This is a genomic window from Trinickia sp. Z7, assembly GCF_056498045.1.
In genome coordinates this window covers 1-56,080 of record NZ_JAUEQW010000019.1, presented here as the reverse complement: position 1 = coordinate 56,080, position 56,080 = coordinate 1, and the positions used below count along the sequence as shown (strand labels likewise).

The window sequence follows — 56,080 nt, the reverse complement described above, 5'->3', positions numbered from 1 at the left end:
TGCATCACGTTGCGCGCGGCGCTTGGAAGCGAGGCGGGTACACCGCCGCCGGCCGCCGCAACGCGCGCCGAGTCCGCATCGTTCGAAGTCAATGGATAGGTCAATGGATCGACTGCCGTGAAAGCTCTGCACCTCACCCACTTCACTGCGACGAGCTGTATCGGGCGTGGCCTCGGCCCAACGTTGCAGGCGTTGCGCGAGCAGCGCAGCGGCCTCGCGCCCTGCCGTTTCGAGCGCGCCGATCTCCTCACGTGGACCGGTGCTGTCGATGGTATCGACGACGAGCCCGTGCGCGCCGATCTGCGCGAATTCGACTGTCGCAATCACCGGCTCGCACAGCTTAGCCTCACGCAAGACGGGTTCGCCGACGCCGTCGCCGCGGCAAGTGCACGCTACGGCGCGACGCGCATCGGCGTATTCGTCGGCACGAGCACCTCGGGCATCCTCGAAACCGAACAAGCCTATCGCCGGCGCGATGCGCAGAGCGGGGCGTTGCCCGCGGACTTCCACTACGCGCAAACGCACAACTGCTACGCGCTCGCGGCGTTCGTGCGCGCCTACTGCGCGCTGCGGGGGCCCGCCGTTTCGATTTCGTCGGCGTGCTCGTCGGGCGCGAAGGTATTCGGCTCCGCGCGGCGCATGATCGAGGCGGGACTGATCGATGCGGCCGTCGTGGGTGGCGTCGATTCGCTCTGCCTGACGACGCTGTACGGCTTCAACTCGCTGGAGTTGCTCTCGCGCGAGCCGTGCCGGCCGTTCGACATCGGGCGCCGCGGCATCTCCATCGGCGAAGCGGCCGCCTTCGCTTTGCTCGAGCGACCGCAGCAAGCAAGCGGCGCCGCGCCCGATGCCCAGCGCGAGGCCATCATGCTGCTCGGCATCGGCGAGTCCAACGATGCGCACCACATGTCGAGCCCTCACCCCGAAGGACTCGGCGCGCGCCTGGCGATCGAAGCCGCGCTTGCCGGCGCCGGCCTGCGCGCATCCGACATCGACTACATCAATTTGCACGGGACGGCCACGCCGGGCAACGATGCGGCGGAGAGCCTCGCCGTCAACGCCGTGTTCGAGGGCACGCCGTGCAGCTCGACCAAGGGCGCGACGGGCCATACGCTCGGCGCCGCAGGCGCGCTCGAGGCGGTGATCTGCGCGCTCGCGCTGCGTCACCAGTTCATGCCTGCGGGCGTCGGCACCCAAACGCCCGATCCGGCGTTGAATCTCCAGTACGTTCTGGAAAGCCGCGACGCGCCGCTGCGCTCCGTTCTCAGCAACTCGTTCGGCTTCGGCGGCACCAACTGCAGCTTGGTGTTGGGCCGCGCGGACCTCGTCCATGAAAGGAGCGGCGCACGATGACGAATCTGCACGCCTATCTCGACGGCATCGGGCTCATCGGCCCGGGGCTCACCAATTGGCCGCACGCCGCGCAAGTCTTGACCGGCGCGGCCGAGTACGTGGGCGCGCCCGCCGTCGTTCCGCCGCCGGCCTCTTTGCCGGCGGCCGAGCGCCGCCGCACGAGCGTACCGGTCAAGCTGACGCTGGCGGTGGGCAGCGAAGCCGCGCAAGCGGCCGAACGCGATCCGGCGCAGCTGTGCAGCGTTTTTGCTTCGTCGGGCGGCGATGGTCAGAACTGCCACGCGATCTGCGAGATGCTGGCGGGAGACGATCGCTACATCTCGCCCACTCGTTTCCATAACTCGGTGCATAACGCGCCCGCGGGCTATTGGAGCATTGCCGTGCGCGCGATGCCCGCATCGAACGTGCTGTGCGCGCACGACGGCAGCTTCGCCGCCGGATTGCTCGAGAGCCTTTGCCAGGTCGCCGTCGATGCGCACGACGCGCTGCTGATCGCAGCCGATACCGAGTACCCGGACCCACTGTGCGCCGTGCGCCCCACCCGCGATGCGTTCGGCGTCGCCCTCGTGCTTGCGCCAAGCGCCGGCGCGCGCACGCTCGCCCGCATCGACGCGCAACTGACCGACGCGCCGGCCACGACGCTTGCATCGCCCCCGCTCGAGACGCTGCGCCTCGATAATCCGGCGGCGCGCGCGTTGCCGTTGCTCGAGGCAGTGGCCGCGCGACAGGCCGCGAGTGTCGTGCTCGATTATCTGGACGATCTGCGTGTGCGGATCGACATCACACCCATGAGCGCCTGCACGCAGCCTGCCCCGCTATGAACACGATGCCTTCGCTCGAACGTCCGCTCGAACCACCGCTCGACCACGCGTGGATTGCGGCGCATATCCCTCACAGCGATGCAATGTGTCTGCTCGACGAGGTCGTGCGCTGGGACGACGAAACCATCGAATGCAGCGCGACGACGCACCGCGACGCGCACAATCCGCTGCGCATGAACGACCGGCTGGGCGCCGTTTGCGGCGTGGAGTACGCGGCCCAAGCGATGGCCGTGCATGGCGCCGTGCTAGGCGCGGCGTCCGACCGCCCGCGAGCGGGCTTCCTCGCGAGCGTGCGCAGCGTGCAAACCTACGTGCAACGGCTCGATACGTTCGACGCACCGCTTGCCATCAGCGCCCAACGCATCGGCGGCGACGACAATACGGTCCTTTACCGCTTCACCGTGCGCTGCGGCGAATCCGTGCTGCTCGAAGGGCGCGCCGCGGTCATCCTCGACGCCGATACGCACGCGGCAGCCGCCACCCAAACCAACGACCGATAAAAGGAGAAGTCGATGAAGCATGCCCGTCGCTTGCTGGCCGCAGCGTTGATCTGCTCGGTGCTGACCCCTGCCGTTCATGCCAGTGTCAAGGAATCGGCACACGAAGCAAAGCAAGACATCAAGACCGCCGGCAAGAAAGTCGGGGAAGGAGCGCGTGAAGCGGCGCACGGCGTTGCGAGCACGGCGAAGGCTGCGGGCCACGCCATTGCGAGCGGTGCGCGCACGGGATACTACGCCACCAAACATGCGATTCGCCGGGCCGTGGGCAAGGACGATGCGCCGGAAGACCGCGCCGCTCGGGCCGGCGAATCGAAGTGATGCGGCGCGGCCGCCGTCAGTGAAACACGCCCACGGCGTCGACCAGGCGCGTCGCCTGCTGTCTCAAGCTCGCGAGGGCCGCCGTGCTTTGTTCGACGAGCGCCGCATTTTGTTGCGTGATGTTGTCTAGCTCGCTGACCGCGCGGTCTACCTGAGCGACGCCGGCGCTCTGTTCGCTCGTGGCCGAACTGATTTCGGCGATGAGATCGGACACGCGCTTGACCTGCGAGACGATGTCGTCCATCGTGCGGCCCGCGTCATCGACGAGCTTGGAGCCCGATTCGACTTTCTCCACGCTTGCATCGATGAGCGTCTTGATCTCTTTCGCCGCCAGTGCGCTGCGTTGCGCCAAGCTGCGCACTTCGCCCGCAACGACCGCGAACCCGCGGCCCTGCTCGCCGGCGCGCGCCGCCTCGACGGCCGCATTGAGCGCCAGAATGTTCGTCTGGAACGCGATGCCGTCGATCACGCCGATGATGTCGGCGATCTTGCGCGAGCTGTTCGTGATGTCGTTCATCGTGTGAACGACTTCCGACACCGCCTGCCCTCCCGCCGTAGCCGACTTGCTCGCCGTGCTCGACAGCTGGTTCGCCGCCGCCGCCGTCTCCGCATTGCTCTTCACGGTGGAGGTCATTTGTGTCATCGACGAGGCCGTTTGCTGCACGCTCGATGCCGCTTGCTCCGTGCGCGAACTCAGATCGACATTGCCTTGCGCGAACTCATTGATCGACTGTTGCACCTGGCGCACTTGCTCGCTCACGTCGTCGACGAGCCAGCGGAACATCAAGCCTAATTGATTGATCGTGCGCAGCGTCATGCCGATTTCGTCTACGCAGCCGAGCTCCGGCGCTTGGCGCCCTTGCCCCGAAGCCACGTCGAGCGCATGCCGCCGCAGACGCTCGAGCGGCCGCGCGAATTGCGCTTCGAGGTAGACCGACATGCAGCCCAGTGAGAGCGCAGCCAGCGCGGCGAATACGGCGAGCCCTGTCCCGCTTTGCCCGCCCGCCGCCGCGGCGCCGACGAGCACGGGCAGCAGCGCGATGGACGCGGTGCGGATACGCCACCGTGCGGACATCGTCTTGAGCGCGCTAGTCCAGCGCAACCATCCCGTGCGGACGAGAACGCCCTTATGCAGCGCTCGATTGCCTGCGCGGCCGTCGCGCATAGCGGCGTACAACGTTTGCGCCGCAGCGACTTCGTCGCGCGACGGTTTCGTGCGCACCGACATGTAGCCGACCGTACGGCCGCCGCGCGCGATGGGCGTTGCATTGGCCCGTACCCAATAGTGATCGCCGTTCTTGCGCCGATTTTTCACGATGGCCGTCCACGGTTCGCCGCCTTTGAGCGTCGCCCACATATCCGCGAACGCTTCTTGCGGCATGTCGGGATGGCGCACGATGTTGTGCGGCTCGCCTTCCAACTCATCCAATGCGAACCCGCTCGTTTCGACGAACGCGGCATTCGCATAGGTGATGCGGCTTTGCGTGTCGGTGGTGGACATCAGCGTCGCATCGTCAGGCAGCTCGTATTCGTGCTGTGTAACCGGCACGTTGTTGCGCATCAATGACAATCCTCAGGAAAATTGGAAGCGGGTGCGGCAAGCGGCGTGGCGTTTGGTCGCGCCGCCCGCGCGTTCAGCCATTTAACGGCGTGCCTACGGGGAACTTGAGGTTTAGGGTCAAAGGCGCCGCTTACTTGCGGGACGCAAAGCTAGGCAGGCCGCGATCTCCGCGGATGCGGCAAGTTGACGCAGACGCTATTCTGCGGGTTGGTTGCGCGCGCAACCGTCTGCCGCGGCCTGTGCGTCATTTCGGTAGACCGCATCGGCACGGGGCGCTTCTAAGATATGCAGAATGGGCAGTCGCGGCACTTCGAAACACGCGGCAACGGATTGCCCGAAGACGCGTGCGTGACTGCTTCCTTGCGCGAGTAGATCGGGCCGCGTTCGTGGCGGAACGCGCCCCCTGCAAAAGAACGCAGCAGGTGTCGTTCGACAGCCTGCTGCGCATCGGGTGGAACCGACTCGCTTGGGGCTACGCCACCGAGGCACTGCCTGCCTAGTCGGAGTGCTTCTCGGCCGAGTTGGTGATGGCGTGACCGCCCTTCGAGATGTCTTCGCCGGCGCCGGCAACGGTATTGCAGGCCGTCAGCAAGACGGTGCTCCCCAGTAAAACGAGTGCGATAAGTCGTGTCATGAGAACTCTCCCTTGGCAAGACGGGCCGTCAGGCACTGGCGTTAAGGCCCGCCCTGCGGCGTTGACGATCGGCCATCCCGGCGTTCGCGCGCGTCCCGAGCGCGGAACGCGTCGCATGCACCGTGCATAGTGGTGAGCAATCCACGTGCCTGCGTTCGTGCGCGAGGTTGCTCAAATACCTGAGGCAACGCTGGGCGTGCCGACGTAGTGATACCCGTCATGTGTGTCGCTATCCAATTCGCTGAGCGCTCCAACGCGAGCCAGTGTCTCCACTGTTACCGAACGACTGGAAACCAACGTCCACGAAGGTATGGGAGCAACTGCATCGCCGGAGATCTGCGCCTCGCGCAACGCCGCAAGCAAGCGCTCCCGATGTGGCGAGGCAATGAGGAAGCCTTCGTTGGCGACGGAGGCTCTGTCGATACCTAGGCGTGTGCAAAGCGCGCGCTTGCCGTTCACCTCGTATTCGGCACTGCGCTGGCTGCCTTGGATCGATTCCCGCGTGGATGCATCGAGCAGGACACCGCCGACAGCCGCAGGTGCCAACGGCTGCCATGCGTCGGGTGGACAGAGCTTATGTTCGGGCCGCAAGGGGATAAAAGGATTGACCTCCGCGGGATAGATGCGGCATACGAGAGGGCGGTCGTCATAAATTCCGCACCGCATGTCGCCGCGCAGATTGGGGCAAGCCCCCGTGAAGGACGCAGCAAGCGTCACCGCTACTCGGATCGGCAACGTGCCGCTGCCGGCGGCGAACGTCCGCTTTCGCTTGTAGGCGGCAAACGCGTTGGCCGGATCGGGCTCTACCGGCCACGGCGTTGCGTCGCACAGCACGTCCACCTGCCCGCCCCGCTCCAGCCACTTTTGAGCCTCGGCTAGCGTAACGGGCAGGCGCAAATCGTGGCAGCATTTGCCGCACATCGTGCAATGGAAAGCGATGGTGTCAGACAAGCGAAGCCCCTGGTTGGAAGACGCGGCTTTTCTCGGCCTTCCACACGGCATACGGCCGCAGTCGAGGCCTCGATTCAAAGCCCAGTCCCTTCGACACCGAGTCCTGCGCGTTGATCCAAACGCCTGATTCGGTCAGGCGACGCGCGACGGACCCAAGATTCGCGTTCAGCCCGGACGACGGAACCCGTTTTCTACCCAGCTCGCGGCGCTCGCCCGACTGAGCTTGAAGTTGACCGCCACTTGCACTTGCGCGAGCTGCTCGCCGAAGGCGTCGAAAGCGGTCAGCAACGCGTAGGGCTCATCCTCTTCCGGCACGATGTCGAGCGTGATGTCCAATTCGCCATCGCCGGTTGCGGCCGCGACGCTCACGCGCCGATGCAATTGCGCCCGCAACTGCTGCTCATGCCGGCGCAACACTTCGGACGCCGTTTTCACGAGCGTGTTGAACGCCGCGGTGTCGAGCGGCTTCGGATCCTTCTTGTTGCGGCCCATGGTCCAGGGACCGACCAGTGCGGGCTCGGGCTCGCCGTCCTTGATCATCTCGACGGCCCACCCGTCGTCGTCCTCGTTCTTGATCACGCGAGCGGTCCAGCCGCCGTCGCACCACAGCCGGTCCTCATGCACGGCTTCTGGCGTGTCGGCGGCTTGTTCGTCGGTGGGAAGATCGGTTGCGGAATCGGGCGGCGAATGGGGCGTGACGGTCATGGCAGGTTTGATGATTTCGGGCGAAGCATTATGCGCATTGCCCGCAATTCTACCCGCCCGATCGGCGGCACGCGCGGCGCTATGGCTAACGGACAAGACGCGGACGGCGCCGTTGCGTTATGACTGAGCGGCTGGCCGCGGCGTTTCCGCCAGACATTTCAACGCCGACAACACTTGAGCGAAATCGTCGGTGACCCTATCGGGCCGAAATCGTCCTTCGGTCGCCATCGGGAAATATGGGCCGCCCTGACCGGTGAGCACAGGCGATCCGTCGCGCCCGACCTTCGCGCGGCATTAGCGCTAGCAGCCCGTGCCCCGGGGCCTAGCGCCCGAACCGCAGTACCGTGCTGCTATTGGCGAGGATATGGTCCTTGATCGCCGCGTGCAACGCATCGCGCGTCAGACCGGCTGGGAGCGCGTCCGGCGCGAGGTCGAGCGCATAAATCTGGACGACATAGTGATGCGCGATATCGCCAGCGGGCGGACATGGTCCGCGATAAGCCGCCTGCCCGCTCACGTTGGGGCCGACGCGCACACCGGCGGGCAACGCACCGCCCGCGGCAAGCGATGTGGCGGAAGCGGGAATGCCGTATAGCACCCAGTGCGCCACGCCCAAGCCCTTCGCGCCATCGGGGTCGAACATCGTAATGGCGAAGCTGCGCGTTGCCGGGGGTGCATTGCGCCACTGCAAGGGCGGGGAGACATCGTCGCCGCCGCAATGGTTTTGGCTACCCGCATGCGTGAGCGCAAGCGTGCCGCCATCGGGCATGCCCGGCGAAGCGATTTCGAACGCGTCCGCGGCGTAGACTGCCGCGCCGTGCAGCAGCAACACGCATAGACTTGCGCCAAGCACACGTCGGATCGCATCGGTGGTGCCATTCATCGCGCTACTCCCTTGTCGAACGAAACGATTGCAGCAGACTACACCTGGGAACCGCATACCGTCGGCGAGCGTCTTCTCCGCTAGCAATCTTAGCCAATCGGGAATTCTTACGTAGTTCGCATGCGGCAGTTCGCGTGAGCGGCCAGTTTCACCCGGACAGACGTACCCGCAACATTGAGCGGAAGCACGTTGGCAGATGTTCTTAGGAAGGTGCTTTGCGCCAACTTCCTGCGCTCCGCCAAAGATGCATCGTCTCCCTCGCCCACTCACGCCTTCTTCACGAACTCCGATTTCAGGCTCATGGCGCCGAAACCATCGATTTTGCAATCGATGTCGTGGTCGCTGTCCACGAGGCGGATATTTTTTACCTTCGTTCCCATCTTGATCACGCCAGCCGCGCCTTTCGGTTTCAAATCCTTGATGATGGTGACGGTATCCCCGTCTTGCAGGACATTTCCGGCCGAATCGCGATAAACCCGTTCGCCCGTTTCGACCGGCATCGCGGCTTGGGCCGACCATTCATGCGCGCATTCCGGGCAAATGAGAATCGCGCCATCTTCGTAGGTGAACTCGGAATGGCATTGCGGGCAGGGCGGCAGTGTACTCATGTGTGGTCCTAGGCGCCCTGAGGGCAGGCTATGAAAGCGCGAAAGTATAGCGTGGCGAGTGTGGCGCTCCCACGGTTGCGACTGCGTGTCGATCACATCTCGATCAAATGCGAAAACCGATCGAAGTGCCTGTCGGCAGACATCCTCGCGACGAGGCCAGGATCACAGCCGCTGACGGAAAGCAGATATACGAGCCACCCTTTGGCCTGGATCAATGCGCCCTCAAGTGCTCTCGGTGCACACTTTGTTCGATCGCCAGAGCGACATGGCAGCTTTCGACAGCGACGGGAAACCGCATGGATAGACGCACCTTTGTTGCCGGCACGGCAGGCGCCTTGCTGCTAGCTGCGGGCGGCACGAAGCTTTGGATATCGTCGGTGGGATCGATGACCGCCTACGAGGACCAGGCCCGACGCTTGCGCGCGGCGCTGACGGCGCCGCCGCAGGTGCGCGATCTGGTCCGCTATGCAACGCTCGCCGCCAACGGCCACAATACCCAGCCTTGGCGGTTTCGTATCGACGACGGCCTGATCGATATCGTTCCGGATTTCTCGCGGCGCACGCCTGCTGTCGATCCGGACGACCACCATTTGTACGTGAGCTTGGGCTGCGCGGCGGAAAACCTCGCCATCGCAGCCTCGGCGACGGGATGGCGAGGCAACGCTCGCGTGAGCGGCACGGATGCACGCCATGCGTTCCCGAGCGCAACGATGAACTTGGCGCGGCTTCATGCCGCGATTCCGAGGCGGCAGTCGACCCGCGCCGAATACGATGGCCGTCCCGTTCCTGCCTCGCATCTCGCATTGCTAGAACACACGGCAGCCACGCCGGGCGTTCATGTGGCCCTGCTCACCGATCGCCGGCAACTCGCCAAAGTCAGGGATCTCGTCGTGGCCGCCAACACGATGCAAATGGCCGACCCCGCTTTCGCCCAGGAATTGGCGCAGTGGATTCGATTCAACCCACGCAGTGCCGTGATCTCGGGCGATGGGCTGTTCTCCGCGGCAAGTGGGAACCCTGTCCTGCCGGACGCGCTCGGCCGCTTCGCGTTCGACCGATTTTTCACCGCGCGAGCCGAAGGCGAGAAATATGCGCGCCACGTCGACTCGTCGGCAGGCATTGCGGTGTTCGTCGGGGAACGGGAAGATGCGTCGCACTGGATCAAGGTGGGCCAGGCGTGCCAGCGCTTCCTGCTGGCCTCGACGGCGCTCGGGATCGACGTTGCGTTCATCAATCAGCCGGTGGAAGTCGCTCGCTTTCGCAAAGAGATTGCAGCACTTGCGGGTGACGCCGGTCGACGTCCCGACCTAGTGGTGCGCTTCGGCTACGGGGCGAAGCTGCCGTTCTCCCTTCGACGCCCGCCTTCAGCGGTGCCCCGCTATCCATCACGATGAGCGTTGACAAGGCAGTAATTCCGTTGCCGATTGGTTTCATCGTTCGGGGATGCAATCCGACTGTAACGTTTGTACCGCAAAACGGCGCTTCCTATACGGCGGAATGGGTAACCGGACACGACGCGTGCTCAATCAAAGTTGCGCAGAGCAACGCTGCCCGAACAGCCAGTGATGTGCCTGAGACCGCCGTCCGAATCAGAAAATGGAAGCGTGGCTTTGACGAAGGTTCCTCGTTTTGTGACTGAACTGCGAGCGAGGCCGCCTGCCCCTTGGAGCTGACATTCGGCGCACCTACTCGGTCGCCAACCACTTCCGCAACGCCTCCCACGCCCTCAACTTCTCGGCATAAGGCACGGCCGCATAAGCCGGGCTGCTCGAGGGCAGCCTAACGAGATCGAGCGACGCGCGACTTTCAGCGAGTAGCTGCATCCCGATTTTTGCAGCCGTGCCGCCATTGAACGCCACGGCTGCGAGATTGGGTAACCCCGCCACCAGCGCGGCGAGATCGTTCGTCGCATGATCGCGAATCCGGCTATCGAGACTGCCTTCACGTCTGGCCTTCGCAATCACGTCCCACAGCCCCACGCGATGATCGAGCAAAGCTCGCAGCCGCGCCTCGTACGCCATGCCCGGCAGCGCCACACCGATCACATCCCCGATCAAATGCCAAAACCGGTTCTGCGGATGCGCGTAGTACTGGCTTTGCGCGAGCGATGCTTCGCCGGGCAGGCTGCCCAACAAGAGCACGCGGGTATGCTCGTCGACGACCGGTGGAAACGAACGTTTAAACGTCACGACGACGATGACGGCGGCCGCGCGACGCGCCGAGTCAGTGCCGCGCGCTCGGTCAGGCGGTTCGGCCCGCGTCCCACATTCGACGGCCGCGCAGGGCGCCCGCCACGGTCGTGCCGAAGTACGAACGAAGGGGCATCGCCCGAACCGGCGCCCGCGGGCTCTGCCAAGCGTGCCCACAGCGCCGGCAACATGCACTCGGTCACCATGAGCGGCGCACCATGCCGTACGAATACGGAACGCCGCGCGAACAACGCGTGCGGCGCGCGTCCCGCAATCTGGCGTCGCGCCAGCACCGCTAGCGGGTGCCGCGACGGGAGACGCGCACTGACCAACACCGAGCGCGCGACCGTGCTGTCGGCATAGAGCAACTCGGCGAGCGGCCGCGTGCGCAGCCGTCGCATCGCCTGCCACACGCTGCGGCTAGCGGCGAGCGGCGCAATACTGTGCGCCGCGACGAACGGCACGCCGTCCACCTCCAGCACCACTTCTCGCACCCAAACCCGAGTGCGCGGCGAAACACGCAATGCAGCGCACTCGTCGGGCCACGCGCAATCGACCGCCTCGCGCGTGACACGCACTCGCACCACCCCCAGCGTGCGCAGATGCGCGGTGAGCGAGCCGCCGCGCGTGAGCCAGTCCTTTTGATCGAACGTCAATACGGGACGTTGCGCCGCGCGCCAGGCGCGGCTCGCAGCATCGTACCGAAGACGCGCCGCTCGCATCACCGCGCGAGCAAGAGCGCGTTCGTGCGCTTGACGAAGCTGGCGGGATCTTCGAGCGCCCCGCCTTCGGCCAGCATCGCCTGATCGAACAGCAGATGGCACCAATCGTCGAACTGGCTCTGCTCCGGCGAAAGCGCTTTCACCAACGCGTGCTCGGGGTTGATTTCGAGGATCGGATGAAAATCGGGCGTTTTTTGTCCCGCCGCTTTCAGCATGCGCTGCAGGTAGCCCGTCATTTCACCCTCGTCGGCAACCAGGCACGACGGCGAATCGGTGAGCCGGAACGTGAGCCGCACGTCCTTGGCCTTGTCCTTGAGCACTTCCTTCATCTTATCGACGAGCGGCTTCATCGTCTCGCCGATGGCCTCGTGCGCCTTCTTCTCTTCGTCGTTGAACGCTTCGAGATCGAGATCGCCGCGTGCCACGCTCGCAAGCGGCTTGCCGTCGAACTCGGTGAAGTGAGCCAGCGCCCATTCGTCGACGCGGTCGGTGAGCAGCAGCACTTCGATGCCCTTCTGACGGAACACCTCCAGGTGCGGGCTGTTCTTGGCCGCTTGCCACGTATCAGCCGTGACGTAGTAGATTTTCGTCTGCTCGGGCTTCATGCGCGAGACGTAATCAGCCAGCGAGACCGTTTGCTCCGCGCTATCGGTGTGCGTCGACGCAAAGCGCACGAGCTTGCCGATGCGCTCGCGGTTGGCGAAGTCCTCGCCCAGCCCTTCCTTGAAGACCTGGCCGAACTCTTTCCAAAAGGTCGCGTACTTGGCTTTGCCTTCTTCCGTTTCGGCGCCCGCGAGTTCCTCCAGCATCGACAGCACGCGCTTGGTCACGCCCTCTCGGATCGCTTTGACGTCGCGGCTTTCCTGCAAGATTTCACGCGACACGTTCAGCGGCAAGTCCGCCGAATCGACGACGCCCTTCACGAAACGCAGATACGAAGGCAACAACTGTTCGGCGTCGTCCATGATGAAGACGCGCTTCACGTACAGCTTCAAGCCGCCGCGGTGCTCGCGGTTCCATAAATCGAACGGCGCGCGCGAAGGCACGTACAGCAATTGCGTGTACTCGCTGCGCCCTTCGACGCGGTTATGCGTCCACGCGAGCGGATCTTGCTCGTCGTGCGCCAGATGATGATAGAACTGCTTGTACTGCTCGTCTTCGACTTCGTTCTTCGGCCGCGTCCAGAGCGCACTCGCCTGGTTGACGGTTTCGTCTTCGTCCTTGACGACCATCTCGCCCTTCTCCGCGTCCCACTCCTCTTTCTTCATGAGAATCGGCAGGCCCACGTGATCGGAATACTTCCGAATGATCGACTGCAACCGGTACGCCGATAGCAGTTCGTCTTCATCGGGACGCAGATGCAGCGTGATGGTCGTGCCGCGCTGCGCGCGCTCGATCGTCTCGACCGAGAAGTCGCCCTCGCCCGCGCTGACCCAGCGCACGCCCTCGGAAGCGGGCAACCCGGCGCGGCGCGTCTCGACGGTAATCTTGTCGGCTACGATGAAGCCGGAGTAAAAGCCGACGCCGAATTGGCCGATCAGCGCCGCATCTTTTTGCTGGTCACCCGAAAGCTGCGAAAAAAACTCTTTCGTGCCCGAACGCGCGATCGTGCCCAGATGCGATACGGCTTCATCGCGGCTCATGCCGATGCCGTTATCGTCGATCGTGATCGTGCGCGCCGTTTTGTCGAAGGACACACGGATACGCAAGTTCGGATCGTTCTCGTACAGTTCACTCTTGGCGATCGCTTCGAAACGAAGCTTGTCGGCCGCATCCGATGCATTCGAGATCAGCTCGCGCAGGAAGATTTCCTTGTTGCTGTAGAGCGAATGAATCATCAATTGCAGAAGCTGTTTGACTTCTGCCTGAAAGCTCATGGTTTCTTGTGCCATGCTCTTCGGTTCCTCGTTGCGTTCGTAAATTCGGTAATGACGGAAAAAGCGCCAGGTCGCTCGCCACCCGCGGCCCGCGCAGGGCGCGCGGCCCGCGAAGTCGCCTTCAAATTGGGGCGTCCGCCGACGTTTTCAAGGGCCGCACCGCGCGCTGCTGCGCCTTCAAGTATCCCGCTAGAAAGCCCGGCAGCGCGGGATCGCCGCAGTTCGCGACGTTAAAGCGCATCCAGGTGGTCGGCGACTGCTGCGGGGAAAACAGACTGCCTGGAGCCAGCAAGAACCCGGCCTCCTGGCCGGCAGCGGCAAACCCGTCTGCGTCGACGCCCGCGTCGGCCCACAGGAACATGCCCGCCGCCGGCATTCCGAACAGCGAGAATCCGGCCTGCTCGAGCATGCGGCCGCACTTGTCGCGCACCCCGTCCAGCCGCGCGCGCAGGCGCTCGACATGGCGCCGGTAATGCCCCTCGGTCAAGATCTTGTACAGCACGCGCTCGTTCAGCTCGGGCGTCGTCATGCCGATCAGCACCTTCTGGTCCGCGATCGCCTGCGCGATCTCGGGCGCGCAGGCGACGAAGCCCACCCGCAAATTGGCCGTCAGCGTCTTCGAGAAACTGCCGAGGTAAATCACGCGCCCGAGCTGGTCGAGGCTGGCGAGCCGGGTGGCCGGGTAGCTCGGGGGACACAGATCGCAATAAACGTCGTCTTCGACCACGACGAAATCGTATTCCTCGGCCAGACGCAGGATGCGAAACGCCTGCGCCGGCGAGAGCGACGTCCCGGTGGGGTTCTGCAACACAGAATTGATGACGAGCATCTTCGGCCGCCACGTCTTGACGAGACCTTCCAATGCATCGAGATCGGGGCCGCTTGGCGTATAGGGCAAACCGACCAATTGAGCGCCTTGCGCGGCAAAGCGGCCGAACATTTGGAACCAGGCCGGATCGCCGACGATCACGGCGTCGCCCGCCTGCACGTAAAGACGTGCGATGAGATCGATCGCCTGAGTGATGCCCGAGACGAGCACGATCTGCTCCGGCGCCGCACCGATCTCGAACTCTTCGAGCCGCGTCTGCAGTTGCTGGCGCAGCGGCAGAAAGCCTTGCGCCGTGCCGCTGCTCAACCATTGGCCGCTGCTTTGCCGGCCCAGCGTGCGCAACGCGCCGGCGACGAGCTCGCCGTCGAGCCAGCGGCTGGGCAGATAACCCAGACCCGGGCCTTTTTCCGGCGCACCGGTATGCAGCGTGTTGCGCAACAGCCAAACGACGTCGATCGGGCGCTGCGCCGGCGCCTCGCCTATCGCGCGCGCAGTGCCGAGCCGGTGGTCGCCGGGCGCCGCGCCGCCGCGCTCGCGCACGTAGAACCCCGAACCGCGCCGGGAGTCCAGATAGCCTTGCGCGACGAGGCGCTCATAAGCTTCCACGACGGTGAAGCGCGAAACGCCCTTGTCCTGCGCGAGCTTGCGAATGGACGGCATGCGCATGCCGGGCCGAAAGACGCGCTCCTCGATTCGACGACGCGCCCATTGCACGAGCTGCTCGACGAGCGTCAACTGCGAAGCGCCATGGGGCGCGGGAATGAGGTCGAGGGCAGTGGACATGGCGGCGATCCCAACTGTACCGAATAGTATCGCGCCGATTGTACCGTTACTGTGCAGGCGCGGGCGATTAGAGTGGATCCTGGCTCAGTTCCTCACGACGGCCCCCAGACTCTCGGCGCACTGCGCGCCGGCACATCACTATCTTTGCCGCTTCACATGAAAAACGCCGCCGTGCTCGAACTCGACCACCTCGTCGTCGCCGCCCGCACACTCGAAGAAGGCGCGCGCTTCATCGCCGATACGCTCGGCGTCGAACCCGCCGCCGGCGGGACGCACGCCGCCATGGGCACGCACAACCGGCTCTTGCGCCTGTGGGGCGGCGCCTACCTCGAAGTCATCGCAATCGATCCGCAGGCCGAGCACGAGCGCATCGCCCAGGCCGGCGCCGCGACGCCGGCGCGCCGGCGTTGGTTCGCGCTCGACGATCCGGCCATGCAGGAACGGCTCGCGCGTGGTCCCTACCTCGCGCATTGGGTCGCCCGCGTGCCGCGCCCCAAAGACCTTGGCCGCTGGCAAAGCCAATACCCGGACCGGATCGCGAGCGTGACGCCCATGGCCCGGGGCGATCTCACCTGGCGCTTGACGGTGCCCGAGGACGGCTCGTTTCCAAGCTGGCAAGGCGCGGGCGACGGCATCGTGCCGACCTTGATCCAATGGGATACGGCGGCTCACCCGAGCGCGAGGCTGCCTGAAACCGGTTTCGCGCTCAGGCGGCTCGAAGCGCGCCATCCGCAGGCCGATCGCGTACGCGACCAGTTGCAATGGCTCGGCGCGGCCCACCTGATCGATCTCGACAGCGCACTAGACGGCGCGCCGGCGCTCCGGGCCGACATCGAGACACCCGCAGGCGTGTGCACGCTCGCTTGACGGCGGGCGCAACGGCCAATCCCCAACCTATTTCGATGCAGGAGGCGCTTCGTGACGAAGTCGCGTGAAACGAAAGGCATGTTGCTCGGGCTCATCGGCGTCGTCATCTTCAGCTTGACGCTGCCGATGACGCACATCGTCGTCGAGCAATTCCATCCGCTGCTCAACGGCCTCGGCCGGGCGCTCGCGGCCGCCGTTCCCGCCGCCGTGCTGCTCGCCTGGCGCCGCGAGCGCCTGCCCAACCGCGCGCAGATCAAAGGCTTGGCCGTCACGGCGCTTGGCGTGATCGTCGCGTTCCCGGTGTTGTCGGCCTGGGCGATGAAAACGGTGCCCGCCTCCCATGGCGCGCTCGTGAACGGCCTGCAACCGCTGTTCGTTGCGATTTACGCGGCCTGGCTCTCGCGCGAGCGGCCTTCGCCGGCGTTTTGGGCCAGCGCGGCCGTGGGCAGTGCGCTCGTCGTCGCCTATGCGCTGCACGCCGGCGGCGGTTCGCTGCAAGCGGGCGACCTGCTGATGCTCGGGGCGGTGGCGGTCGGCGCGCTCGGCTACGCCGAAGGCGCTCGCCTCGCGCGCGATCTGGGCGGCTGGCAGGTGATTTGTTGGGCGCTCGTGCTGGCGGCGCCGTTTTTGGCGGTTCCGGTAGCTTGGCTCGGCTGGCAGCAGCACTTGACCCACCCCGAGCCCGTGGCGCTGCGCACCTGGCTCGCATTCGGCTACGTGGCCCTGTTCTCGCAGTTCATCGGGTTCTTCGCTTGGTACGCGGGCCTCGCGATCGGAGGCACCGCCCGAGTGGGACAAGTGCAGCTATTGCAGATATTCTTCACGATCGCGTTCGCCGCGTTGTTTTTCGGGGAAACGGTCGCACCGTCGACATGGTTGTTCGCCGCCGCCGTCATCGCCACCGTCGTGCTGGGGCGTAAGGCGGCCGTGCGCACGGCTGTCACGCCGGCGCGCGCAACGGGACGACTCGCGCGATAATCGCGCTTCTCGTCTCGAAACATTTACCCGTGTTTCGGCATCGACGACGGAACCGAACTCAACCACCATCGAGGACTAAGGAGACGTTTCATGGATCAAAGCGATCTGCCGCATACGAACTGGCGCATTTCCGAGCGCGCACGCAAACTCACGAGCTCCGCCATCCGCGAGATCCTGAAAGTCACCGAACGGCCCGAAGTCATCTCGTTTGCAGGCGGCCTGCCTTCGCCTGCCACGTTCCCGGCCGAGCGCATGCGCGAGGCGTCGGACCGCCTGCTGCGCGATACGCCGGCGAGCGTGCTTCAGTACAGCGCGACCGAAGGCTATATGCCGCTGCGTGAATGGATTGCGGCGCGCTACTCGAAAGACGGCGTCGCGATCCGCGCTTCCCAGGTGTTGGTCACGACGGGCTCGCAGCAAGCGCTCGATCTGCTCGGCAAGGTGCTGATCGATCCGGCAAGCCCCGTGCTGGTCGAAACGCCCACCTATCTCGGCGCACTGCAATCGTTCTCGATGTACGAAGCGCACTACGTGCAAGTGCCCACGGATGAAAACGGTCTCATCCCCGAGGGGCTCACGCCGGCGCTGACCCAAGGGGCACGTCTGCTCTACGCGCAGCCCAATTTCCAAAACCCGACGGGACGCCGCCTGCCGCTCGAGCGGCGCCGGGCCCTGGCCGAGTTCGCACGCACGAGCCCGTTCCCGGTGATCGAGGACGATCCCTACGGCGCGCTCGATTACGCCGGTGCGCCGTTGCCGACGCTGCTGTCGATGGCGCCCGACCACGTCGTCCATTGCGGCTCGTTCTCGAAAGTGCTCGCACCCGGCCTGCGCCTGGGCTACATCATCGCGCCCGAAGAACTGCACTTCAAACTCGTGCAGGCCAAGCAAGCCACCGATCTGCACACGCCGAGCTTCACGCAGCGCATCGTTCACGAAGTCGTCAAGGACGGCTTTCTCGACGAGCACGTGCCTACCATCCGCGCACTCTACCGCGACCAGTGCGCGGCGATGCTCTCGGCGCTCGAGCGCTATATGCCCGAGGGCGTGAAATGGAACCGCCCCGAGGGCGGCATGTTCGTCTGGGTCAACCTGCCCCACAGCGTGAATACGATGAAACTGCTCGAAGCCGCGGTGGCCGAGAACGTCGCGTTCGTGCCCGGCGGCCCGTTCTACGCGAACGACCCCGATCACAGCACGCTGCGTCTGTCGTTCGTCACCGTGCCCCCGGCTCGAATCGACGAAGGCATTGCGCGGCTGGCCAAGCTGATTCGCGAGCGCCTGTAGCGCGTGCGGCCCCACCCTCCCCCGCCCCGGCCTGGGGGAGGCCGCCGCTGCGCCCCGCGCCGTCAATATTCTCAAGCTGTATCCCCTTTCCCTTCTCAACGTTCAAGGAATCGACATGGCAAATCCCAACGTCTACGACAAGCTAAAGGAACTGGGCATCGAGTTGCCCACCGCCGCCGCACCGGCGGCCGCTTATGTCATGTGCGCTCAGACGGGCAACACCGTTTTCCTGTCCGGCCACATCGCAAAGAAGGACGGCAAGTCGTGGGTCGGCAAGCTCGGTGCGAATATGACGACCGAAGAAGGCAAGATGGCAGCGCGCTCGGTCGCCGTCGATCTCATGGCGACGTTGCACGCGCATCTGGGTGATCTGAACCGCGTCAAGCGCATCGTCAAAGTCATGAGCCTCGTGAACTCGACACTCGAATTCACCGAGCAGCATCTCGTGACGAACGGCGCGTCCGAACTGTTCGGCGAAGTGTTCGGCGATGCGGGCAAGCACGCGCGTTCGGCTTTCGGCGTCGCGCAGATTCCGACCGGCTCGTGCGTCGAAATCGAATTGATCGCGGAAGTTGCCTAAGGAGCGCATCGATGAGCGCGCAACAGGTCTGCTTCAAGCAGATCGACGTGTTCTCCGAAGCGCCGTTCAAGGGCAACCCGCTGGCTGTCGTGTTCGATGCGGACAGCCTGAGCGACGATGAGATGCAAGCGATCGCCCGGTGGACGAACTTATCGGAAACGACGTTCGTCTGCCGGCCGAGCGACCCGCAAGCAGACTATCTCGTGAGGATCTTCACCCCCGCCTACGAGTTGCCGTTCGCGGGACACCCGACGCTCGGCACGGCGCATGCCTTGCTCGACAGCGGATATCGGCCGCGCCGCACAGGACAACTCGTCCAACAATGCGGCGTCGGCCTGGTGGAGATCGCCATCCGCGACGACGGCTCGATGGCCTTCGTTGCGCCGCCCGCGCGCATCGAGCCACTCGAGACCGAAGCGCTACGGACGCTCGAAGCGGCAGCTTCGCTGCGACGATATCGATTACACCGTCCTGCCCCCTTGCACGATCGATAACGGCGCACGGTGGCTCGTGATCGGGGTGGCTTCGCCGCAGGCTTGCCTGGCTATCGCCCCGCATTCGGCTCTTGCATGGGAAATGATGCAAAAAACGGGCGCAACCGGGCTCGCCTTTTATGCAGCACATGCACCGGACGGCCCGGCGACACTCGAAGTGCGCTGCCTCGTGATCGATAGCGAGCACGATATTTACGAGGATCCGGTCACGGGCAGCGCCAACGCGGCCATCGCCTGCTTGTTCGCCGCGCGCGAGCGCCGTCCCGCCCCGCAATACACCGTGAGACAAGGCACTGCGATCCGGCGCGACGGACGTGTTATCGTCGATTACGGCGACGACGGCAAGATTTGGATTGGCGGCCGCGCGACTACGATCGTCGACGGCACGGTACGGCTACCCTAAGCGCGCGAGCCATCGCAAAACGCGCTTGGGTCCTATGCGGCTCGAGCGCGCATCTTTCTTCTCCCTCCCGTTCGCCCGGCGCTTTTCCATCTGTTGGAATTTTCATTCGACGTCGCTGTTATGCGGAATCGGCATTTGCGGCATAAAGCGGGCGCAAGCCGCCCTCGGCTTGCGCGCCCACAGCGCCGTCCGACGCGGCGACGCGGTGCTCATCAGGCGCGAGCGGGAAGAGTCTTGCCGAAATCGTGCCCGGCACTACGAACGTTTACCCGATAAACGGACGCTATCTTAATTTTTATCCATTCAGTAATATCCTCGATGAGGAACGTCTGCGGTTTGCGAAGCCACCTATAACCCACTGCAACGATGAATTTCGCCCGGCTTCATTCAACGAGGGACACCCGCACGCGACGCAACGTCGCGGGCTCGCGCCGTCGTGCTCTGATCGCAATCCCGTTATTGGGCGGGCTGGTGCTCGCGCTCCTATGGACCGTGATTTCCGCACGTCTATCGGTCGAGCGGGACACCACCTATCGGGAAGCTACGGCATCGGCCGCTATCCTGTCCTCCGCGCTGGAACAGCACACCGTCAAAGCAATACATCAAGTCGATCAAATCACACGCTTCGTCAAGTACGAATTCGAAAAGAGCCCGGAGCATTTCGACCTGGGGAGCACCGTCGAGAAAGGCGTCGTGCAAAGCGACACGCTCGTGCAAGTGTCGATCATCGACGAGCACGGGATACTCGTCGCGAGCACCGCCGAGGCCAATCCGACGCCAATCGATCTGTCCGACCGCGAACACTTCAAAGTCCACGAACACGAAAACGACGATCAGCTCTACATCAGCAAACCGGTGCTCGGCCGCGTTTCTCATCAGTGGACGCTGCAAATGACCCGCCGGCTGAACCACTTCGACGGCTCGTTCGCGGGCGTGGTCGTGGTGTCGGAAGATCCGGGCTATTTCACGAGCGATTTCTACAATAACGCGGCGATCGGCAAAGAAGGCGTCATTGCGGTGATCGCCGACAACGGCGCTGTGCTCGCGCGGCGCACCGGCACCGGGCGCAACGTGCCCGGTGCCTTTTCGGCGAGCGGCAGTTACCCGATTTCGGAGCACGTCTCCGGCACGATGGTCGATCCGATCGACCACGTCAAACGCATCGTTTCGTATCGGCATATCGACGGCTATCCGATGGGCGTGCTCGTCGGCCTATCCGAAGCGGAAGAGTTCGCCGACTACAATCACACGCGCAACGTCTATCTGCTGATGGCGGGCTTCATTTCGCTCGCCATGCTCGCCTTCTTCGCCGTCGCCACGGGCTTGATCGGCAAGCTGCTCGGGCGCGAGCGGGAGATGACGCATCTGGTCGAATACGATTTGCTCACCGGCCTGCGCAATCGTTACGCCACGCTGCAGAGCTTGAGGCAGGACGTTGCCGATCCGAGCAACGTCGGGCGCTTGGCCCTTCTCTTCATCGATCTCGACAACTTCAAGACCGTCAACGACACCCTCGGCCATAACGCCGGCGATATCGTCCTGCAGATGACGGCCTCGCGCCTATCCGATGCGGTTGGCGGCGCGGGCGTGCTCTCGCGCATCGGCGGGGACGAGTTCGTGGTCGTGCTCAAAGGGGGCGATGTCGAGCGGCAAGCCGTGCAACTGGCCGAAAGCGTGCGCGAGACGTTCGAGCATCCGTTCGACGTGCGCGGCACCTCGTTCGTCCTGCACGCCAGCATCGGCATCGCCTTGTACTCGGTCGGCAGCGAAAGCGAAATCGATCTGCTCAAGAAGGCCGACTTGGCGATGTACAGCGCCAAGGATGCGGGCAAAAATTGCTATCAGTTCTATTCGCCGCACCTGTCTCACCGCGCCGACCATTTGATGCAATGGGAGCAGCAGCTGCGCGTCGCACTGGCAGAGAATCAGTTGTTCCTCGTCTATCAACCGAAAATCGATCTGGCGCGCCGCTGCATCACGGGTTTCGAAGCGCTCGCGCGGTGGAATCATCCGCAACAAGGCGTCATTTCCGCAAGCGAGTTCATCCCGGTAGCCGAATCGACGGGGCTCATCGTGCCGATCGGCGATTTCGTGATCCAAACCGCGTGCCGGCAACTGGCCGAATGGCAGCGCGAGGGCTATGAAACGCTCTCGCTCGCGGTGAACATTTCGGCTGTCCAGTTCTGGCGCGGCGATCTCTACGAAACGATCTCGCGGGCGATCGAGGAAACGGGCATTCCCGCTCATCGGCTCGAACTGGAAATCACCGAAACGGCGATGATGGAATACCCCGAACTCGTCTCGGAGAAGATCGTCGCATTGAAGCGGCTCGGCGTGAGCATCGCGCTCGACGATTTCGGCACGGGCTACTCCTCTCTGTCGTATCTGAACCGCTTTTCGGTCGACACCTTGAAGGTCGACCGCTCGTTCGTACAGGCGATCCCGGCCGATCGCAGCGTTTGCGTGATGGTGTCGGCGATCGTCAACCTCGCGCGCTCGCTCGGCTTGACCGTGGTCGTGGAGGGCACCGAAACCGAAGAACAGATCGCATGGCTGTCGGCGCTCGGCAATATCCAAGCGCAGGGCTTCCTCTTCTCGCGTCCCGTCCCCGCGGACGGCATTGCCGCGCTGCTCGATCGCTTCGGGGTATGCGACATGCACGAGCCGCTCGGGAGCTACGGTCGAGGCCAGCCCAACGCAAGCAAAGAATCGGCGTAACGAATCCGCACAGGCTGCGATCGGGCAAAAACAACGAGAAGGACCGATCAGATGAGCGAGGCAAGCACGCAAGGCAGACAGGCCCCGCGCGCGGCGCACACCGCCATGGCTGCCGATCAATCGTCATCCGCCGTCTCGGCGCGCCGCGCCGAACCCGAATCGCTGTGGACGCTGTTTCGGGTCGTCTTCGCGCTATCGGCTTTGTCCTGGGGCGGACTCGCGCTGATGGCGCAGCTCGAACTGCACTACGTCGAGCGCGAGCGGCGCTTCACCCAGGCTGTGTACTCGGACTTCGTCGCGCTCGCATGGATGGTCCCGGGAGCGGTAGGCTGCAACGTCGCCGTGCAAGTCGGATATGCATTGCGCGGGCACATCGGCGCATGGATCGCGGGTATCGCCGCCGTGCTGCCCTTCTTCTGCACGATGACGGCGTTCGCCACCTTCTACGAAGCCCCATTCGTTCGCTCGCTTGCGGCCCCTGGGCTGCTCGATCATTTCGCGATCGTCCTCGCGGTATTGATCGGCATCACCTGGTACCGACAAACCCGCGTGCTCGTGCATGCGCCGCTGGAATGGGCGGCGGCCGCCATCGCCTATGTCGTCTTGCTGACGATCCAAGGCACGGCCGCGTTCGTGCTGCTGCTGGCCGGCTCGTTCGCTGCCGGATGGATCGCAAGCCCTGCTCGCGGCGAAAAACTGGCGATCTCGCTCTCGCGGGCCGACAAGGCAATCGTGCTGGCGTTCCTGGCGCTGGTCGCACTGTTCGCCGCGCCGCTGCCGTCCTCGTATGCAGCACGCTTGATTTGGCCGCGCCTTGCAGGCGCGGGCGTGACCCTGTTCGGCGGCGGCTTTTCCGCGCTGCCCGTGCTCAAAGCGCTGTTCGAAGCACCAGGGCTCGGGATCACCGCGCGCGAGTTCACCCTGGCCTTTACGCTCTCACCCGTTTCGCCGGGACCGCTCCTGAACGTCGTGCCGTTCCTCGGTTATCTGGTGCAAGGATGGATCGGCGCGGTCGCAGCCACCTGTGCGCTGTTCATTCCGTCGGGCATGCTGATCGTGTTTGCACGCCGCCATTTGCGCCGCCTCGAAGCGCATGAGCGCTTCGAGCACGGCATGCGTGTGCTGCGCGCCACCACGACGGCGTTTCTGCTGACGGCCGTCGTGCGCATCGCCGAGCGCACGCCGCACCAAGCCCCCTATCTCGTCACCGCCATATTTGCGCTCGTTTGCCTGACTCGATTCAAGCTGCCCGTCTACGCGGTCTATGCCGTAGTTGCCATCGTTTTCACCGCCGCCCATGCGCTCGGCTACCGATGAGCCCGTGGGCGGCGGCAAGCCGGGACACTCGCCTATGCGTAGCCGAGCACGCCGATGACCGCGCCGGCCGCGATCAACCACAGCGGGTTGAAGCTGGTTCGCAACGCCACGGCAACCGTCGCGATGGTCAACGCCACGGCGGCCATCGAATGATCCGCGCCCTGCGCCAGCGTGGCGCCCGTCGCCATCAGCAAACCGATCGTCACGGGCGCTAGCGCGCGGCGGATGATCGTCATCCAGCGCGCGTCGCGGTGCGCGCCCGTGTAATGCTCGAACGCGAGCGCCAGCACCGACGAGGGGCCGCACATCGCCAACGTCGATACGACCGCTCCCGCCATGCCGGCAACCTGCCACCCGAACAGCGCGACGAACAGCACGTTCGGCCCCGGCGACGCCTGGGAGATGGCGAACAACGCCGCGAAGGTCGTATCGTCGATCCAGTGATGCTGCTCGACGAGGAAGCGATGCATTTCCGGGATGACAGCCGTCGCGCCGCCAAACGCCATGGCAGAGACCAGCGCGAAGCGCCAAGCGAGTTCCAGCAAGATCATGGCCGAGCCCTCCACTCGACGATGAGTGCCGCGGGAATCAGCACGAGCATCACCCAACCGAGCGGCAGGTGCAGAATGCCCACCGCCGTCAACGACAGTAGACCGAAGACGAGGCCGCGGCGCGTGCGCGGTTGACCTTGCGCGAGCTTGACGCCCGTCATCAGCACGAGCCCCGCGGCCACGGCCATCATGCCGCGCAAGGCGCCTTGCACGCTGGCGAGCGCACCGAAGCGGTGGTAAAGCGCGCCAAGCGCCAGCACGATGAAAAACGGCGGCAGCATGAGGCCCGTCGCCGCGGCCAGCGACCCGCGCCAGCCGCAATAGCGATAGCCGACGATGACGGCGATGTTGCAGATGTTGGGGCCGGGAAGAATTTGCCCGATCGAGAGTAGCTCGGCGAATTCGCGATCGTCTACCCACCGCCGGCGATCGACGAGCATGCGCCGCGCCCATGGCATGACGCCGCCGAAGCCGTAGATGCTCATTTCGGCGAACGCCCGGAATAGCTCGGCCGGGGCGAGGCGTTGCGACTGGCGCACGTCGCCCGGCGCACCGGCCGATGTATCGTGGGGGACCATCGTCTGCTTGCTCGTAAAGCGTGCAGTATCGCGCAATCAATCCTGCAAAGCGCTTTCATGCAACCGACGGTAATCGTTGCGTGCGCAACGACCATCGGCAGCATCGCCCAAAGGTCAAAAGCCGCGCGAGAGCACCGCCACCGCGATCGTCACGAAGCCCAGCACCAGATTGACGAGCACGAGCCGGCGCATCGTATCGACGGCGCGCGCGCCGTCGGGCCACCGCTGCGCCTGGACGGCACGGCGAATTCGCGGAAACACGGAGTAGCGCGCATGGCCGAAGATCATCATCATCACGACGCCGATGGCGGCCATGAGCGCGATTTGCCACGGGGCCTGCGCACCGCCGAAGCGCGACATCAAAAAGCCGCCCGAGATCAAGATCGCGATCACGGCTGCGGCAATCCAGTTGAAGAACCGCGAAAATACGGCTTCGATGAGCGGCAGCCGTAGTTGCGGCGAAACGTCGGCAAGCGCCGGGCGTAGACAAAAATGCGCGAACACCATGCCGCCTACCCACACGGCGACGGACGCCAAGTGCGCGAATAAGGCGACGTCGATCGCGATCGACAGCGGGGACATAAGACTCTCCAAAAGCGGTGGATGTAGCGAAGCTTCCTGCTAGTACTGACAACCGGTGGATCATTGCCGCGTGCGCCCGACAAATCTGCCAGCCGGGGCTACTCGGAGCGGCGCGCGCGACATGCATGCGCAAATGCCGATCCGAGCCGCCCCTCAACCGAGCGCGGGCCGCAAAGCGCTGATCTTCAAGCGGGTGTCGGGCGCTCGCCCGCGACGAGCGCGCTTGCCCACATGCGGCGCAAGCTGGGCGCGGCTGAGCGTTTCTTCTTGCGGCTTGCCGCCGCGGCCTGCGCCCAGCAGCACGACGCCTTCCGGGCCGATCGCCAGCGCCTGCACGAGTGTCTCGCCCTCGTCCAAGCCCATCAGAATGATGCCGCGCCCGCCCGCCGTGAGGGTTTTCATTTCATCGAGCCCGAACACCGCAAGCCGGCCCGCGCCCGACAAGCACGCCACCTGCGTGGCCTGCGGCAGAACCGGCATCGGTGCGAGCGGCTGCGCGCCTTCGTCGATGGTCATGAACGACTTGCCGGCCTTGACGCGGCTCACCATATCCCCGACACGCGCGATGAATCCGTAGCCATTGCTGGACGCGAGCAGCAAAGGCTGCTCGGCGTGCGCCGCGTAGTAATGCATGAGATGCGTTCCCGCCTCGAGTTCGATGAGCGACGTAACGGGCACGCCGTCGCCGCGGCCACCCGGCAGCGTCGCTACCGGCACCGAATACACGCGGCCTTTGCTTCCCCAGGCGATCAGCACGTCCGGCGTGCGGCATTGGAACGCCGCGTAGAGGCTATCGCCATCTTTGAACGTGAAGCCCGCGGCATCGAGCCCGTGCCCCTTGAGCGCCCGAACCCAACCGCGCTTGGACACGACCACCGTGACGGGCTCGTCGACGACGCGCGCCTCGAACGTCGCACGCTTTTCCTGCTGGATCAGCGTGCGGCGCTCATCGCCGTATTGTTTCGCGTCGGCTTCGATCTCTTTGATGATCTGCCGCTTCATCGACGACTCGTTCGCAAGGAGTTCTTCAAGCTTGGACTTTTCGTCACGCAGCCCTTCGAGCTCCTTCTCGATCTTGATTTTTTCGAGCCGGGCGAGTTGCCGCAACCGGATTTCGAGGATGTCGTCGGCCTGCCGCTCGCTCAAACCGAACGCGCTCATCAACGCCGCCTTGGGCTCGTCCGATTCGCGGATGATGCGGATCACCTCATCGATATTGAGGAAGACGATCATCCGCCCTTCGAGGATGTGGATGCGATCGTCGACCTTCGTGAGCCGATGGCGCGTGCGCCGCGTCACGGTCGCGAAGCGAAAGCCGATCCACTCCTGCAGAATCTCGACCACCCCTTTCTGGCGTGGGCGCCCGTCCGCACCGATCATGACGAGGTTGAGCGCCGCGTTCGACTCGAGGCTCGTATGGGCCAGCAGCGAATTGACGAACTCGGTCTGATCGATGCGGCTCGATTTCGGCTCGAACACGAGCCGCACCGGCGCATCTTTGCCCGACTCGTCGCGCACGGCGTCCAGCAACGCCAGCATCGTCTGCTTCGTCTGAAGCTGCTCGGGCGTCAGCGACTTCTTGCCCAGCTTGATCTTCGGGTTCGTGAGTTCCTCGATTTCCTCGAGCACTTTTTGGCCGGACGTATTCGGCGGCAATTCGTATGCAACGAGTTGCCACTGCCCGCGCGCGAGTTCTTCGATCTTCCAGCGCGCCCGTACCTTCAGGCTGCCGCGCCCGGTCTCGTATGCCGAGGCAATTTCGGCCGCACTCGAAATGATCTGCCCGCCGCCCGGGAAATCGGGGCCGGGCAGCATCGCCATCAGTTCGGCGTGCGTCATCTTCGGGTGGCGGATCATCGCCACTGCGGCGGCCGCGACTTCGCGCAGGTTGTGCGAGGGGATTTCGGTCGCCAACCCGACGGCGATGCCCGAAGCGCCGTTGAGCAGCAAAAACGGCAACCGCGCCGGCAACAGCTTCGGCTCTTGGAACGAGCCGTCGTAGTTCGGTGAGAAATCGACCGTGCCCTCGCCGATCTCGTCGAGCAAGAGCCTGGCGATCGGCGTGAGGCGCGCTTCGGTGTATCGCATGGCCGCGGCGCCGTCGCCGTCGCGCGAGCCGAAGTTGCCTTGGCCGTCGATGAGCGGGTAACGCATCGAAAAATCCTGCGCCAAGCGCACGAGCGCGTCATAGGCCGACTGATCGCCGTGGGGATGGTACTTGCCGAGCACATCGCCGACGACCCGCGCCGACTTCACCGGCTTGGCGTCCGCGCCAAGGCCCATTTCGCTCATCGCGAACAGGATGCGGCGCTGCACCGGCTTTTGGCCGTCGCAGACGTCCGGCAACGCGCGGCCTTTGACGACGCTCACTGCATAGTCGAGATAGGCACGCTCGGCGTAATGGCCAAGGGTCAGCGACTCGCCGTCGGGTGCGGCAGGCGGTGCGAACAGATCGTCTTGTTGATCCATCGAGTGTAATGTCCGTGTTCAGAACCAAAGTAGCCGCGTCTGCTTCGAGGCCGCCGCGCTGCTAGAGCGCGCCAGCGGCGCCGAAAAACGCCGCTCGCGATGCCCGCGGCCGACCCGGCACGCGCGTTCAAATGTCGGCTTCGACTTCGTTGCCCTTTTCCTCGAGCCAGCTGCGCCGAGCCGCCGCTTCGCCCTTGCCCATCAGCATCGTCATGCGCGACACCGTGCCTTCGTACTCGAGCTCGCCAAGTGCGATCGGCATGAGCCGCCGCGTATCGGGGTTCATCGTCGTATCCCACAGTTGCTCGGCGCTCATTTCGCCGAGCCCCTTGAAACGGCTGATCGCCCATTGCGTTTCGCGCACGCCGTCTTTGCGCAGCTTGTCGAGCGTCGCTTCGAGCTCGCCCTCGTCGAGCGCGTAAAGCTTCTGCGCGGGCTTCTTGCCGCGCGCGGGCGCGTCCACGCGAAACAGTGGCGGCCGCGCGACATAGACATGCCCGCGTTCGATCAACTGCGGGAAATGTTTGAAGAACAACGTCAAGAGCAACACCTGGATATGCGCGCCGTCCACGTCGGCATCGGACAAGATGCAGATCTTGCCGTACCGCAAATTCGACAGATCGACGGTATCGTCGGGGTTGTGCGGATCGACGCCGATCGCCACCGAGATGTCGTGCACTTCGTTATTCGCAAAGAGCCTGTCGCGCTCGGTTTCCCAAGTGTTCAGCACCTTGCCGCGCAGCGGCAGGATGGCTTGGAATTCCTTGTCGCGGCCCATCTTCGCCGAGCCGCCCGCCGAATCGCCTTCGACGAGGAAGAGTTCGTTACGGGAGATGTCCGTCGATTCGCAATCGGTGAGCTTGCCGGGCAGCACGGCAACGCCCGAGCTCTTGCGCTTCTCGACCTTCTGCCCAGCTCGTGTGCGCGCCTGAGCCTGCTTGATGACGAGCTCGGCGAGCTTCTTGCCGTGCTCGACATGCTGATTGAGCCACAACTCGAGTGCGGGGCGCGCAAACGAGGAGACGAGCTTGACGGCGTCGCGGCTGTTCAAGCGCTCTTTGATCTGCCCTTGAAACTGCGGATCGAGCACCTTCGCCGACAGCACGAACGACACCCGCGCGAAGACGTCTTCCGCCAGCAACTTCACGCCTTTGGGCTGCAAGTTGTGCAGTTCGACGAAACTCTTCACCGCTTGAAACAGCCCGTCGCGCAAGCCCGCTTCGTGCGTGCCGCCTGCCGGCGTCGGGATGAGGTTCACGTACGATTCTCGCTGCAGCGGCCCCTCCTCGCTCCAGGCGACGACCCATGCCGCGCCCTCGCCCTCGGCGAAGGCGTCCTCGCTCGTGCGCGCGCTATCGGCATAACGCTCGCCTTCGAACAGCGGGATCAACAGCTCGCTGCCGGCCATGCCTTCGAGCAGATAACCGCGCAGGCCGTCGTCGTACTTCCAGGTTTGGCGCTCGCCCGTCTTCTCATTGACGAGCGCGACTTCGACGCCGGGCAACAGCACGGCCTTCGAGCGCAAGAGCCTTTGCAACTCGCCGAGCGGCAGATTCGCCGAATCGAAATATTTCGGATCGGGCAGCGCCGTCACGCGCGTTCCGGTGCGCTTTTGGCCACGCTCGGCGGGACGCACGGAGAGGGGCCGTTCGACGTCGCCGTGCGCAAAACCGATCTGCGCCACCTTGCCCTCGCGCCAAACGGTCACATCGAGCCGAGACGACAATGCGTTGGTGACCGACACGCCCACCCCGTGCAAGCCCCCGGAGAAGGTATACGCGCCGCCGGCCGCCTTGTCGAACTTGCCGCCCGCGTGCAGACGGGTAAACACGATTTCGACTACCGGCACGCCCTCGTCGGGATGCATGCCGAAGGGGATGCCGCGGCCATCGTCCTCGACCGACACGGATTGGTCGGCGTGCAGGGTGACGGTGATCTGCCGGCCGTATCCGCCGAGCGCCTCGTCCGACGCGTTGTCGATGACTTCTTGAATGATGTGCAGCGGGTTTTCGGTGCGGGTGTACATGCCCGGCCGCTGCTTGACCGGCTCGAGCCCTTTGAGCACCTTGATCGACGCCTCGCTATATGCGGCGCTTGGCTTTTTCGTGGACATGGTCTCGTGTAGGTCGTTGTCCACAGCGCGTGTGGATATCCGCGTGGACAAAGCGTTGAAAGGTCAAAAAAAGCGAATCGAAACAACGAGCGCGGCCAGCGTGCCCGCAAAGCGAGCGCGGTGGGCGGTGCACCGATGATCGTCCGTCCTAGTCGCGGCGTATTTTACTGGTTTCGTTTGCGGCGGCAATTCGGCAAGGTGGCCTATCCGTCGCGGCGTGGTCCGTTTGGCGGCGATCGGCCAAGCGGCCCTGCGGGGTGATCGATCGGCCCGCGGCGCAACGACTCGCGTACCGCCGGCCCGATCGATCGGGCCGCGCCCCCCACCGGCCAGCCGTGGACGGGCGCCCGCCCCGCGTTATTTGCGCTTCGCTTCGAGCGCCTCCCAGCGTTCCAATGCAGCAAGCAACTCGTCGTCGATAGCGGCGTAGCGCTCGGTCAGCCGAGCGCCTTCTTGCGCGTCGCGCGCGAAGATCGAACCGTCTTCGAGCTGGGCGCCGATGGCTTTCTGCTCGGCTTCCAGCGCCGCGATGGCCTCCGGCAGCGCCTCGAGTTCACGCTGCTCCTTGAAGGAGAGCTTGACGGTGCGCTGCGCATTGCGCCCGGCGGCGCTCTCCTTGGGCGCCGACTCGCGCGCCTCGGCCTTCGGTGCAGTCTTGGCCGCCGCTTCTTGCATCAGCCGCTGCGCGCGATCACTCTGCGTTTGCCAATCGGTGAAGCCTCCGACGTATTCACGCCACTGTCCGGCGCCTTCGGAGGCGATCACCGACGTCACGACGTTATCGAGAAACGCGCGGTCGTGGCTCACGAGCAGAACGGTGCCGTCGTAATCGGACAACAATTCTTCGAGCAACTCGAGGGTCGGGATATCCAGGTCGTTGGTGGGCTCGTCGAGCACGAGGACATTCGCCGGCCGCGCAAACAAACGGGCGAGCAAGAGCCGATTGCGCTCCCCGCCCGAAAGCGACTTCACGGGCGAGCGCGCACGCTCGGGGGCAAATAAAAAATCGCCCAGATAGCTCATGACATGCTTGCGCGTACCGTTGACTTCGATCCAATCGCTACCGGGACTGATCGTATCGGCGAGGCTTTTTTCGGGGTCGAGCTGCGCGCGCATCTGATCGAAATAGGCGACTTGCAGATTCGTGCCGACACGCACCTTGCCTTCGTCGGGCGCGATCTCGCCCAGGATCAGCTTGAGCAGGGTCGTCTTGCCCGCGCCGTTAGGGCCGATGAAGCCGATTTTGTCGCCGCGCATGACCGTCGTGGAAAACCGGTCGACCACGATGCGTTCGCCGAAGCGCTTCGTCACGTCGACGAGCTCGGCGACGATTTTGCCCGAACGCTCGCCTTGCCCCACGTCGAGCTTCACGTTGCCTTGCACATTGCGGCGCTCTTCGCGTTGACGCCGCATTTCGACGAGCCGCGCGACGCGTCCGACGCTGCGCGTACGGCGTGCCTCGACGCCTTTGCGGATCCACACTTCCTCTTGCGCCAGTAGTTTGTCGAACTTCTCGCTCTCGACGCGTTCCACTTCGAGTTGTTGCGCTTTGCGCGTTTGATACGCGGAGAAGTTGCCTGGGTACGAGAGCAGGCGGCCGCGATCGAGCTCGACGATGCGAGTGGCGACGCGATCGAGGAATGCGCGATCGTGAGTAATGAAGAACAAACCGGCGCGCGAGCCGATGAGCAAGGTTTCGAGCCAGCGGATGCCCTCGAAATCGAGGTGGTTGGTCGGCTCGTCGAGCAGCAACACATCGGGATCGACGACGAGCGCCTGGGCGAGCGCGACGCGTTTTTGCATCCCGCCCGAGAGCGCGCCGATGTGCGCATCCCCGTCGAGGTTCAATTGCGCGAGCGTCGTAGCGACGCGGGTGCGCCAATTCCAGGCGTCGCTCGTATCGAGCGACGATTGCAGCGCGTTCATGCGCGCAAGCAGCGCGTCGTGCTCCGGGCCTTCGGCGGTCGCCGCAAGCGCATGCGCGACGGCATCGTATTCGTCGAGCGCGGCGCGCGCCGGCGCGAGGCCGCCCGCGACGGCGTCGAAGACGGATGCATCCGCATCGAACTGCGGCTCTTGGGGCACGTAGACGGTGGACAAACTCTGCTGCCGCGTGACCAAGCCGTCGTCGGGCTGCATGAGCCCCGCGACGATCTTGAGCAAAGAAGACTTGCCTGCGCCGTTGCGGCCGATCAGGCCGACGCGCTCGCCGGCCTCGAGCGAAAAGTCGGCGTGATCGAGCAGAGCAACGTGGCCGAACGCGAGTTGCGCATCGACGATGGAATAAAGCGACATGAAGGGGCGCGCCTGCAAAATGCAAAACGTTCATTGTACCGGCCGTGAGGCAGACGCCGTTTGGCGCTGTCCTTTCGGTACAATCTCGGGCTGTGCGGCATTTTGCCGGGCGAGCGGCACTGCCGTGTGGGGGCCCAACGGCCGCGCGCCCCGCCGGCCCCGGTGCGCGCCCGGGCTGAGCTGGATCGGCGCTGCAACAAAACGGGCGCCGGTGGGGCCGCCACTTTTTCGGAACGAACTAGGGACTGAGGTAGGACGCAGTGAGCGAAGTGATCGAATACAAAAGCTGGGTTTGCCTGATTTGCGGCTGGGTTTACAACGAGGAAGAAGGGCTACCCGATGAAGGCATTGCGGCGGGGACTCGTTTCGCGGATATTCCCGCCGAGTGGCGCTGCCCCTTGTGCGACGTAGGCAAGGCGGAATTCGCGGTGGTAGAGTTTTGATCGGGCGGGCGTTCGGGCAATCGAGCGCACGGGCGCGCAGGTAACCGCCCAGCCTTTGCTATACTCTGCGCGCGCTGGCGCATTCGGGCTCCCGCCCGATTAGCACATCCTCCCCGTAGTTCAATGGATAGAACGAGTGCCTCCTAAGCGCTAGATACAGGTTCGATTCCTGTCGGGGGGACCACGCGAGCAGCCGCCGCTTCGATCAAGCCGCCAGCTTGAACTCCATGCGCTTACCCAGAGCGGTCAGCGCACTCGCCAACGTGGTTAGCGTCAAGCTCGTGTCCTCTTCGTCGAGCAACCTGTTCAACGCGGCGCGGCTCGTATGCATGCGTTCGGCCATCGCCGTCTTGGTCAGCTTTTGTGCTTTCATTTCCTGTTCGATTTGCCACGCGATGATTCGCTTCATGGCCGCCGCCGTCGCTTCCTCCAGTCGGCCTTCGTCCGCGAGAAAATTGTCGAAGCTGCTGCCGATGTGCTTGTTTGCCATGTTCTCTCTCCTTCCTGTCAAGACCCCGCGCCCATCGCGCCGCGTACCTGCCGCAACCTTGCGCGCACGAGTTTCAAGTCCGCCAATGGCGTGTGCTGCGCCTTTTTGATAAAACCGTGCAGCAAAACCATCTCCGCTGCAACGACCGTAAAAAATACCCGGGCGATCCGCTGCGGCAGACCGATTCGGATCTCCCATAGATCGGCTTCCATTTTTCGAACCAGGGGCATCCCGAGGGGCCAACCCAACTCGACCGTTTTGATGTCGTCGCCGATCGCCTTCCGGTCTTGTGCGTCCAACCCGCGCAGCCATTCGCGCACGGGCTCGGCGCCGCTCGCGGCGCGATAGAAACGAACAAACAGGACACACTCGACCGACTCGCCAATGCGGCGGCAAATTTGAATGTGATTTAAGTGTACCAAATTTGATACGAATTGCAAGAGGGATTGAAGAAGTCATGCAACTCGCTGCGTTCAAGCGCGACGTCGCATCCGCTCTTGTATTCGACAAATGGGGCGAACGATCACATCTGCCCGAAAAACCGGACGAACCGAATACCCGCCCACCGTGCTAGCATCGACGGGTTACGGAAGCGCCTCATGAACCCGATCACAGCCCACCGATTCGACGCCGAATTCGCGCCACGCATTGCGCAGGCGGTTCGAAACGTCGTCGGCCCCCTGGCCAACGTGGAAATCCAGCCCTACGGCGGCCCCGATCACCCGACCACGCTCAGGATCACCGCACCCATCTCCGAACGCGCGCGCGATGCACGCCATTCGCTGAACGTTCACATGACTTGGGACGAGTACGAGATTGCTTCGCTGCTCGAGCCCACTGGGCCGCAACGATTCGCCCATTACTTGGAAGCGCTGCCGCGCAAGCTGCGCGCGTGGCAACTCGCGCGTCATTTCGATGTAGCCACGCGCTCGCAGGCCGAACCCTTCATTTTGCTGGGTAACCTCGACCTGGAAGGCTGACGGCTCCGCCAGCGCCGGCGGGAAAGACACTCGCGGGACCGCCCGGCGCCAACGGCCGTTAATGCCGGTGATGAAGCCGGTCGAACCAAGGATGCGAATCCATCCAGCGCAGCAAATCGGCAAGGGGATGATCGGTGTGGTAGCGCGTCGCCACGGCAAGCGCCCCACAGGCGAAAAGCGCCAGCGCAAGCATGAATCCGATAGACCCGTCGAACATGGTGGCCTCCGCGATCGCAGGGATGCTTCCATTCTAGACGCGCTGCGCCCGTTCGCGAATAGGCGCCGCCGCACGAAAACACAACCGGGCTGCGATAATTAGGGCCCCCACCCCACTCAGTCACTGAAAGGAGCCGCCGTGAGCGAGCCGACATCCTCTCCCGCCAACGAGATTCGCCGCGTCGCATTCATCGGCCTCGGCGTAATGGGCTATCCGATGGCGGGTCATCTGGCCAAAGCCGGATTCGACGTCACCGTCTACAACCGCACGCCTGCAAAAGCGCAGGCGTGGGTCGCGCAATACGGCGGCCGCGCGGCGCCAACGCCCCGCGAGGCAGCCGACGGCGCACAACTCGTGCTCGCCTGCGTCGGCAACGATGACGACCTGCGCAGCGTCACACTGGGGCCGGACGGTGCGTTGGCGGGGATGGCGCGCGGCGCCGTGTTCGCCGATCACACCACGGCATCGGCCGGGGTGGCCCGCGAGCTGTCCGAGGCGGCGAGCGCTCGAGGCGTCGCGTTCATCGACGCCCCCGTCTCGGGCGGCCAGGCCGGAGCGCAAAACGGCAAGCTCACGATCATGTGCGGCAGCGACGACGCACCGGCGTTCGAGCGCGCAGCCGCCGTTCTCGAGCATTACGCCGTGGCCGTCACGCACTTGGGTCCGGCGGGCGCCGGTCAACTGACGAAGATGGTCAATCAGATTTGCATCGCCGGCCTCGTGCAGGGGTTGGCCGAGGCAATCTATTTCGGCGAACGCGCCGGGCTAGATATGCCCCGCGTATTGGAAGTCATCGGCAAAGGCGCAGCGGCGAGCTGGCAAATGGACAACCGCGGCAAGACGATGATCCAAAACGAGTACGATTTCGGCTTCGCCGTCGATTGGATGCGCAAAGACCTCGGTTTCTGCCTAGACGAGGCCAAGCGCAACGGCGCGCCGCTGCCGGTCACGGCGCTCGTCGATCAATACTACAGCGACGTGCAGGCCCTCGGCGGCAATCGCTTCGACACCTCGAGCCTCATCTGGCGCTTGCGCAAGCTGCGCGGCGAGGGCTGAGACGCCCCGTCCCGCCCGGCAGCGCGCCGCATCGCCGGTCGCACCCCGCCGCGTCAGCCTCGGCTGACGCGCGCGCCGGCGGGCGCGTAGGCCGCTTGGCCGTACGCGGCGGCGATCCTTTCGTCTTGCTCTTTCGCGGAGAACAACTCCCATTCGATGCCGTTGACGTCGCGCGTGCTGCTATAGCCCGTGGCGTCGTCGTCCTCGAAGCCGACGTGCCGCAACGAACCCGCCCGTTGCGGCGATTCGTTGATCGAAAAGTTGAGCAAATCCGTACGCCACATCGCGTACTTGCCGGCGACGACGGCCGTTGGCGGTTGCCCCAGCCGCGCGCTGTAATCGTCGATCGACGCTTGCAGATCCGCGACCGCCAGCGCAATGTGAAAACGCATCATGCGTGCCCCCTTTCGTGCCGAGCGATTGAGAAGTAGGAGGCGCCATCCTAGCGAGGCGCAGCTATCGCAAACAGTCGAGCGCCTGTACCGGTATCGGCGCTACCCGCCTCGTGCAGGGCAGACGCCTCTTGGCGTCATCGAGCGATTCGAACCGCGGTGATAAACTCGGCTCGCGCGCCGCCACGCGGCACATCGTGCTGCACCGTTGAACCCGTCAAGAAAAGGAGGCATCCGATGGCTGAATTCAGAATCTGGTCCGACGACTTTCCCATCAACGGCTTCATGCCGAAAGCGCAGGAATGCAACGACAAATCGTTCGGGGTCGACGGCGACGGCGGCAACCAGTCGCCGGCCTTGCAATGGGAAGCGCCGCCCGAAGATACGAGAAGCTTGGCGCTGACCGTCTACGATCCCGATGCGCCGACCGGCAGCGGCTTCTGGCACTGGGTCGTCGTCAACCTCCCGGCCGATACGCGTTCGCTGCCGCTCGGCGCGGGCAAGGCCGACGGCTCGCTCCTGCCTCCCGGTGCGGTCCAAGTGCGCAACGACTACGGCACGCAAGGCTTCGGCGGTGCAGCGCCGCCGCGCGGCGACAAACCGCATCGCTACATCTTCCGCTTGCACGCGCTGAAGGTCGATCGCCTGCCGGTCACGCCTGAGACGACCAATGCCGTCGCGCGCTTCATGACGCATTTGAACGAAATCGATTCGACGACCTACACGGGCCTGTACGAGTTGAAGTGAGGCCGCGGCCGCTCAGGCAACGCAGCCCCCCCGCCGCGGCACCCTGCATCGTTCGGCTCGGCATGATCGTTGCGGATGCAACCAACGCGTTCGCCCGAGCATCGGCTCACCGGCAAGCGCACCGGCCGGTTCATGCTTAGAATGCGAGGGCTAGGGCCTGTTCAGGCCCTAGCCCCACCGCAGCGAAGCGAGCCCCTCCCCGATGGAAGTAGAACAAGGCCTACCCGTCCCCCAACGCTACTGGGCGATCGTCGTCATTGCGCTCGGCATCACGCTCGCAGTGCTCGATGGCGCAATCGCCAACGTCGCACTGCCAACCATCGCGCGAGATCTGCGCGCCAGCGCTTCCGCATCCATCTGGATCGTCAACGCCTACCAGTTGTCGATCACGATCTCGCTGCTCCCGCTCGCGTCGCTTGGCGAGCGCATCGGCTACCGGCGCATTTATATGGCAGGCCTCGCTTTATTCACGCTCGCCTCGCTCGGGTGCGCGCTCGCCAACTCGCTGCCGGCGCTCGCCCTCGTACGCGTCGTTCAAGGCTTCGGCGCCGCCGGCATCATGAGCGTCAACACGGCGTTGGTGCGCGCCATCTATCCGGCCAACATGCTCGGCCGCGGCGTTGCGATCAACGCAATGGTCGTCGCCATCGCGTCCGCCGTCGGGCCGACGGTCGCCTCCGCCATCTTGTCGGTCGCGTCGTGGCCGTGGCTCTTCGCGATCAACGTGCCGATCGGCATCGCCGCCGTCTTCGGGGCCGCCCGCGCGCTGCCGACGAACCCAGGACACGATGCGCCATACGATCTATTGAGCGCCGCGATGAATGCGGTCGTGTTCGGGCTGCTGATCTTTACGATCGACGGCCTCGGTCATGGAGAAGCAAGTGTTTGGCTCATCGCCCAAACGCTGTGCTTGGTGTTGGTCGGCTACGTGTTCGTCCGGCGCCAGTTGACGCGAACGGCGCCGCTGCTGCCCATCGACCTACTCAAGATTCCCGTGTTTGCGCTGTCCATCGCGACGTCGGTCTGCTCGTTCTGTTCGCAGATGCTCGCTTATGTGTCGCTGCCGTTCTTGTTCCAAAGCGTATTCGGATTCGATCAAGTCGAGACGGGCCTACTCATCACACCGTGGCCGTTTGCAATCATCTTCGCCGCGCCCCTTGCGGGCGTGCTCTCAGATCGGTATTCGGCAGGCCTGCTCGGCGGCATCGGGCTGCTCGCGCTGACGCTCGGCCTCGTGCTGCTCGCAACCGTCGGGGCGCACCCGAGCGCGTTCGAAATCGCTTGGCGCATGGCGCTGTGCGGCGCGGGCTTCGGCATGTTTCAGTCGCCCAACAACCGGCAAATGCTGGCGGCCGCGCCGCGCGAGCGCAGCGGCGGCGCAAGCGGCATGCTGGGCACCGCCAGATTGACGGGCCAGACCGTAGGCGCAGCGCTCGTCGCCCTGATCTTCGGTCTATCGCCCGAGCGCGGGCCCCTGCTCGCGTTAGTCGTTGCCGCAGCCGTTGCGGGCCTCGCCTCGATCGTGAGCTTGATGCGGCTGCGCACGCCCAGCGCCGTGAAATAGACGCGCCGGGAAACGCCCTGCACGGCTAGCAAGGGCGCTCGGGCGGCCGCCCCGCCCGTTGCGACACGGCCGCCGGCCATCGGCGCGCAAAGCGGGCGCACCCGCTGCGATCATCTACGCGCCGGATCTCCCCTGCGCGGTTACTGCGACGCGCCCGCTTCGCTCACCTTCAGGCGGTTCTTCACTTGATGAACGCCCTCGATGCCTTCGACGACCTGCTGCGCGCGCGTTTTCTCGTCGCTCGTCGGCACGCTGCCGGTGAGCCATACCGTCCCGCGTCGCGTCTTGACGTGAATATGGGTGGACTTGACGTCCTTGGCCGTCATCAGCGCCGCTTTCACTTTCGTGGTGATCGTGCCGTCGCTGATGTGCTGTCCAAGCGACTCGGAACTGCCCGACGGCGCGGACGCGCTCGAAGTCGACGATTCCGTCGTCTGCTGGGCCGTTGCGCCGCCTGCAAGTGCGAGGGAACCAACAATCGCGGCGATTTTGAGTAGTGGAAGTGTCTTCACGATTTCTCCTGCTCAAAGATGGAAGGAATTGCCGAGCGATGGCGCGATGCGGGAGGGGATACCGATCGCGTTTCGACCCGTCCTCCGAGCGTCCGCAAGTTGCATGCCCTTCTCCCTGGGGCGCAGCGGTTGGGGTCCGACGCAGATGCAGCAAAGAGCGCCGCGCTTTTGCACAGCCTCTGTAAAACGTTCCGCCGCAATGCGTCATGGGCACGCTTCGTGCGCTATCCAATCGCACGCCAGGCCCGCTATACAACGCTTGGTACGGGCATTGCTTAAACCCCAGCACCATTCCACTGGACAATTCGCTATGCCGCCGACTTTAGAATTGCGCAGCAAACAACATGTCGCGCTCACGCCGCGTCTGCAACAATCGGTGCGGCTGCTGCAGTTGTCGTCGCTGGAGTTTCAGCACGAATTGCGTCAGGCGCTCGACAACAACCCATTCCTCGAATACGACGATCCTGTCGTCGAAGAGGGGGAACCCCCGGCGAACGGCACGCACGAGAACGACGGAGCCGCGCCTGTGGAGCCAGGCATCGCTGCCGATGCCGCCCCGGCGTCCGACATCGTGGACTCGTACGACGGGGTCGGCGATTCGGAAGTGACGAGCGCCGCGCCCGGCGATGATCCCGTCGGCGATTTCGGCCAAGATTGGACCACGCGCGCAGCCTCGTGCAACAACAGCGACTCCGACGATGTCGATCCCGGAGCGTGGGCGCATGCTCAGCCGACGATGCACGAGCACCTGCATAGCCTTTTGCATCTTTATCCGTTGAGCGAGCGTGATCGCGCAGCCGCGCAGATCGTGATCGAGGCGCTCGACGACGATGGTTATCTGCGCGAATCGCTCGATGAATTGGCGAGCGCGTTCGAAGCGGATCCCCCTCTCGGCGAAGAAGAATTGCGCGTGGCGCTGCGCCTCGTGCAGACACTGGACCGGCCCGGCGTGGGCGCGCGCTCGCTCTCGGAGTGCTTGAGCCTGCAACTGGATGCGATGCCTGCGGAGACCCCGGGCCGCGCCGCGGCACTCGAGATCGTTCAACATCATCTCGAACGGCTCGCGCGGCGCGAACATGCGGAGCTGCAAAAGCAACTGGGTTGTTCCGCCGAAGAACTGCGCAAGGCTTGTGCGCTCGTGCGCCGGCTCGATCCGAAGCCGGGGCAGTTCTACGCGCGTGCCGACGACAACTATGTGATCCCCGACGTTATCGTGCGCCGCGTAAAGGGACGCTGGGTGGCCACGATCAATCCCGCGGTGCTGCCGCGCGCGCGGATCCATCGCGTCTATGCGGAATTGTTCGCGCAATCGGGCGGGGCGGGCTCGCCGCTCGCGCAGCAATTGCAAGAAGCGCGCTGGTTGCTGCGCAACGCCGAACAACGCTTCACGACGATCCAGCGCGTGGCGCAGTGCATCGTCTCTTATCAAAAGGCCTTTTTCGATTACGGCGAGATCGCCCTGAAACCGCTCGTCTTGAGCAAGCTCGCAGAAGAATTGGGCCTGCACGAATCGACCGTCTCGCGCGCGTCGAGCAACAAGTACATGGCGACGCCGCGCGGGATCTTCGAATTCCGCCACTTCTTCCCGCGCGAACTTGCAACCGAGACGGGCGGCCGCTGTTCGGCCGCCGCGGTACGCGCGTTGATCAAGGAGATGATCGAGCAAGAAGACGTACGCAACCCGCTCTCCGATGTCGCGCTGGCGAAGATGCTCTCGCAGGAAGGCATGATCGTCGCGCGCCGCACCGTAGCAAAGTATCGCAACTTGTTGAAGGTGCCGCCTGCGCAATTGCGTCGACAGGCTTGATGGGCAGCGTCCTCGGCGCGGCCACGCCGCGCCTCACCCTTCTTGATCCGCTGACTCCATAAAGGAAGGGCCGGCTACCCATGCCGGCCTCATGATCTACATCCCTATCGTATAGGCCATCGCGTCGAGGCTTGCTTGCCTCGACGCGATCGAACCGTGCCGCTCAGGCGGCGATATCGGCGAGTTTGACGGCCTTTCTCGTGGCCGATGCTGCGCTCGTGACGCGCCGCAGGTCGACCAAGAACGCATCGCGCCAAGTCGACAAGTCGTTTGCGCGCAGCATCGCCATCATGTCCGCGTGGCGAGCCTTGCGATCTTCGAGCGGCATCGACAGCGCGCGCTCGAGCGCCTCGGCCATTTGCGCGAGATCGAACGGATTGACGACGAGCGCTCCAGGCAATTGCTCCGCGGCGCCAGCAAACTGCGAAAGCACGAGCACGCCCGGATCCTCCGGGTCTTGCGACGCGACGTATTCCTTGGCGACGAGATTCATGCCGTCGCGCAACGGCGTGACATAGCCCACTTGCGAGAGGCGGAATAGCGCCATCAGCAGGTTGCGTTCGTATTTACGATTCAAGTATTGGATCGGCGTCCAATCGAGCTGTGCAAAACGCCCGTTGATGCGGCCCGCTTCGCCTTCGAGCGTCTGGCGAATCCGCTGGTAAGTCTGCACGTCCGAGCGGGTCGGCGGAGCGATCTGCACGAGCGAGACCCGCCCATGCCAATGCGGCGAGCCGAGCAGCAAACGCTCGAACGCTTGGAAGCGCTCGACGAGCCCCTTCGAATAGTCGAGACGATCGACGCTCATGATGATGCGGCGTCCGCGCATCGCATCGCGCAGCGTGCCCACGGGCTTGCGATCGGAGAATTGTTGTGCCGCTTTGGCGATGGCATCGGGATAGATGCCGATCGGGTAGGCGCCCACCTTCAACACGCGACCGAACGCGTGGATCATGCCGTCATCGCTGGCTGTCCCGAACCCGCCGCGCTCCACGTAATCGACGAACGACTGCCTATCGGCCTGCGTTTGAAAGCCGATCACGTCGTAGCTGCACATCGCCTTGACGAGTTCCTCATGCGGCGGCACGGTGCGCAGCATCTCGGGCACGGGAAAAGGAATATGCAGGAAGAAACCGATGGGATTGGTCACTCCGATGTCGCGCAATGCTCGCGCGAACGGCAGGAGGTGGTAGTCATGAACCCAGATGATGTCGTCGGGACGAAGCATCGCCTTCAACTGCTTTGCCAGCGTCGCGTTCACCCGCAAATAGCCGGCGTATTCCTGCCGGTCGTAGCGCGATAAGTCAGTGCGATAGTGGAACGTCGGCCATAAGGTCGCGTTCGAAAATCCTCTGTAGTACTGATCGTAATCGCGCCTCGTAAGGCCGACGGTTGCGTACGTGACCTTACCCTGCACGTCGATCGAGGGGGACTCCGCTTCGCCCACGATTTCCCCACTCCATCCGAACCAGACACCTCCGGTTTCCTTCAGGGCGTCCAGCACGCCGATCGCGAGCCCCCCTGCCGCGGGGCGGCCCTCCTGCGTCGGCGCGACGCGGTTTGACACCACGATAAGTCTGCTCATTGGCGGCTCCACCTCTTCGGTTGGCATTTTTGTGCGCGGCGAATATTCTCGCCCTCGCCCGACATCTCGCACGCAAGGTGCGTGCCGCGATAATCGTCGGAGCAATGCAAATGGCGTTGATCCGTCCCTTGCGCGGGACGGATGCTGCAACGAAGCGAGCGCGCGCAGCGAAGGCTACGCGCGCGGGGATGTTGCGGTCACTGCCCGCGTTCGAGATCGGGCGCCGTACATGGACCGCGCTGCAGGATGCCCATTGACCGCATCCCGGGCGACGCCCTACGCGTCTTGCTCGGAGCCCAAGTCGCGCTGGTAGTCGAGCCCTTCGGCGCGTGCGCCGCCTTGGTTCTGCTCGCCGTCGGCCGGCGAAGCGGGCGCGGCGCGGTTTTGGGCAGCGGGGTCCTGCGACGGCGTCGAGCGAGCGGGAAAACCGCCACCGTTCTTTGCTTCGCGCTTGAGCGCATGGCGCGGTGAGCGCCGCAATGCGGGGTGTCTCATGGACCGTTCTCCAAGAGCGAGCGAATGGCAAAAGAAGCACTTAAGTGTAGGCCGCCCGGCAACGGTTCGCGCGGTAACAATTGCGTCAGATTTGTAACCGATACACTCGCCGCGATCATGCCGTGAAAGTTCATACCATCAGCCCATTTGCGGAACCTCAGGAGGAATCGACGGTGGATCTCCGATCGGGGGATGGCCCGGCTCGGGCGGATCGCGCTCTGGGACCGGCCCCGGAGCTGGCGGCTCTTTCGGGGGAGGAACGGCAGGATCGGGCTCCGGCGTGTGAAATCGAACGCGCTCGCTGCAGGACATAGACATGGAAGTTAGCCTCGTTGAGCACTGGCAAGAAGTTATCCGAGAGCAAGTCTCCTGCCCATCGCTAACCGGGGCGCCGGCGCACCGAGCGCGGACCCGGGCGTGGCTGCACCAACGAGGCGTCCCGGCACCACACCACTATCGGCATCGGCGGGCTCGATCGTCAGTACCGCTCCAGATGCGGCCGCCCTCTGCGAAGCATGCCGGTCATTTGCCGGCGGTGGCCTCGCCCGTTTCTCCCGCGGTGTCGCTCTCGCTCGCCGATTTCGCGTCCTCGCCATATTCGACGAGCCGGTTATACAGCGTCTTCAAGCTGATTCCGAGAATTTCCGCCGCGCGTGTCTTGACGCCGCCGCACTGCTCCAACGTCGCGAGAATCAACTGCCGGTCGGCCATTGCGAGCGACGTGCCGAACGGGATCGTCACGGCCGTGCCCGTCGAAGGCTTGGACAGCGAAATCTGCAACGGCACGGCTGCGGTGCTGTCGGCATCCGGGCCCGCCATGATGAAAGCGCGCTGCACGTAATTCTTCAATTCGCGCACGTTACCGGGCCACGGGTACGAGAGCATCATGTCCTTCACCCCTGGCGGGAATTGCTTGTGCGTGCCGTGGCGTTCGTTGTGCTCGTCCAGAAACGCTTGCGCCAGCAGCCATACGTCGTTGCCGCGCTCGCGCAGCGGCGGCAGGCTGATCGGGAACACGTTGAGCCGGTGATACAGGTCCAGACGCAGCTTGCCCTCGAGCACCGCCTCCTCGGGATCGCGATTCGTCGCGGCAATCACGCGCACGTCCGTCTCGATCTCTTTGGTCGTGCCCACGCGCATGAACATGCCGGTTTCGAGCACGCGCAGAAATTTGACTTGAAGTTCGGCCGGCATCTCGGTGATCTCATCGAGGAAGATCGTGCCGCCGCTCGCTCGCTCGAAGTAGCCCTTGTGCTGGCGGTCCGCCCCCGTGAACGAGCCGCGCTCGTGACCGAACATTTCCGATTCGATCAAGTTCGGCGATATCGCGCCGCAGTTGACAGCGAGAAAGGCATGTTTGCGACGCAAGCTCAACTCGTGGATCGTCTGCGCCGCGACTTCCTTGCCGGTACCCGACTCGCCGACGAGGAGCACCGATGCAGCGGTGGGCGCCACGCGACTGATCTGGTCGTAGACCGACTGCATCGCAGGCGAATTGCCGAGCATCAAGCCGAAGCGCCCCATGCGGCGCAATTCGCCACGCAGCGTGCCTATTTGAGCTTTCAAATCGCCCGCACGAGGCAGCCGGTCGAGCACCGCTTTGACGCGCTGCATGTTGATCGGCTTGACGAGATAGTCGGTCGCGCCCATTTTGAGCGCCGTGACGGCGGATTCGACCGTGGCATGACCGGTAATGACGATGATCTCGACACCCGAGCGCGGGTCGAGATCTTCGAACAAATCGACGCCGCTGCCATCCGGCAATTGCAGATCGGTGAAGACGACATCGGGCGTCTGTCGCACGAGTTGAATGCGAGCCTCGCGCAAATCGCCGGCGGTCGCCGTCGTCAAGCCGTCGGCGGCGATGATCGATACGAGGGCTTCGCGGGTTTCGGGGTCGTCGTCGACAATCAGCACATGTGGCATCTGAGTTAGCGGGTCGGTGATAAGTAAGGGTTGAAAAAAGGGGGCGTAAGCCGGCGTGCGGCGCACATGCCTCCTGGCCGCTTCGATCGTCGCATCATTTTGCCCAGAGGCGACGAGGGAAGCGAGCGATTCGCCACAATTCGGGATAAAACGAGCGCCGCCGGACGGGCGGCGCTCTCGGACTGCTCGGCGCGCGCGAAGCGGCGTCAGCTATGCCCGTGAGGAAAAATCCACGCGTCGCGGGTACCGCCCACCTGGCCTGAAGCGCCGGGGCCCGCCCCGTTGGGGACGACCTTGGGTCCGCGCCCGTCAGGCGATACGGGCGACGCGCTTGCAGCCGAAGCCGACTGCGACACGACCGCGCCGCCTTCGCCTTCCCACCGGCTCAACTCGCCTGCCAGCCGTGCCTGCGATGCGCGATGCTTTTGCGCCCAGCGCCATGCGATCATGCCGCCGACCGCGATCAAGGCGCCGAAAACGCCGATTCTGGGACGAGCCATCATATCCCCCTAGCATTTGCTCGGTTCATCGACGAGCTCGAGCGGCGCGTGCGCTCCGCTCAACTCCCTATGGGATCGATCCGCGAACCCGGAGTTCCGCTGATCGTCGAATTTCCAAGCCGCAGCTTTCGTGCCAGGCGTGTTCGCTTGCAAGCCACTACGTCCCGCGCCCGTTGCGTGGTTAAATACTCCTTTGGAACTAGCCCCGCGTGTTGGCGCCGAAGGAAACGAGCACTCTCATTCCCGGCGCGTGAGCGCCCTTTGGACTACAACCACATGGCCGAGTTTACCGACATCGCAACCGCGGCCGCACCGCCCGAGCATGGCGCTGCGGCACGCTTCGCAAAGAATATCGAACGCGACGCGGCTGGGCTCGAATCGTACGGACTGCTGTACGGCTCCTCCCCCTCGATGCTCGAGTTGTACGAGCAAATCGAGCGCGTCGCATCGACCGACGCAACCGTGCTCGTCGTCGGCGAATCCGGTACGGGCAAGGAACTCGTCGCCCGCACGATCCACGACCGCAGCGCGCGCAAGGACGGGCCGTTCGTCGCCGTCAACTGCGGCGCGATTCCCGACAGCCTGCTCGAGGCGGAACTGTTCGGGCACGAGCGCGGCAGCTTCACGGGCGCCATCCAGGGCCGCGCGGGCTACTTCGAGCACGCGAACGGGGGCACCTTGTTCCTCGACGAAGTCACCGAGATGATGCCGGTGCGTCAAGTCAAACTGCTGCGTGCGCTCGAAACGGGCACGTTCTATCGCGTCGGCGGCACCGAGCTGCTGCGCAGCGACGTGCGCGTCATCGCCGCCACGAACCGCGATCCGCTCGTGGCGGTGAAGGAAAACGGCTTACGCGAAGACTTGATGTATCGCCTCGCCGTATTTCCGCTGCGCGCGCCGCCATTGCGCGAACGCGAAGGCGATCGCGAGCTGCTCGCACAGCACTTCTTGGCGGAACTGAACAAACAAGAAGGCACGAACAAAGTCTTCAGCAAACGCGCGAAGGAAACGCTGCGCACCTACTCATGGCCGGGCAACGTGCGCGAGCTGAAAAACAGCGTCTACCGCGCCTTCATTCTTGCCGAGAAAACGGTCGAAATCGAACATCCTCGGCTTGCCGCACGCTCGAAGAAGGCGGTGACGCAGGGCGATGCGATGAGCATTTGGGTGGGGACGCCCCTTGCCGAGGCGCAGCGGCAAATCATCCTCGGTACGCTCAAGTACTGCGGCGGCGACAAGCGGCGCGCGGCGAAGGCGCTCGGCGTGAGTTTGAAAACGCTCTACAACCGCCTGGGCACTTACGAGGGAGAAGATGAGGGCGCAAGCACGCCCGAGGCCTGAACGCAAACGCGCCGCACCCGCTCGAAGCAGGGCTGTGCGGCGCGTCTTCGTTTCTGATAGCCCGCAAACTTGGCCGCCGCTTACGACTCGACGTCTTCCAAGCTGAAGATTTCCGTCTGGTCGTTGTACGAGAAGATTTCCCCGTAACGGCCCCAGTTGATGACGGCATCGAGCGTCTCCTCCGCCGCGCTGTCGGACAGAAAATCCTCTAGCTCTTGCTCGAAGCGCACGCGCGGCGCGCGATGGCCGGGCCGCTCGTTGAGCACTTTCTTGATACGCGCGGCCAACGGTACGTGGCGCAGCAGATGCTCCGCGAACATCATCTTGCGCTCTTGGGTGCCGAATTCGGCGAATACGCGAGCCGGGGGCGTCAGGAAAATATCGCCCTCGCGCACATCGGCAAAGCCCAGGTGCTGCAGCACTTCCGCGATCGGAAACAGATCGTCGACCTCGAGGTGCAGCGAGCGCGCGATCTCGGGCATATCGGCGCGACCGTGATAAGGCGGGGCCGCGAGGGTCTCGATCAAACCCGCCATCAAGTTCGTCGAAACGCTCGGCAGCCAACTGCCCAGCTCGAGCCCCTTCTTCGTCGCCTCGTCGGTGCGGCGCGCGGTCATCTTTGCGTAGATTTCGTCGACCAGCCGGCGGAAGGCGGGATCGAGCCGGTTGCGCGGGTGTGCGAACGGCACCTTGATTTCGGCCAGCACGCGCCCCGGGTTGGACGAGAGCACGAGAATGCGATCGCACATGAACACGGCTTCTTCGATGTTGTGCGTGACGATCAGCACCGACTTGATCGGCATGCGCCGTTGCGTCCAGAGATCCAACAAGTCGGTACGTAGCGTCTCGGCCGTCAGGACGTCGAGCGCGGAGAACGGTTCGTCCATCAGCAGTAGCGTCGGGTCGACGACGAGCGCACGCGCGAAGCCCACGCGCTGGCGCATTCCGCCGGACAGCTCGCGCGGATAGGCATTCTCGAAACCGTCGAGACCGATCAGATCGATGGCCGCGAGTGCTCGTTCCCGGCGCTCGCGCGCACCCACGCCTTGGGCTTCGAGGCCCGCTTCGACGTTTTGCAGCACCGTCAGCCAAGGAAACAGCGCGAAGGTCTGAAACACCATCGCCACCCCTTCGGCCGGGCCGGAAAGCGGCTCGCCCAGGTAGCGCACTTCGCCCGCCGTGGGCTCGATCAGGCCCGCGATGATACGTAAAAGGGTGGACTTGCCCGAGCCCGAACGCCCGAGGAGCCCGACGATTTCGCCCTCGCGCAACGTGAGGTTGACGTCGTCCAGCACGAGCAACTCGCCTTGAGCCTTCGAAAAGCCGCGGCGCACGCCCTTCACATCGAGCACTTCCGCGCCCGGGCGCGGCGCGGCCGTCGCGGCGCTGGCGAATGAGCCGGCGCTTAGGTCAGCTTTGGGATTTTGCATTGCGCTTCACTCTTGAATTGAGCTGTGAGTAGGCGCGCCCGTTCGCGCGCGCCAAAGAGCTAGCTATCGATCAATCGAGCCGCAGCTTCGCTTCCGCATACGCATAGAGCGGACGCCAGAGCAGGCGGTTAAATAGCGTCACGAACAGCGACATCACGGCGATGCCGAGAATGATCTTCGGAAAATCGCCCGCGGCGGTGTATTCGGCGATATAGGCCCCGAGCCCGTGCGCCGCCACTTTGGTATCGCCCCACTGCACGAATTCGGCCACGATGCTCGCGTTCCATGCGCCGCCGGACGCCGTGATCGCGCCAGTCACATAGTAGGGAAAGATACCCGGCAGCATCGCTTGGCGCCACCACTGCCAGCCACGAATGCGGAAGTTCGTCGCGGCCTCGCGGTAGTCGTTCGGATAGGCCATCGTCCCGGCGATGACGTTGAAGAGGATATACCACTGCGTGCCGAGCACGATCAGCGGAGATAGCCATACGTCGGGATTCAGATGAAACCGCACGATGACGATCACGAACACGGGGAACAGCAAATTGGCCGGAAACGCGGCCAGAAATTGGGCAATGGGCTGAGCCTTCTCGGCGATGCGCGGCCGCAGGCCGATCTTCACACCCACCGGCACCCAGACCAGCGACGAAATCGCGATCAGCACGACGACGCGCGCGAGCGTGATGAAGCCGAGCATCAGCACATGGACGACTTCCGCACCCGTCACGCCTGTGCGCACGTAGGCCACGACGCGCCAGGCGACATACACCGTGGCGATCAGCACCAGCACGCCCCACAGCGCATCGCCCACTCGGGAGCGCTTTCCCCCGCGAGCAAGGCGCACGAACGACACGGCATCGACCCGCGGCAGGCGCAGCGGCAATCGCGCGAGTTTGGCGAACATCCAGCCGGCGGGCACGAGCAGCAGATGAATGAGCCGCGTGCGGCGCACGAGATCGAGCAGCCACGATTCGGGCGCATCGCCCGAACTCGTCGTCTCCATGCGGAACTTGTCGGCCCAAGCGACGAGCGGGCGGAACATGAGTTGATCGTAGGCGAGGATCACGACCGACATCGTGACGATCACCCAACCGATCGCCGCGAGATTCTTCGCCGCGATGGCCTGCGCCAGATATGCGCCGATGCCCGGCAGCGTGATCGTGTTGTTGCCGACGGTGATCGCCTCGGACGCCACGACGAAGAACCAGCCGCCCGACATCGACATCATCATGTTCCAGATGAGGCCCGGCATCGAGAACGGCACCTCGAGCTTCCAGAACCGCTGCCATGCCGTCAGATGGAAACCGCGCGAGACTTCGTCCAAATCGCGCGGCACCGTGCGCAGCGACTGGTAGAAGCTGAACGTCATGTTCCAAGCTTGACTCGTGAAGATGGCGAAGATCGCGGCCAGTTCCGCCCCGAGCACGCGGGCGGGAAAGAGCGCGAGGAAGAACGTGACGGTAAACGAGATATAGCCGAGGACGGGCACCGACTGCAGAATGTCGAGGATCGGCACGAGCACCATGCCCGCCCGGCGGCTCTTGGCCGCGAGCGTGCCGTAGGCGAGCGTGAACGCAAACGACGCGACGATGGCGGCCAGCATTCGCAGCGTCGTGCGCAGCGCATACTCGGGCAGCATGGTGGGGTTCAGCGAGATGACCTGGGTCTTGAGCGTCGAAATTGGCGCCATCGTCTGGTGAAAGCCGATCGCGGCCATCGCGATCGCGCAGATGATGAGCGGAAAGGCGACGAAATCCCAGCGATTGGGGGCGATGCGCCACGCCGACGCATTCGCGGTGCGGTTCAGATTGAAGCCGAAATCCATCAGGCCCCCTTCGCGCCGTTCGACGAACGGCGCCCGAGCGCCGGGCGCGCCGGCGCCGCAAGCAGGCCTGAGCCGATGAGCATGCGCAAGCCCGCGCGCAAGGCGGAACGATCCGTGACACGAAATACGAGCATGACGAGCGTAGGGTTGCGGTGACGCGTTTGAGCGCGAATCGTCGGCTTGTCTAGCCGTCGATCCGACTGCCGGCCTTCGTCGCCTTTCTTTTTGACGGCACGACACTACTACAACCTGTGTTTCAGGCACAACCGCGCCGGTCATAAAAACGGCAGGCACGGCCCGCGGCGGGCCCCTCGCGAGACACCGCGCGCAACCGCCGTCTTTTGCGCCTTGGCGCAGCGAGGATACGCGCATCGACGCGAAAGTGGCGGGCGCCGCGCCGGAGAACGTCAAATTATGCCGTGAAGCAGCCGCGACGGGAACCCGCGGGGCCGAGCCCGCCGCTACCGGCCTTGCCGAGCAAACGGCGAACGATCGGTACTTCGGCGAGAGCGGGTATCATCGGTCTCTCATGGCGAGTACCCCACCGATCTACCGGGAGATGTCCAATGAAAGGAAATCTGGTCATCGTTTGTCGCGACCAGGATGCGACCGCCTTCGACGAGCTCATGGCCGAATACGGCGCGTTTCAGACGAGGCTATCGTCCACCGCGTGGTACCTGAAGCTCGATAGCCAGCCCGAGGATGTCCAGGAAGAGATTCTCGCCCGCCTCGGCAAGTACACCACCCACTACATCTTCGAGGCGAACAGCGTCACCTACAACACGGTCGACAGCGAAGCAGCCGCCGCGCTCGACGCGCTGTTCGCGGAATGACGCCCCGCTGACGGCTCGACCGAAGCGGATCGGCGGGGACGAAGCGCGGCGCGATCGCCCTACCGGGCGCCTTCCGCTTGCGTCTCGGCACGCGTGGTCGCGTCGAACGGAAATGTCATCGCCACACGCAGGCCGCACCCCGCTGCGTTGCCGATTTCGCATGCGCCGCCCAGCCTGCGCACGAGACGCTCGACGATGGCCAGGCCGAGCCCGCTGTGGCCGTTGCCCCCGCGCGCGGGATCGAGCCGTACGAAGGGTCTGCTCGCATTGACGAGATCGTGCGGCGAGATGCCGCGACCGTGATCGCTGACCGAGAGCTCCCAGCCCGCCGGCGTGCGGGCCGTCGCCACCACCACGGGCGGTGCGCCGTACGCATGCGCGTTATCGAGCAGGTTAGACAGGATTCGCTCGAGCGTTGCCGTGGGAAGGCGAAAGCCAGGCCCGGCCGCCAATTCCGTGCGCACCCCCGGCCCCCCGGGAGCGACCGCGCGATAGCTGCGGGCGATGCGCTCGCACTGCTCGTCGACTGGGACGAGTTCGCTGCGGTCCGTGCCGTCGTGCGCGAACACGAGGAACTGGTCGACGATATGGGCCAGCGAATCGACATCGCGCACGACGCCGTCGCGCAGCTTGGCTTCCTCCATCATCTCGGCGCGCAGCCGCAGGCGCGCGAGCGGCGTTTTCAAATCGTGCGCTACGCCGGCGAGCATGACCGCGCGATCCTGGTCGGTGCGCGACACCTCCCGCACCATCTGGTTGAAGCCGCGCGTCAGCTCGCGCAGCTCGCGCGGCCCGCGCTCGGCGAGCGGCGGCACGTTTTGCCCACGCCCGAAACGCACCACGGCGCCCGCCAACGCGGCCAGCGGCTGCTGCAGCCGCCAAGCGACGAACAGCGCGCACATGACCGCGACCGAAAAGATGGTGCCGAGCCAGACGAGCATCTGATCGCGCGGTCGCGGCGGATGCAGCGCGAGCATCGGCACGACGATCCAATCGCGGTCCGCCGCCTCGTGCACCCAGAGGATAGGCGGCCGCCCCGGCGAGCCGACGCGCACGAGCGAGCCGGGCGGCAAACGGTCGCGCAAGTCTTCCACGAAACGTTTGAGCGGCGGCGGGAGATCCTGATCGGCGGGGGGCACTTCGGGGCTCACCGGGTCGACGAGCCGCACACGCGAAGGCAGCGGCACCGACGGCGTGCGGGCAACGTGTTGACGCACGGCGTCGATCAGAAAAGCCGCTTCCTCGACGGCGTAGCGCGCCTGCGATTGACTGCGCTCGACGCGCATGAGCACGAACCAAGCGAAATGCGAGAACAGCAGGACGGCGACGACGAGTAACGCGAGCCTGCCGAATAGCGAATCAATTGGGCGACGCATCGGGATCGCCATTGGGAACGAACACGTACCCGCGGCCACGCACCGTTTGGACGAAGCGCGGGCTCGACGGGTCCGATTCGAGAATGCGCCGCAGGCGCCAGACCTGCACGTCGATGCCGCGGTCGGTGCCGTCGTACTCGGGCCCATGCAGCAGTTCGAGCAGCCGCTCGCGCGTGAGCGTGCGCATCGGGTGATTGACGAAGATTTTCAGCAGCGCGAACTCGCTGCCCGACAGTGTGAGCGGCCGGCCTTCGTGGTTGAGCGTGCGCGATTGAAAGTCGAGCTGAAACCGCCCGAACGCGAAGGGCTCGCGCTGTTCGGGCGCCGCCGACGGAATCGTGCGCCGCCGGCGCAGCACCGCCTGCACGCGCGCCAGCAGTTCGCGCGGATTGAACGGCTTGCCGAGGTAATCGTCGGCGCCCAGCTCCAAGCCGACGATCCGGTCGACGTCATCGGCGCGCGCCGTCAGCATGATGACGGGGATATCGTCGCCCGTCGCACGCAACTTGCGCAGCGCGGTGAGTCCGTCCACGCCCGGCATCATGAGATCGAGGACGATCAGATCGGGCCGCTCGCGTTCGAGCCGGCGTTCGAGCGTGGCGGCGTCGTGCAGCACCGACACCTCGATTCCCTGACGGACCAGATAGTCGCGCAGCAGATCGCGCAGTTCGGCGTCGTCGTCGACGACAAGGATTTGGGTAGCCATGGAGCGAAGTTTAACGCCAGCGGCAAGCGAAACGATCCGCCCGCCTGCCGGAAGGGTTACTGGACGTTACGGCGAAAGCGATCCGTAATGCACCGTAACGGCGCGGTTCTCCTACGTAACACCCGCGATCGACGGCCGGTCTAACTTGCCGGAACGGACGGCGGACCGCCAACGCAGTGCGCCGCCCACGTCGATCACCGGAGCTTATCGAATGAACGCTTTATCTCGCACCACTCGCCACCCTTTACGCTGGTTCACGGCGGCTGCCGCGGCGTTGACCCTCTCGCTCGGCGCTTACGCGGCCGGCGCGCAAATGGCCCCCGGCCCCGACGGCGGCCCGGCCGCGGGGTGGCATCACCGTGGCGGCTTCATGATGGAGAAGCAACTAGCGGACTTGCACGCCCGACTGAAACTCACGCCGGAGCAGGACAAGCTTTGGCAAAGCGCCGTCGACACCATGAAACGCGATAGCGCCGCTGCGCGCGCCGACCACGAGAAGCTGCACACGCAACTGAAGACGATGATGCAGCAACCGATCCTCGACATGAACGCTTTGCACGAAGCTCATATCCAAGCGCGGCAAGACGGCGAGCGCTTGCACGAGGAAACGGCGGGCGCGTGGCTCGCAGTCTACAACGCACTCGACGACCAGCAGAAGACCTTGGTCAGCGACACGTTCAAGCAGCATTTCTCGAAAATGGAGTCGATGCGCGATCACATGCGCGAGCGCTGGCAACAACGGCGCGGCGCCGCATCGGAGGCTGCGCCCGGGAATCAATGACCGTTCGATCGTAGTCGTGCCGGTCGCATCGCGCCGTTCGCGGCATGCGATGCGACCCGCAACCGGGAAACGCCGCGCCTTCGGGTCGCGGCGTTTGTCGTTTACGTCGTCATTTACGCATTCGAAGATCGGCGCGCCGGCGGGTTTTGGCGGGGCCGAATTCGTGAATTGGCGCCCGAGCGCATCGCGCCCGCACACGGCTTTGCCGCGCGACGGCCTGCGCTCTTGCCCTCCCCCGGGTTCGCCGCAGTAGCACCGACCGCGCGTTCGGGTAAAATACCGCGCTTTTCGCCTCGCACGGTCTCACACGTGTCACTCGTGCGCGGGCAAACGAAAAAATCGGCGCCGCGAAGCGCTGCGAGCGCGGCGTTGCCCGTCCTCGCAGGCTCGCGGCCGGACGCCGGCGGAATCGCCGGCGCAACGGCACGCGATTTTTGTCCGCCTAGAATTTTGCGGCGCGCCGCCATTTCGGCGCACCGCCAAGGACCGCACTTCCTACCATGCTTCTACAAGGCTACGGCCCGCTGATCCTCGCCGGCACTTGGCAGACCGTCAAGCTCTCCGTGCTGTCGCTTGCGCTCGCCTTCGTGCTGGGTCTCGTCGGCGCGGCGGCCAAGCTCTCGAGAAACCGGCTGGCCAACGGCGTCGGCACGGTCTATACGACGCTCGTGCGCGGCGTGCCCGATCTCGTGCTGATGCTGCTGCTCTTCTACAGCATCCAAATCTGGCTGAACAACCTGACCGACCTGGTCGGGTGGGACCAAATCGACATCGATCCGTTCGTCGCCGGCATCATCGTGCTGGGCTTCATTTACGGCGCTTACTTCACCGAGACGTTCCGCGGCGCATTTCTGTCGGTGCCGCGCGGGCAGCTCGAGGCGGGAGCGGCTTACGGGATGACGCCGTGGCAGACCTTCTCGCGCATCATGTTCCCGCAGATGATGCGTTTTGCGCTACCTGGCATCGGCAACAACTGGCAAGTGATGGTCAAAGCAACCGCGCTCGTGTCGATCATCGGGCTGGCCGACGTCGTCAAAGCGACGCAGGACGCCGGCAAAGGCACGTTGCGGTTTTTCTTTTTCACGCTGATTGCGGGGGCGATCTATCTCGCGATCACGACGATATCGAATCTCGTGCTGCTGTGGCTCGAGAAGCGCTACTCGATCGGCGTACGCAAGGCCGAGTTATAAGGTACGTCATATCACCATGATCGAGCTGATTCACGACTACTGGCGCAACTACCTGTTCACCGACGGCTATCGCACCACGGGCCTTGCCATCACGATGTGGCTGCTCGTCGTGTCGATCGGCATCGGCTTTTGCCTGTCGATACCGCTATCGGTCGCGCGCGTATCGCGCAATAAGATGCTCGCGGGCGCTGTCTGGCTGTACACGTATATCTTTCGCGGCACGCCCCTTTATGTGCAGTTGCTGCTTTGCTATACGGGCCTCTACAGCCTGGAGGTCGTGCGCAACCATGAATTGCTGAATGCGTTCTTCCGCCAGGGCATGAATTGCACGCTGCTCGCGTTCACGCTGAACACGTGCGCGTATACCACCGAGATTTTTGCCGGCGCCATCAAAGCGACGCCGTACGGCGAGATCGAGGCGGCGCGCGCCTACGGCATGTCGACCTTTACGCTGTATCGACGCGTGATCCTTCCATCGGCATTGCGACGTGCCTTGCCGCTCTACAGCAATGAAGTGATTTTGATGCTGCACGCGACGACGGTCGCATTCACGGCCACCGTGCCCGATATCTTGAAGATCGCGCGCGACGTCAATTCCGCTACCTACATGTCGTTCCAGGCGTTCGGTATCGCCGCGCTGCTCTACCTGGGCATCTCGTTCGGGCTCGTCGCCCTGTTCCGCCGCGCCGAGAGGCGCTGGCTCGCCTATCTGCGCCCGCAAGGCAAGTAACTCATGCATAAGCTTTTCATCGACGATCTGCACAAGCACTACGGCAACAATGAAGTGCTCAAGGGCGTTTCACTGAAAGCGGACGCCGGCGACGTGATCAGCGTCATTGGCTCCTCCGGCTCGGGTAAGAGCACGATGCTCCGCTGCATCAACTTTTTGGAGCAGCCCAGCGCCGGGCGCATCTACGTCGACGGCGAAGAGGTGCGGACGAACAAAGACAAGGCCGGGGCGCTGCGCGTATGCGACCAGAAGCAGTTGCAGCGAATTCGCACGAAACTGTCGATGGTGTTTCAGCACTTCAACCTTTGGGCGCATATGAACGTGCTCGAGAATGTGATCGAAGCGCCCGTGCGTGTGCTGGGGTTGGCGCGGCGTGAGGCCGAAGAGCGAGCGCGGATGTATCTCGAGAAGGTCGGGCTCGCGCCGCGGCTCGAGAAGCAGTATCCGTCGCACTTGTCCGGCGGGCAGCAGCAACGCGTGGCGATTGCGCGGGCGTTGGCGATGAATCCGGACGTGATGTTGTTCGACGAGCCGACGTCCGCGCTCGATCCGGAGCTTGTCGCGGAGGTGCTGAAGGTCATGCAGAAGCTGGCCGAAGAGGGCCGCACGATGATCGTCGTCACGCACGAAATGGGCTTCGCGCGGAACGTGTCCAATCACGTCATGTTCCTGCATCAAGGGCGCGTCGAGGAAGAAGGCAAGCCCGACGAGGTATTTGGGAATACGAGGAGCGAACGGCTACGGCAGTTTTTGGCGGGGAGTTTGAAGTAAGCGAGAGGTTTGCGCGCTTGCTGATGCCTGCGATTACGGAGGGTTGGCTGGCGGGCGGGCGCTTGCGGTGCAGCGGCCGGCGCGGGCGCCGGGTGTGCAGGGGAAGGCTCATGCCCCGGCGGATGGTGCGGGTCGATTGTACTCATGAAATCTCGTCTATTCGGTCAGTTCAACGCTGCTCTCGGTTTAGAACGGCGAAACCCCAGACATCACCCCGAAAAATCGAGCGACCGGCCGAGTTTCATACCGCCTTGTCCCTCTACCCCATGCATCTGGTAATTGCCGCTGACCGGCCCCGCAAAAACCCGCTTCGCCCCCTTCACGTCGATGGTCCCCGGCGCATGGATCTCGATGTTGCCGTCCTTGATGCGAATATATGCGCCACCGGACGTCAGCAGGATCTCTTTCTTGCCGGCC

The 56,080-nt window shown here is 64.3% G+C and carries 54 protein-coding genes, 1 tRNA gene and 1 pseudogene (1 of these 56 cut by a window edge); 26 read left to right on the top strand and 30 right to left on the bottom strand.

Features of this window, described 5'->3' with window-relative positions; genetic code table 11:
* The 5 genes in view from QQS38_RS23420 to QQS38_RS23400 are tightly spaced (at most 18 nt apart) and all read left to right on the top strand, a layout consistent with a single transcriptional unit that may run on beyond the window.
* A protein-coding gene (locus tag QQS38_RS23420) for a polysaccharide deacetylase family protein (RefSeq protein WP_479647730.1) crosses the window boundary here: on the top strand, positions 1–99 show its final stretch. The gene continues 807 nt to the left of window position 1, outside the view; the window shows 99 of its 906 coding nt (coding positions 808–906); the start codon falls outside the window, past its left edge; it ends in the stop codon at positions 97–99.
* Between the two features lie 18 nt (positions 100–117).
* Positions 118–1,353 (top strand): beta-ketoacyl-[acyl-carrier-protein] synthase family protein, encoded by a 1,236-nt coding sequence (locus QQS38_RS23415; RefSeq protein WP_479647729.1) that lies wholly within the window; start codon positions 118–120, stop codon positions 1,351–1,353.
* Complete coding sequence (locus QQS38_RS23410; protein ID WP_479647728.1) at positions 1,350–2,174, top strand: beta-ketoacyl synthase chain length factor; 825 nt, start codon at positions 1,350–1,352, stop codon at positions 2,172–2,174. Before QQS38_RS23415 ends, QQS38_RS23410 begins: the two co-directional genes overlap by 4 nt.
* A complete protein-coding gene (locus QQS38_RS23405) occupies positions 2,171–2,674 on the top strand; it encodes a hotdog family protein (RefSeq protein ID WP_479647727.1) in 504 nt (167 codons plus the stop codon). Before QQS38_RS23410 ends, QQS38_RS23405 begins: the two co-directional genes overlap by 4 nt.
* 12 nt (positions 2,675–2,686) lie before the next feature.
* Positions 2,687–2,992 carry a hypothetical protein gene (locus QQS38_RS23400; protein WP_479647726.1) on the top strand — a complete coding sequence of 102 codons (306 nt, stop codon included), beginning with the start codon at positions 2,687–2,689 and terminating at the stop codon, positions 2,990–2,992.
* 16 nt (positions 2,993–3,008) lie between these two features.
* Here the strand turns inward: QQS38_RS23400 and QQS38_RS23395 are convergent, their stop codons facing one another.
* From QQS38_RS23395 to QQS38_RS23370, 6 genes are all read right to left on the bottom strand, one after another.
* Entirely contained in the window at positions 3,009–4,553 is a 1,545-nt protein-coding gene (locus QQS38_RS23395; protein WP_479647725.1) for a methyl-accepting chemotaxis protein, read from the bottom strand.
* A gap of 496 nt (positions 4,554–5,049) precedes the next feature.
* Positions 5,050–5,187: an entericidin A/B family lipoprotein gene (locus tag QQS38_RS23390; RefSeq protein WP_277429892.1), complete on the bottom strand. Its 138-nt coding sequence runs from the start codon at positions 5,185–5,187 to the stop codon at positions 5,050–5,052.
* 171 nt (positions 5,188–5,358) lie between these two features.
* Entirely contained in the window at positions 5,359–6,216 is an 858-nt protein-coding gene (locus tag QQS38_RS23385; RefSeq protein ID WP_479647724.1) for a YkgJ family cysteine cluster protein, read from the bottom strand.
* 87 nt (positions 6,217–6,303) lie between these two features.
* A complete protein-coding gene (locus tag QQS38_RS23380; protein WP_479647723.1) occupies positions 6,304–6,843 on the bottom strand; it encodes a hypothetical protein in 540 nt (179 codons plus the stop codon).
* Between the two features lie 322 nt (positions 6,844–7,165).
* The gene (locus tag QQS38_RS23375; RefSeq protein ID WP_479647722.1) at positions 7,166–7,726 is read right to left on the bottom strand and encodes a YbhB/YbcL family Raf kinase inhibitor-like protein; all 561 of its coding nucleotides are present in this window, start codon (positions 7,724–7,726) and stop codon (positions 7,166–7,168) included.
* A 266-nt stretch (positions 7,727–7,992) separates the two neighbouring features.
* The gene (locus QQS38_RS23370) at positions 7,993–8,334 is read right to left on the bottom strand and encodes a zinc ribbon domain-containing protein YjdM (protein WP_479647754.1); all 342 of its coding nucleotides are present in this window, start codon (positions 8,332–8,334) and stop codon (positions 7,993–7,995) included.
* A gap of 296 nt (positions 8,335–8,630) precedes the next feature.
* Here QQS38_RS23370 and QQS38_RS23365 point away from each other — a divergent pair, with 296 nt between their 5' ends.
* The gene (locus tag QQS38_RS23365) at positions 8,631–9,728 is read left to right on the top strand and encodes an Acg family FMN-binding oxidoreductase (RefSeq protein WP_479647721.1); all 1,098 of its coding nucleotides are present in this window, start codon (positions 8,631–8,633) and stop codon (positions 9,726–9,728) included.
* Between the two features lie 291 nt (positions 9,729–10,019).
* Here QQS38_RS23365 and QQS38_RS23360 read toward each other — a convergent pair whose 3' ends face one another.
* The 4 genes from QQS38_RS23360 to QQS38_RS23345 all read right to left on the bottom strand — a co-directional run bounded on the left by QQS38_RS23360 (position 10,020) and on the right by QQS38_RS23345 (position 14,734).
* Positions 10,020–10,523 (bottom strand): DNA-deoxyinosine glycosylase, encoded by a 504-nt coding sequence (locus QQS38_RS23360; protein WP_479647720.1) that lies wholly within the window; start codon positions 10,521–10,523, stop codon positions 10,020–10,022.
* Positions 10,520–11,245 carry a chorismate--pyruvate lyase family protein gene (locus QQS38_RS23355; RefSeq protein WP_479647719.1) on the bottom strand — a complete coding sequence of 242 codons (726 nt, stop codon included), beginning with the start codon at positions 11,243–11,245 and terminating at the stop codon, positions 10,520–10,522. The genes QQS38_RS23360 and QQS38_RS23355 overlap by 4 nt, the downstream gene beginning before the upstream one ends.
* Entirely contained in the window at positions 11,245–13,137 is a 1,893-nt protein-coding gene (gene htpG, locus QQS38_RS23350) for a molecular chaperone HtpG (RefSeq protein WP_479647718.1), read from the bottom strand. Before htpG ends, QQS38_RS23355 begins: the two co-directional genes overlap by 1 nt.
* Before the next feature lie 106 nt (positions 13,138–13,243).
* The gene (locus tag QQS38_RS23345) at positions 13,244–14,734 is read right to left on the bottom strand and encodes an aminotransferase-like domain-containing protein (RefSeq protein WP_479647717.1); all 1,491 of its coding nucleotides are present in this window, start codon (positions 14,732–14,734) and stop codon (positions 13,244–13,246) included.
* Positions 14,735–14,890: 156 nt separating this feature from the next.
* Between QQS38_RS23345 and QQS38_RS23340 the strand changes: the two genes are divergently transcribed.
* From QQS38_RS23340 to QQS38_RS23310, 7 genes and pseudogenes are all read left to right on the top strand, one after another.
* Positions 14,891–15,601 carry a VOC family protein gene (locus QQS38_RS23340; RefSeq protein WP_479647716.1) on the top strand — a complete coding sequence of 237 codons (711 nt, stop codon included), beginning with the start codon at positions 14,891–14,893 and terminating at the stop codon, positions 15,599–15,601.
* Between the two features lie 78 nt (positions 15,602–15,679).
* Positions 15,680–16,579 (top strand): DMT family transporter, encoded by a 900-nt coding sequence (locus QQS38_RS23335; protein ID WP_479647753.1) that lies wholly within the window; start codon positions 15,680–15,682, stop codon positions 16,577–16,579.
* Positions 16,580–16,669: 90 nt separating this feature from the next.
* Positions 16,670–17,866 (top strand): aminotransferase-like domain-containing protein, encoded by a 1,197-nt coding sequence (locus QQS38_RS23330; protein WP_479647715.1) that lies wholly within the window; start codon positions 16,670–16,672, stop codon positions 17,864–17,866.
* A gap of 115 nt (positions 17,867–17,981) precedes the next feature.
* Positions 17,982–18,446: a RidA family protein gene (locus QQS38_RS23325; protein WP_479647714.1), complete on the top strand. Its 465-nt coding sequence runs from the start codon at positions 17,982–17,984 to the stop codon at positions 18,444–18,446.
* Between the two features lie 11 nt (positions 18,447–18,457).
* A pseudogene (locus QQS38_RS23320) lies at positions 18,458–19,343 on the top strand (PhzF family phenazine biosynthesis protein).
* Between the two features lie 366 nt (positions 19,344–19,709).
* Entirely contained in the window at positions 19,710–22,061 is a 2,352-nt protein-coding gene (locus QQS38_RS23315) for a bifunctional diguanylate cyclase/phosphodiesterase (protein ID WP_479647713.1), read from the top strand.
* 105 nt (positions 22,062–22,166) lie between these two features.
* Positions 22,167–23,378: a chromate transporter gene (locus QQS38_RS23310; protein WP_479647752.1), complete on the top strand. Its 1,212-nt coding sequence runs from the start codon at positions 22,167–22,169 to the stop codon at positions 23,376–23,378.
* Between the two features lie 32 nt (positions 23,379–23,410).
* Here the strand turns inward: QQS38_RS23310 and QQS38_RS23305 are convergent, their stop codons facing one another.
* The 6 genes from QQS38_RS23305 to QQS38_RS23280 form a co-directional block, all read right to left on the bottom strand.
* Entirely contained in the window at positions 23,411–23,929 is a 519-nt protein-coding gene (locus QQS38_RS23305) for a chromate transporter (RefSeq protein ID WP_479647712.1), read from the bottom strand.
* Positions 23,926–24,507 (bottom strand): chromate transporter, encoded by a 582-nt coding sequence (locus QQS38_RS23300; protein WP_479647711.1) that lies wholly within the window; start codon positions 24,505–24,507, stop codon positions 23,926–23,928. Before QQS38_RS23300 ends, QQS38_RS23305 begins: the two co-directional genes overlap by 4 nt.
* A gap of 114 nt (positions 24,508–24,621) precedes the next feature.
* Complete coding sequence (locus tag QQS38_RS23295) at positions 24,622–25,080, bottom strand: CopD family protein (RefSeq protein ID WP_479647751.1); 459 nt, start codon at positions 25,078–25,080, stop codon at positions 24,622–24,624.
* Between the two features lie 162 nt (positions 25,081–25,242).
* On the bottom strand, positions 25,243–27,558 hold the full coding sequence (gene parC, locus QQS38_RS23290; protein ID WP_479647710.1) for a DNA topoisomerase IV subunit A: 2,316 nt from the start codon (positions 27,556–27,558) through the stop codon (positions 25,243–25,245).
* Between the two features lie 127 nt (positions 27,559–27,685).
* Positions 27,686–29,671, bottom strand: a complete 1,986-nt coding sequence (locus QQS38_RS23285; protein WP_479647709.1) for a DNA topoisomerase IV subunit B — start codon at positions 29,669–29,671, stop codon at positions 27,686–27,688.
* 357 nt (positions 29,672–30,028) lie between these two features.
* A complete protein-coding gene (locus QQS38_RS23280) occupies positions 30,029–31,966 on the bottom strand; it encodes an ATP-binding cassette domain-containing protein (protein ID WP_479647708.1) in 1,938 nt (645 codons plus the stop codon).
* A 260-nt stretch (positions 31,967–32,226) separates the two neighbouring features.
* Between QQS38_RS23280 and QQS38_RS23275 the strand changes: the two genes are divergently transcribed.
* Both QQS38_RS23275 and QQS38_RS23270 read left to right on the top strand, forming a co-directional pair.
* Positions 32,227–32,409, top strand: coding sequence for a rubredoxin (locus QQS38_RS23275; protein WP_479647707.1), 183 nt, complete (start codon positions 32,227–32,229; stop codon positions 32,407–32,409).
* A 109-nt stretch (positions 32,410–32,518) separates the two neighbouring features.
* A tRNA-Arg gene (locus QQS38_RS23270) sits at positions 32,519–32,593 on the top strand.
* Between the two features lie 21 nt (positions 32,594–32,614).
* On the opposite strand, the gene QQS38_RS23265 is transcribed toward QQS38_RS23270, so the two are convergent.
* Complete coding sequence (locus tag QQS38_RS23265) at positions 32,615–32,899, bottom strand: XRE family transcriptional regulator (RefSeq protein WP_479647706.1); 285 nt, start codon at positions 32,897–32,899, stop codon at positions 32,615–32,617.
* 17 nt (positions 32,900–32,916) lie between these two features.
* Positions 32,917–33,285, bottom strand: coding sequence for a type II toxin-antitoxin system RelE/ParE family toxin (locus QQS38_RS23260; RefSeq protein ID WP_479647750.1), 369 nt, complete (start codon positions 33,283–33,285; stop codon positions 32,917–32,919).
* Positions 33,286–33,498: 213 nt separating this feature from the next.
* Between QQS38_RS23260 and QQS38_RS23255 the strand changes: the two genes are divergently transcribed.
* Entirely contained in the window at positions 33,499–33,879 is a 381-nt protein-coding gene (locus QQS38_RS23255; protein ID WP_479647705.1) for a DUF5594 family protein, read from the top strand.
* Between the two features lie 58 nt (positions 33,880–33,937).
* Here QQS38_RS23255 and QQS38_RS23250 read toward each other — a convergent pair whose 3' ends face one another.
* Positions 33,938–34,096, bottom strand: coding sequence for a hypothetical protein (locus QQS38_RS23250; protein ID WP_479647704.1), 159 nt, complete (start codon positions 34,094–34,096; stop codon positions 33,938–33,940).
* A 204-nt stretch (positions 34,097–34,300) separates the two neighbouring features.
* Between QQS38_RS23250 and QQS38_RS23245 the strand changes: the two genes are divergently transcribed.
* Entirely contained in the window at positions 34,301–35,152 is an 852-nt protein-coding gene (locus QQS38_RS23245) for an NAD(P)-dependent oxidoreductase (protein ID WP_479647749.1), read from the top strand.
* A gap of 53 nt (positions 35,153–35,205) precedes the next feature.
* On the opposite strand, the gene QQS38_RS23240 is transcribed toward QQS38_RS23245, so the two are convergent.
* On the bottom strand, positions 35,206–35,547 hold the full coding sequence (locus QQS38_RS23240; protein WP_479647703.1) for a VOC family protein: 342 nt from the start codon (positions 35,545–35,547) through the stop codon (positions 35,206–35,208).
* A 234-nt stretch (positions 35,548–35,781) separates the two neighbouring features.
* Between QQS38_RS23240 and QQS38_RS23235 the strand changes: the two genes are divergently transcribed.
* A complete protein-coding gene (locus QQS38_RS23235) occupies positions 35,782–36,291 on the top strand; it encodes a YbhB/YbcL family Raf kinase inhibitor-like protein (RefSeq protein WP_479647702.1) in 510 nt (169 codons plus the stop codon).
* A 202-nt stretch (positions 36,292–36,493) separates the two neighbouring features.
* Positions 36,494–37,855: an MFS transporter gene (locus QQS38_RS23230; protein ID WP_479647701.1), complete on the top strand. Its 1,362-nt coding sequence runs from the start codon at positions 36,494–36,496 to the stop codon at positions 37,853–37,855.
* 140 nt (positions 37,856–37,995) lie between these two features.
* Here QQS38_RS23230 and QQS38_RS23225 read toward each other — a convergent pair whose 3' ends face one another.
* The gene (locus QQS38_RS23225) at positions 37,996–38,367 is read right to left on the bottom strand and encodes a BON domain-containing protein (protein WP_479647700.1); all 372 of its coding nucleotides are present in this window, start codon (positions 38,365–38,367) and stop codon (positions 37,996–37,998) included.
* 310 nt (positions 38,368–38,677) lie between these two features.
* Between QQS38_RS23225 and QQS38_RS23220 the strand changes: the two genes are divergently transcribed.
* A complete protein-coding gene (locus QQS38_RS23220; protein WP_479647699.1) occupies positions 38,678–40,174 on the top strand; it encodes an RNA polymerase factor sigma-54 in 1,497 nt (498 codons plus the stop codon).
* Positions 40,175–40,337: 163 nt separating this feature from the next.
* On the opposite strand, the gene otsA is transcribed toward QQS38_RS23220, so the two are convergent.
* The 4 genes from otsA to QQS38_RS23200 form a co-directional block, all read right to left on the bottom strand.
* The gene (gene otsA, locus QQS38_RS23215; RefSeq protein WP_479647698.1) at positions 40,338–41,759 is read right to left on the bottom strand and encodes an alpha,alpha-trehalose-phosphate synthase (UDP-forming); all 1,422 of its coding nucleotides are present in this window, start codon (positions 41,757–41,759) and stop codon (positions 40,338–40,340) included.
* 276 nt (positions 41,760–42,035) lie between these two features.
* A complete protein-coding gene (locus QQS38_RS23210) occupies positions 42,036–42,254 on the bottom strand; it encodes a hypothetical protein (protein WP_479647697.1) in 219 nt (72 codons plus the stop codon).
* Between the two features lie 522 nt (positions 42,255–42,776).
* Positions 42,777–44,180, bottom strand: coding sequence for a sigma-54-dependent transcriptional regulator (locus tag QQS38_RS23205; protein ID WP_479647696.1), 1,404 nt, complete (start codon positions 44,178–44,180; stop codon positions 42,777–42,779).
* A 206-nt stretch (positions 44,181–44,386) separates the two neighbouring features.
* On the bottom strand, positions 44,387–44,680 hold the full coding sequence (locus tag QQS38_RS23200; RefSeq protein ID WP_479647695.1) for a hypothetical protein: 294 nt from the start codon (positions 44,678–44,680) through the stop codon (positions 44,387–44,389).
* A 276-nt stretch (positions 44,681–44,956) separates the two neighbouring features.
* Here QQS38_RS23200 and QQS38_RS23195 point away from each other — a divergent pair, with 276 nt between their 5' ends.
* On the top strand, positions 44,957–46,021 hold the full coding sequence (locus QQS38_RS23195; RefSeq protein ID WP_479647694.1) for a sigma-54 interaction domain-containing protein: 1,065 nt from the start codon (positions 44,957–44,959) through the stop codon (positions 46,019–46,021).
* Between the two features lie 80 nt (positions 46,022–46,101).
* Here the strand turns inward: QQS38_RS23195 and QQS38_RS23190 are convergent, their stop codons facing one another.
* Both QQS38_RS23190 and QQS38_RS23185 read right to left on the bottom strand, forming a co-directional pair.
* A complete protein-coding gene (locus QQS38_RS23190) occupies positions 46,102–47,451 on the bottom strand; it encodes an ABC transporter ATP-binding protein (protein ID WP_325344302.1) in 1,350 nt (449 codons plus the stop codon).
* 70 nt (positions 47,452–47,521) lie between these two features.
* Positions 47,522–49,276: an ABC transporter permease gene (locus QQS38_RS23185; protein ID WP_479647693.1), complete on the bottom strand. Its 1,755-nt coding sequence runs from the start codon at positions 49,274–49,276 to the stop codon at positions 47,522–47,524.
* Between the two features lie 566 nt (positions 49,277–49,842).
* Here QQS38_RS23185 and QQS38_RS23180 point away from each other — a divergent pair.
* On the top strand, positions 49,843–50,109 hold the full coding sequence (locus tag QQS38_RS23180) for a double-stranded DNA-specific endonuclease (protein ID WP_479647692.1): 267 nt from the start codon (positions 49,843–49,845) through the stop codon (positions 50,107–50,109).
* A 59-nt stretch (positions 50,110–50,168) separates the two neighbouring features.
* Here the strand turns inward: QQS38_RS23180 and QQS38_RS23175 are convergent, their stop codons facing one another.
* Entirely contained in the window at positions 50,169–51,485 is a 1,317-nt protein-coding gene (locus tag QQS38_RS23175) for an ATP-binding protein (RefSeq protein ID WP_479647691.1), read from the bottom strand.
* Positions 51,469–52,191 carry a response regulator gene (locus QQS38_RS23170; protein ID WP_479647690.1) on the bottom strand — a complete coding sequence of 241 codons (723 nt, stop codon included), beginning with the start codon at positions 52,189–52,191 and terminating at the stop codon, positions 51,469–51,471. Before QQS38_RS23170 ends, QQS38_RS23175 begins: the two co-directional genes overlap by 17 nt.
* Positions 52,192–52,402: 211 nt before the next feature.
* Here QQS38_RS23170 and QQS38_RS23165 point away from each other — a divergent pair, with 211 nt between their 5' ends.
* The 4 genes from QQS38_RS23165 (at position 52,403) to QQS38_RS23150 (ending at position 55,663) form a co-directional block, all read left to right on the top strand.
* Positions 52,403–52,972: a Spy/CpxP family protein refolding chaperone gene (locus QQS38_RS23165; RefSeq protein ID WP_479647689.1), complete on the top strand. Its 570-nt coding sequence runs from the start codon at positions 52,403–52,405 to the stop codon at positions 52,970–52,972.
* Between the two features lie 500 nt (positions 52,973–53,472).
* A complete protein-coding gene (locus tag QQS38_RS23160) occupies positions 53,473–54,162 on the top strand; it encodes an ABC transporter permease (protein ID WP_479647688.1) in 690 nt (229 codons plus the stop codon).
* Between the two features lie 16 nt (positions 54,163–54,178).
* Positions 54,179–54,892, top strand: a complete 714-nt coding sequence (locus QQS38_RS23155) for an ABC transporter permease (protein ID WP_479647687.1) — start codon at positions 54,179–54,181, stop codon at positions 54,890–54,892.
* 3 nt (positions 54,893–54,895) lie between these two features.
* On the top strand, positions 54,896–55,663 hold the full coding sequence (locus QQS38_RS23150) for an ABC transporter ATP-binding protein (RefSeq protein ID WP_479647686.1): 768 nt from the start codon (positions 54,896–54,898) through the stop codon (positions 55,661–55,663).
* A 209-nt stretch (positions 55,664–55,872) separates the two neighbouring features.
* Here the strand turns inward: QQS38_RS23150 and QQS38_RS23145 are convergent.
* A partial coding sequence (locus QQS38_RS23145) for a DUF2345 domain-containing protein (RefSeq protein ID WP_479647685.1) occupies positions 55,873–56,080 on the bottom strand: 208 nt, incomplete at its 5' end.

Bases quoted from the DNA above. Each gene is read 5' to 3' on its own strand.
- QQS38_RS23405 (WP_479647727.1), top strand. From the start codon at position 2,171: ATGAACACGATGCCTTCGCTCGAACGTCCGCTCGAACCACCGCTCGAC.
- QQS38_RS23400 (WP_479647726.1), top strand. From the start codon at position 2,687: ATGAAGCATGCCCGTCGCTTGCTGGCCGCAGCGTTGATCTGCTCGGTG.
- QQS38_RS23395 (WP_479647725.1), bottom strand. From the start codon at position 4,553: ATGCGCAACAACGTGCCGGTTACACAGCACGAATACGAGCTGCCTGAC.
- QQS38_RS23310 (WP_479647752.1), top strand. From the start codon at position 22,167: ATGGCTGCCGATCAATCGTCATCCGCCGTCTCGGCGCGCCGCGCCGAA.
- QQS38_RS23370 (WP_479647754.1), bottom strand. From the start codon at position 8,334: ATGAGTACACTGCCGCCCTGCCCGCAATGCCATTCCGAGTTCACCTAC.
- QQS38_RS23300 (WP_479647711.1), bottom strand. From the start codon at position 24,507: ATGGTCCCCCACGATACATCGGCCGGTGCGCCGGGCGACGTGCGCCAG.
- QQS38_RS23390 (WP_277429892.1), bottom strand. From the start codon at position 5,187: ATGACACGACTTATCGCACTCGTTTTACTGGGGAGCACCGTCTTGCTG.
- QQS38_RS23165 (WP_479647689.1), top strand. From the start codon at position 52,403: ATGAACGCTTTATCTCGCACCACTCGCCACCCTTTACGCTGGTTCACG.
- QQS38_RS23175 (WP_479647691.1), bottom strand. From the start codon at position 51,485: ATGCGTCGCCCAATTGATTCGCTATTCGGCAGGCTCGCGTTACTCGTC.
- QQS38_RS23345 (WP_479647717.1), bottom strand. From the start codon at position 14,734: ATGTCCACTGCCCTCGACCTCATTCCCGCGCCCCATGGCGCTTCGCAG.
- QQS38_RS23200 (WP_479647695.1), bottom strand. From the start codon at position 44,680: ATGGCTCGTCCCAGAATCGGCGTTTTCGGCGCCTTGATCGCGGTCGGC.
- QQS38_RS23195 (WP_479647694.1), top strand. From the start codon at position 44,957: ATGGCCGAGTTTACCGACATCGCAACCGCGGCCGCACCGCCCGAGCAT.
- QQS38_RS23335 (WP_479647753.1), top strand. From the start codon at position 15,680: ATGTTGCTCGGGCTCATCGGCGTCGTCATCTTCAGCTTGACGCTGCCG.
- QQS38_RS23160 (WP_479647688.1), top strand. From the start codon at position 53,473: ATGCTTCTACAAGGCTACGGCCCGCTGATCCTCGCCGGCACTTGGCAG.
- QQS38_RS23280 (WP_479647708.1), bottom strand. From the start codon at position 31,966: ATGTCGCTTTATTCCATCGTCGATGCGCAACTCGCGTTCGGCCACGTT.
- QQS38_RS23365 (WP_479647721.1), top strand. From the start codon at position 8,631: ATGGATAGACGCACCTTTGTTGCCGGCACGGCAGGCGCCTTGCTGCTA.
- htpG (WP_479647718.1), bottom strand. From the start codon at position 13,137: ATGGCACAAGAAACCATGAGCTTTCAGGCAGAAGTCAAACAGCTTCTG.
- QQS38_RS23150 (WP_479647686.1), top strand. From the start codon at position 54,896: ATGCATAAGCTTTTCATCGACGATCTGCACAAGCACTACGGCAACAAT.
- QQS38_RS23285 (WP_479647709.1), bottom strand. From the start codon at position 29,671: ATGTCCACGAAAAAGCCAAGCGCCGCATATAGCGAGGCGTCGATCAAG.
- QQS38_RS23325 (WP_479647714.1), top strand. From the start codon at position 17,982: ATGGCAAATCCCAACGTCTACGACAAGCTAAAGGAACTGGGCATCGAG.
- QQS38_RS23235 (WP_479647702.1), top strand. From the start codon at position 35,782: ATGGCTGAATTCAGAATCTGGTCCGACGACTTTCCCATCAACGGCTTC.
- QQS38_RS23410 (WP_479647728.1), top strand. From the start codon at position 1,350: ATGACGAATCTGCACGCCTATCTCGACGGCATCGGGCTCATCGGCCCG.
- QQS38_RS23245 (WP_479647749.1), top strand. From the start codon at position 34,301: ATGGGCTATCCGATGGCGGGTCATCTGGCCAAAGCCGGATTCGACGTC.
- QQS38_RS23230 (WP_479647701.1), top strand. From the start codon at position 36,494: ATGGAAGTAGAACAAGGCCTACCCGTCCCCCAACGCTACTGGGCGATC.
- QQS38_RS23305 (WP_479647712.1), bottom strand. From the start codon at position 23,929: ATGATCTTGCTGGAACTCGCTTGGCGCTTCGCGCTGGTCTCTGCCATG.
- QQS38_RS23380 (WP_479647723.1), bottom strand. From the start codon at position 6,843: ATGACCGTCACGCCCCATTCGCCGCCCGATTCCGCAACCGATCTTCCC.
- parC (WP_479647710.1), bottom strand. From the start codon at position 27,558: ATGGATCAACAAGACGATCTGTTCGCACCGCCTGCCGCACCCGACGGC.
- QQS38_RS23155 (WP_479647687.1), top strand. From the start codon at position 54,179: ATGATCGAGCTGATTCACGACTACTGGCGCAACTACCTGTTCACCGAC.
- QQS38_RS23255 (WP_479647705.1), top strand. From the start codon at position 33,499: ATGAACCCGATCACAGCCCACCGATTCGACGCCGAATTCGCGCCACGC.
- QQS38_RS23375 (WP_479647722.1), bottom strand. From the start codon at position 7,726: ATGAATGGCACCACCGATGCGATCCGACGTGTGCTTGGCGCAAGTCTA.
- QQS38_RS23210 (WP_479647697.1), bottom strand. From the start codon at position 42,254: ATGAGACACCCCGCATTGCGGCGCTCACCGCGCCATGCGCTCAAGCGC.
- QQS38_RS23250 (WP_479647704.1), bottom strand. From the start codon at position 34,096: ATGTTCGACGGGTCTATCGGATTCATGCTTGCGCTGGCGCTTTTCGCC.
- QQS38_RS23205 (WP_479647696.1), bottom strand. From the start codon at position 44,180: ATGCCACATGTGCTGATTGTCGACGACGACCCCGAAACCCGCGAAGCC.
- QQS38_RS23170 (WP_479647690.1), bottom strand. From the start codon at position 52,191: ATGGCTACCCAAATCCTTGTCGTCGACGACGACGCCGAACTGCGCGAT.
- otsA (WP_479647698.1), bottom strand. From the start codon at position 41,759: ATGAGCAGACTTATCGTGGTGTCAAACCGCGTCGCGCCGACGCAGGAG.
- QQS38_RS23220 (WP_479647699.1), top strand. From the start codon at position 38,678: ATGCCGCCGACTTTAGAATTGCGCAGCAAACAACATGTCGCGCTCACG.
- QQS38_RS23315 (WP_479647713.1), top strand. From the start codon at position 19,710: ATGAATTTCGCCCGGCTTCATTCAACGAGGGACACCCGCACGCGACGC.
- QQS38_RS23340 (WP_479647716.1), top strand. From the start codon at position 14,891: ATGAAAAACGCCGCCGTGCTCGAACTCGACCACCTCGTCGTCGCCGCC.
- QQS38_RS23185 (WP_479647693.1), bottom strand. From the start codon at position 49,276: ATGGATTTCGGCTTCAATCTGAACCGCACCGCGAATGCGTCGGCGTGG.
- QQS38_RS23180 (WP_479647692.1), top strand. From the start codon at position 49,843: ATGAAAGGAAATCTGGTCATCGTTTGTCGCGACCAGGATGCGACCGCC.
- QQS38_RS23190 (WP_325344302.1), bottom strand. From the start codon at position 47,451: ATGCAAAATCCCAAAGCTGACCTAAGCGCCGGCTCATTCGCCAGCGCC.
- QQS38_RS23265 (WP_479647706.1), bottom strand. From the start codon at position 32,899: ATGGCAAACAAGCACATCGGCAGCAGCTTCGACAATTTTCTCGCGGAC.
- QQS38_RS23240 (WP_479647703.1), bottom strand. From the start codon at position 35,547: ATGATGCGTTTTCACATTGCGCTGGCGGTCGCGGATCTGCAAGCGTCG.
- QQS38_RS23355 (WP_479647719.1), bottom strand. From the start codon at position 11,245: ATGCGAGCGGCGCGTCTTCGGTACGATGCTGCGAGCCGCGCCTGGCGC.
- QQS38_RS23330 (WP_479647715.1), top strand. From the start codon at position 16,670: ATGGATCAAAGCGATCTGCCGCATACGAACTGGCGCATTTCCGAGCGC.